Annotated in this window: 52 protein-coding genes (2 of these 52 running past the window's edge); 32 read left to right on the forward strand and 20 right to left on the reverse strand. The window is 64.0% G+C overall.

The features are described from left to right. The 6 genes from ACNFHO_RS11125 to ACNFHO_RS11150 all read left to right on the forward strand — a co-directional run. Nucleotides 1-418, forward strand: partial view of a sigma 54-interacting transcriptional regulator gene (locus ACNFHO_RS11125; protein ID WP_151926463.1) — the end only. The gene continues 530 nt to the left of window position 1, outside the view; 418 of the gene's 948 nt are visible here — the last part of the coding sequence; the start codon falls outside the window, past its left edge; its stop codon occupies nt 416-418. A gap of 186 nt (nt 419-604) precedes the next feature. Beyond that, on the forward strand, nt 605-1,390 hold the full coding sequence (locus ACNFHO_RS11130; RefSeq protein WP_112899459.1) for a MetQ/NlpA family ABC transporter substrate-binding protein: 786 nt from the start codon (nt 605-607) through the stop codon (nt 1,388-1,390). 442 nt (nt 1,391-1,832) lie between these two features. Further along, nucleotides 1,833-2,498 (forward strand): amino acid ABC transporter permease, encoded by a 666-nt coding sequence (locus ACNFHO_RS11135; protein ID WP_065864006.1) that lies wholly within the window; start codon nt 1,833-1,835, stop codon nt 2,496-2,498. Beyond that, entirely contained in the window at nt 2,479-3,138 is a 660-nt protein-coding gene (locus tag ACNFHO_RS11140; RefSeq protein ID WP_416766280.1) for an amino acid ABC transporter permease, read from the forward strand. Before ACNFHO_RS11135 ends, ACNFHO_RS11140 begins: the two co-directional genes overlap by 20 nt. Next, nucleotides 3,135-3,908 (forward strand): amino acid ABC transporter ATP-binding protein, encoded by a 774-nt coding sequence (locus tag ACNFHO_RS11145; protein WP_063541717.1) that lies wholly within the window; start codon nt 3,135-3,137, stop codon nt 3,906-3,908. The genes ACNFHO_RS11140 and ACNFHO_RS11145 overlap by 4 nt, the downstream gene beginning before the upstream one ends. Next, on the forward strand, nt 3,905-4,783 hold the full coding sequence (locus ACNFHO_RS11150) for a transporter substrate-binding domain-containing protein (protein WP_054891111.1): 879 nt from the start codon (nt 3,905-3,907) through the stop codon (nt 4,781-4,783). The genes ACNFHO_RS11145 and ACNFHO_RS11150 overlap by 4 nt, the downstream gene beginning before the upstream one ends. Before the next feature lie 42 nt (nt 4,784-4,825). Here the strand turns inward: ACNFHO_RS11150 and ACNFHO_RS11155 are convergent, their stop codons facing one another. From ACNFHO_RS11155 to ACNFHO_RS11170, 4 genes are all read right to left on the reverse strand, one after another. Next, a complete protein-coding gene (locus tag ACNFHO_RS11155; protein WP_125931157.1) occupies nt 4,826-5,644 on the reverse strand; it encodes an alpha/beta fold hydrolase in 819 nt (272 codons plus the stop codon). A 162-nt stretch (nt 5,645-5,806) separates the two neighbouring features. Then, complete coding sequence (locus ACNFHO_RS11160; protein WP_416766282.1) at nt 5,807-8,173, reverse strand: penicillin acylase family protein; 2,367 nt, start codon at nt 8,171-8,173, stop codon at nt 5,807-5,809. A 100-nt stretch (nt 8,174-8,273) separates the two neighbouring features. Next, nucleotides 8,274-8,849 carry a hypothetical protein gene (locus ACNFHO_RS11165; RefSeq protein ID WP_112899455.1) on the reverse strand — a complete coding sequence of 192 codons (576 nt, stop codon included), beginning with the start codon at nt 8,847-8,849 and terminating at the stop codon, nt 8,274-8,276. 65 nt (nt 8,850-8,914) lie between these two features. Continuing rightward, nucleotides 8,915-9,481: a DUF6436 domain-containing protein gene (locus tag ACNFHO_RS11170; RefSeq protein WP_063541709.1), complete on the reverse strand. Its 567-nt coding sequence runs from the start codon at nt 9,479-9,481 to the stop codon at nt 8,915-8,917. Between the two features lie 153 nt (nt 9,482-9,634). On the opposite strand from ACNFHO_RS11170, the gene ACNFHO_RS11175 reads away from it, so the two are divergent. Continuing rightward, nucleotides 9,635-10,564 carry an alpha/beta hydrolase gene (locus tag ACNFHO_RS11175; RefSeq protein WP_416766284.1) on the forward strand — a complete coding sequence of 310 codons (930 nt, stop codon included), beginning with the start codon at nt 9,635-9,637 and terminating at the stop codon, nt 10,562-10,564. Here the strand turns inward: ACNFHO_RS11175 and ACNFHO_RS11180 are convergent. Next, nucleotides 10,557-11,309 carry a DUF2059 domain-containing protein gene (locus tag ACNFHO_RS11180; RefSeq protein ID WP_054891116.1) on the reverse strand — a complete coding sequence of 251 codons (753 nt, stop codon included), beginning with the start codon at nt 11,307-11,309 and terminating at the stop codon, nt 10,557-10,559. The genes ACNFHO_RS11175 and ACNFHO_RS11180 overlap by 8 nt on opposite strands. Before the next feature lie 113 nt (nt 11,310-11,422). Here ACNFHO_RS11180 and ACNFHO_RS11185 point away from each other — a divergent pair, with 113 nt between their 5' ends. Together ACNFHO_RS11185 and ACNFHO_RS11190 are read left to right on the forward strand one after the other, a co-directional pair. Further along, entirely contained in the window at nt 11,423-12,055 is a 633-nt protein-coding gene (locus tag ACNFHO_RS11185; RefSeq protein ID WP_112899631.1) for a 2OG-Fe(II) oxygenase, read from the forward strand. Further along, a complete protein-coding gene (locus ACNFHO_RS11190; RefSeq protein WP_416766285.1) occupies nt 12,042-12,533 on the forward strand; it encodes a DUF523 domain-containing protein in 492 nt (163 codons plus the stop codon). Before ACNFHO_RS11185 ends, ACNFHO_RS11190 begins: the two co-directional genes overlap by 14 nt. Before the next feature lie 100 nt (nt 12,534-12,633). Here ACNFHO_RS11190 and ACNFHO_RS11195 read toward each other — a convergent pair whose 3' ends face one another. Further along, complete coding sequence (locus ACNFHO_RS11195) at nt 12,634-13,113, reverse strand: substrate-binding periplasmic protein (RefSeq protein ID WP_063541703.1); 480 nt, start codon at nt 13,111-13,113, stop codon at nt 12,634-12,636. A 230-nt stretch (nt 13,114-13,343) separates the two neighbouring features. Between ACNFHO_RS11195 and ACNFHO_RS11200 the strand changes: the two genes are divergently transcribed. After that, a complete protein-coding gene (locus tag ACNFHO_RS11200) occupies nt 13,344-13,820 on the forward strand; it encodes a DUF4399 domain-containing protein (RefSeq protein ID WP_054891119.1) in 477 nt (158 codons plus the stop codon). Between the two features lie 110 nt (nt 13,821-13,930). Here ACNFHO_RS11200 and serA read toward each other — a convergent pair whose 3' ends face one another. Then, nucleotides 13,931-15,160, reverse strand: a complete 1,230-nt coding sequence (gene serA, locus ACNFHO_RS11205) for a phosphoglycerate dehydrogenase (protein WP_054891120.1) — start codon at nt 15,158-15,160, stop codon at nt 13,931-13,933. Between the two features lie 172 nt (nt 15,161-15,332). Between serA and ACNFHO_RS11210 the strand changes: the two genes are divergently transcribed. The 4 genes from ACNFHO_RS11210 to ACNFHO_RS11225 all read left to right on the forward strand — a co-directional run bounded on the left by ACNFHO_RS11210 (nt 15,333) and on the right by ACNFHO_RS11225 (nt 19,495). After that, nucleotides 15,333-16,730, forward strand: coding sequence for an FAD-binding oxidoreductase (locus ACNFHO_RS11210; protein ID WP_151926138.1), 1,398 nt, complete (start codon nt 15,333-15,335; stop codon nt 16,728-16,730). Nucleotides 16,731-16,758: 28 nt separating this feature from the next. Then, nucleotides 16,759-17,424, forward strand: coding sequence for a fumarylacetoacetate hydrolase family protein (locus ACNFHO_RS11215; RefSeq protein WP_054891122.1), 666 nt, complete (start codon nt 16,759-16,761; stop codon nt 17,422-17,424). A 156-nt stretch (nt 17,425-17,580) separates the two neighbouring features. Next, nucleotides 17,581-18,501, forward strand: coding sequence for an SdiA-regulated domain-containing protein (locus ACNFHO_RS11220; protein ID WP_416766289.1), 921 nt, complete (start codon nt 17,581-17,583; stop codon nt 18,499-18,501). An 88-nt stretch (nt 18,502-18,589) separates the two neighbouring features. Next, on the forward strand, nt 18,590-19,495 hold the full coding sequence (locus ACNFHO_RS11225; RefSeq protein ID WP_112899449.1) for an SdiA-regulated domain-containing protein: 906 nt from the start codon (nt 18,590-18,592) through the stop codon (nt 19,493-19,495). Nucleotides 19,496-19,625: 130 nt separating this feature from the next. Here ACNFHO_RS11225 and rpiA read toward each other — a convergent pair whose 3' ends face one another. Next, nucleotides 19,626-20,300: a ribose-5-phosphate isomerase RpiA gene (gene rpiA, locus ACNFHO_RS11230; protein WP_197890499.1), complete on the reverse strand. Its 675-nt coding sequence runs from the start codon at nt 20,298-20,300 to the stop codon at nt 19,626-19,628. A gap of 134 nt (nt 20,301-20,434) precedes the next feature. Here rpiA and ilvA point away from each other — a divergent pair, with 134 nt between their 5' ends. Further along, complete coding sequence (gene ilvA / locus ACNFHO_RS11235; RefSeq protein ID WP_054891126.1) at nt 20,435-21,949, forward strand: threonine ammonia-lyase, biosynthetic; 1,515 nt, start codon at nt 20,435-20,437, stop codon at nt 21,947-21,949. 95 nt (nt 21,950-22,044) lie between these two features. Next, the gene (locus ACNFHO_RS11240; RefSeq protein WP_054891127.1) at nt 22,045-22,470 is read left to right on the forward strand and encodes a DUF2269 domain-containing protein; all 426 of its coding nucleotides are present in this window, start codon (nt 22,045-22,047) and stop codon (nt 22,468-22,470) included. Nucleotides 22,471-22,524: 54 nt separating this feature from the next. On the opposite strand, the gene ACNFHO_RS11245 is transcribed toward ACNFHO_RS11240, so the two are convergent. Then, on the reverse strand, nt 22,525-23,181 hold the full coding sequence (locus tag ACNFHO_RS11245; RefSeq protein WP_054891128.1) for an HAD family hydrolase: 657 nt from the start codon (nt 23,179-23,181) through the stop codon (nt 22,525-22,527). A 144-nt stretch (nt 23,182-23,325) separates the two neighbouring features. Between ACNFHO_RS11245 and ACNFHO_RS11250 the strand changes: the two genes are divergently transcribed. Together ACNFHO_RS11250 and ptsP are read left to right on the forward strand one after the other, a co-directional pair. Further along, nucleotides 23,326-23,805 (forward strand): RNA pyrophosphohydrolase, encoded by a 480-nt coding sequence (locus ACNFHO_RS11250; RefSeq protein WP_029614755.1) that lies wholly within the window; start codon nt 23,326-23,328, stop codon nt 23,803-23,805. Nucleotides 23,806-23,827: 22 nt separating this feature from the next. Next, nucleotides 23,828-26,101 (forward strand): phosphoenolpyruvate--protein phosphotransferase, encoded by a 2,274-nt coding sequence (gene ptsP, locus ACNFHO_RS11255; protein ID WP_112899447.1) that lies wholly within the window; start codon nt 23,828-23,830, stop codon nt 26,099-26,101. 48 nt (nt 26,102-26,149) lie between these two features. Here ptsP and ACNFHO_RS11260 read toward each other — a convergent pair whose 3' ends face one another. Then, complete coding sequence (locus ACNFHO_RS11260; RefSeq protein ID WP_416766292.1) at nt 26,150-26,899, reverse strand: NRDE family protein; 750 nt, start codon at nt 26,897-26,899, stop codon at nt 26,150-26,152. Between the two features lie 130 nt (nt 26,900-27,029). Between ACNFHO_RS11260 and ACNFHO_RS11265 the strand changes: the two genes are divergently transcribed. The 3 genes from ACNFHO_RS11265 to ACNFHO_RS11275 are packed head-to-tail and all read left to right on the forward strand — an operon-like array spanning nt 27,030 to nt 29,654. Continuing rightward, nucleotides 27,030-27,812 (forward strand): sulfite exporter TauE/SafE family protein, encoded by a 783-nt coding sequence (locus ACNFHO_RS11265; protein WP_063541683.1) that lies wholly within the window; start codon nt 27,030-27,032, stop codon nt 27,810-27,812. Nucleotides 27,813-27,822: 10 nt separating this feature from the next. Next, entirely contained in the window at nt 27,823-28,632 is an 810-nt protein-coding gene (gene lgt, locus ACNFHO_RS11270) for a prolipoprotein diacylglyceryl transferase (RefSeq protein WP_054891132.1), read from the forward strand. Nucleotides 28,633-28,682: 50 nt separating this feature from the next. After that, nucleotides 28,683-29,654, forward strand: a complete 972-nt coding sequence (locus ACNFHO_RS11275; protein ID WP_063541681.1) for a thymidylate synthase — start codon at nt 28,683-28,685, stop codon at nt 29,652-29,654. Between the two features lie 83 nt (nt 29,655-29,737). On the opposite strand, the gene cadR is transcribed toward ACNFHO_RS11275, so the two are convergent. Next, nucleotides 29,738-30,181 carry a cadmium resistance transcriptional regulator CadR gene (cadR, locus tag ACNFHO_RS11280; protein ID WP_054891134.1) on the reverse strand — a complete coding sequence of 148 codons (444 nt, stop codon included), beginning with the start codon at nt 30,179-30,181 and terminating at the stop codon, nt 29,738-29,740. A 98-nt stretch (nt 30,182-30,279) separates the two neighbouring features. Between cadR and ACNFHO_RS11285 the strand changes: the two genes are divergently transcribed. From ACNFHO_RS11285 to ACNFHO_RS11310, 6 genes are all read left to right on the forward strand, one after another. Then, nucleotides 30,280-32,550 carry a heavy metal translocating P-type ATPase gene (locus tag ACNFHO_RS11285; protein ID WP_416766295.1) on the forward strand — a complete coding sequence of 757 codons (2,271 nt, stop codon included), beginning with the start codon at nt 30,280-30,282 and terminating at the stop codon, nt 32,548-32,550. Nucleotides 32,551-32,559: 9 nt separating this feature from the next. Next, nucleotides 32,560-33,429 (forward strand): LysR family transcriptional regulator, encoded by an 870-nt coding sequence (locus ACNFHO_RS11290; RefSeq protein ID WP_054891136.1) that lies wholly within the window; start codon nt 32,560-32,562, stop codon nt 33,427-33,429. Nucleotides 33,430-33,596: 167 nt separating this feature from the next. Continuing rightward, a complete protein-coding gene (locus ACNFHO_RS11295; protein ID WP_416766296.1) occupies nt 33,597-34,655 on the forward strand; it encodes a putative 2-aminoethylphosphonate ABC transporter ATP-binding protein in 1,059 nt (352 codons plus the stop codon). Nucleotide 34,656: 1 nt separating this feature from the next. Next, on the forward strand, nt 34,657-36,381 hold the full coding sequence (locus ACNFHO_RS11300; RefSeq protein ID WP_416766298.1) for a putative 2-aminoethylphosphonate ABC transporter permease subunit: 1,725 nt from the start codon (nt 34,657-34,659) through the stop codon (nt 36,379-36,381). Nucleotides 36,382-36,410: 29 nt separating this feature from the next. Then, the gene (locus ACNFHO_RS11305; protein ID WP_063541671.1) at nt 36,411-37,430 is read left to right on the forward strand and encodes a putative 2-aminoethylphosphonate ABC transporter substrate-binding protein; all 1,020 of its coding nucleotides are present in this window, start codon (nt 36,411-36,413) and stop codon (nt 37,428-37,430) included. Between the two features lie 51 nt (nt 37,431-37,481). Beyond that, complete coding sequence (locus tag ACNFHO_RS11310) at nt 37,482-38,030, forward strand: phosphonate degradation HD-domain oxygenase (RefSeq protein ID WP_416766300.1); 549 nt, start codon at nt 37,482-37,484, stop codon at nt 38,028-38,030. A gap of 226 nt (nt 38,031-38,256) precedes the next feature. On the opposite strand, the gene ACNFHO_RS11315 is transcribed toward ACNFHO_RS11310, so the two are convergent. Together ACNFHO_RS11315 and ACNFHO_RS11320 are read right to left on the reverse strand one after the other, a co-directional pair. Beyond that, nucleotides 38,257-39,621, reverse strand: coding sequence for a GTPase/DUF3482 domain-containing protein (locus ACNFHO_RS11315; protein ID WP_112899439.1), 1,365 nt, complete (start codon nt 39,619-39,621; stop codon nt 38,257-38,259). Next, nucleotides 39,614-41,005, reverse strand: a complete 1,392-nt coding sequence (locus tag ACNFHO_RS11320; RefSeq protein ID WP_416766302.1) for a DUF2868 domain-containing protein — start codon at nt 41,003-41,005, stop codon at nt 39,614-39,616. The genes ACNFHO_RS11315 and ACNFHO_RS11320 overlap by 8 nt, the downstream gene beginning before the upstream one ends. A gap of 54 nt (nt 41,006-41,059) precedes the next feature. Here ACNFHO_RS11320 and ACNFHO_RS11325 point away from each other — a divergent pair, with 54 nt between their 5' ends. Beyond that, a complete protein-coding gene (locus ACNFHO_RS11325) occupies nt 41,060-41,575 on the forward strand; it encodes a dihydrofolate reductase (protein WP_054891143.1) in 516 nt (171 codons plus the stop codon). Nucleotides 41,576-41,767: 192 nt separating this feature from the next. Here ACNFHO_RS11325 and ACNFHO_RS11330 read toward each other — a convergent pair whose 3' ends face one another. Then, the gene (locus ACNFHO_RS11330; RefSeq protein ID WP_054891144.1) at nt 41,768-43,159 is read right to left on the reverse strand and encodes an L-cystine transporter; all 1,392 of its coding nucleotides are present in this window, start codon (nt 43,157-43,159) and stop codon (nt 41,768-41,770) included. A gap of 243 nt (nt 43,160-43,402) precedes the next feature. Between ACNFHO_RS11330 and ACNFHO_RS11335 the strand changes: the two genes are divergently transcribed. Next, nucleotides 43,403-44,458, forward strand: coding sequence for a haloacid dehalogenase-like hydrolase (locus ACNFHO_RS11335; RefSeq protein WP_416766509.1), 1,056 nt, complete (start codon nt 43,403-43,405; stop codon nt 44,456-44,458). A 196-nt stretch (nt 44,459-44,654) separates the two neighbouring features. Here ACNFHO_RS11335 and ilvD read toward each other — a convergent pair whose 3' ends face one another. Further along, on the reverse strand, nt 44,655-46,496 hold the full coding sequence (ilvD, locus tag ACNFHO_RS11340; protein WP_054891146.1) for a dihydroxy-acid dehydratase: 1,842 nt from the start codon (nt 46,494-46,496) through the stop codon (nt 44,655-44,657). Nucleotides 46,497-46,979: 483 nt separating this feature from the next. Between ilvD and mgtE the strand changes: the two genes are divergently transcribed. Then, a complete protein-coding gene (mgtE, locus tag ACNFHO_RS11345) occupies nt 46,980-48,035 on the forward strand; it encodes a magnesium transporter (RefSeq protein WP_416766305.1) in 1,056 nt (351 codons plus the stop codon). A gap of 124 nt (nt 48,036-48,159) precedes the next feature. On the opposite strand, the gene ACNFHO_RS11350 is transcribed toward mgtE, so the two are convergent. Then, complete coding sequence (locus ACNFHO_RS11350; RefSeq protein WP_054891148.1) at nt 48,160-49,356, reverse strand: class I SAM-dependent rRNA methyltransferase; 1,197 nt, start codon at nt 49,354-49,356, stop codon at nt 48,160-48,162. Nucleotides 49,357-49,587: 231 nt separating this feature from the next. Between ACNFHO_RS11350 and ACNFHO_RS11355 the strand changes: the two genes are divergently transcribed. Both ACNFHO_RS11355 and mutM read left to right on the forward strand, forming a co-directional pair. After that, nucleotides 49,588-50,406, forward strand: a complete 819-nt coding sequence (locus ACNFHO_RS11355) for an HDOD domain-containing protein (protein WP_416766511.1) — start codon at nt 49,588-49,590, stop codon at nt 50,404-50,406. Between the two features lie 3 nt (nt 50,407-50,409). Further along, entirely contained in the window at nt 50,410-51,222 is an 813-nt protein-coding gene (mutM, locus tag ACNFHO_RS11360; protein WP_063541651.1) for a bifunctional DNA-formamidopyrimidine glycosylase/DNA-(apurinic or apyrimidinic site) lyase, read from the forward strand. Between the two features lie 41 nt (nt 51,223-51,263). Here mutM and ggt read toward each other — a convergent pair whose 3' ends face one another. The 4 genes from ggt to ACNFHO_RS11380 all read right to left on the reverse strand — a co-directional run. Next, entirely contained in the window at nt 51,264-52,946 is a 1,683-nt protein-coding gene (gene ggt, locus ACNFHO_RS11365; RefSeq protein ID WP_416766308.1) for a gamma-glutamyltransferase, read from the reverse strand. After that, nucleotides 52,946-53,197: a YfhL family 4Fe-4S dicluster ferredoxin gene (locus tag ACNFHO_RS11370; RefSeq protein WP_011531711.1), complete on the reverse strand. Its 252-nt coding sequence runs from the start codon at nt 53,195-53,197 to the stop codon at nt 52,946-52,948. Before ACNFHO_RS11370 ends, ggt begins: the two co-directional genes overlap by 1 nt. Before the next feature lie 155 nt (nt 53,198-53,352). Then, on the reverse strand, nt 53,353-53,832 hold the full coding sequence (coaD, locus tag ACNFHO_RS11375) for a pantetheine-phosphate adenylyltransferase (protein WP_063541647.1): 480 nt from the start codon (nt 53,830-53,832) through the stop codon (nt 53,353-53,355). Between the two features lie 129 nt (nt 53,833-53,961). Continuing rightward, nucleotides 53,962-55,176: the 3' portion of a coniferyl aldehyde dehydrogenase gene (locus ACNFHO_RS11380; protein ID WP_416766310.1), read on the reverse strand. Its footprint extends 216 nt past the window's final position; 1,215 of the gene's 1,431 nt are visible here — the last part of the coding sequence; its start codon lies off the right edge, out of view — the gene reads right to left on this strand; its stop codon occupies nt 53,962-53,964.

Here is a 55,176-nt window from a genome sequence, read left to right on the forward strand (position 1 = left end):
TGCCGGGCGCTTCAACGAGCGGCTGTACCTCTATCTGCGCGAGGGCGAACTGGAGCTGCCAGCGCTGCGCCAGAGGGTCGGGGACATCCTGCCGCTGGCCGAATACTTCGTCGGCATCTACAGCGTGCGCCTGGAACGCAGCGTGCCGCTGATCAGCGAAGCGGCGCAGCAAGCGCTGGAAGCCCATGCCTGGCCCGGCAACACCCGCGAGCTGGAGAACGTCATCCACTTTGCCCTGCTGGTGGCCGAGGGCGATGAAATTCTCCCGCAGCATCTGGACCTGCCCGAGCGCGCGCCCCTGACCCGTCTGGCCAGCCAACTCGCGCAACTGGGGCGCAGCCGTGAGCCAGGTACGCTTGCCGCCTTGCGCGAATTGCTGGAGCGAAGCCTGGTCGAACTGAATACATCCGCGCGCTAGAGCGGTCGCCGACGGCTCATAAGCAAAGTGGGTGATGGCTTTTTGTTTTTGGAATAAGCAGCGAATCAAAAGATATTGTTAGGGCATAAAAAATCCCGGTATCGTCCGCTCCACGCCCACTGTCGAGACGGTGCGGCACCTGACTTCGCCATCGTCGATGGCCCCAGCTTGATAACAAGGATCACCATGAAAAAGACCCTGCTGACGACTGCCCTCGCCGCTGCCCTGTCGCTGTCCGGCCTGGCTCACGCCGCCGAAAAACTGGTGGTAGCCGCCACGCCGGTGCCACACGCCGAAATCCTCGAGCTGATCAAGCCGACCCTGGCCAAGGAAGGTGTGGACCTGCAGATCAAGGTCTTCACCGACTACGTGCAGCCGAATGTGCAAGTCGACCAGAAGCGCCTGGACGCCAACTACTTCCAGACGCTGCCGTATCTGAAGAACTTCAACGAAGGCAAGGGTACCCACCTGGAAACCGTGATCGGCGTGCACGTCGAGCCGTTCGGTGGCTACTCGAAGAAGGTCAAGAGCCTGTCGGAGCTCAAGGAAGGCGCCACCGTGGCTATTCCGAACGAGGGCAGCAACAGTGGTCGCGCCCTGCTGCTGCTGCAGAAGGCCGGCCTGATCACCCTGAAGGATCCGAAGAACGCCCTGGCGACGCCGAAAGACATCGCCGAGAACCCGAAGAAACTGAAGTTCCGCGAGCTCGAGTCGGCCATGCTGCCGCGTGTGCTGGATCAGGTCGACCTGGACATGATCAACACCAATTACGCGCTGGAGGCGGGCCTGAACCCGGCCAAGGATGCGCTGGTGATCGAGGGCAGCGACTCGCCTTACGTGAACTTCCTGGTTGCGCGTCCTGACAACAAGGACAGCGAAGCCATCCAGAAGCTGGCCAAGGCCCTGACCAGCCCTGAAGTGAAGGCCTTCATCGAGAAGAAGTACCAAGGTGCGGTGCTGCCGGCGTTCTGATTTGCCCGGTTAGTGCTTCACATGAAAACGCCGACACTGCTGTGTCGGCGTTTTCGTTTGGAAACCGAAACCTTCAACGCTGCCCGGAAAGCGCCTTGCGCAGGGCCAGCAACCACTGAAGCTGTTCATTCGAAACGGGCGTGCTTGGGCTGTTCATTGTTGTCGTCCGTGTGAGCCTGGTTGGCCGATCAGTCTGAAGTCCTTTTGAGAGGTATTTCGAAGGAAAGATCCGTGGCAGATGTATGAAATTTCCGGTTAGCCCGTCGGGTGATATCAATATGCAATAAAGGTATTTAGAGAAAGATTTTTATGCCTTTAGAGTCTACCCATCGTGCTTACCCGCACACACCTTTTCATCGTCCACGACGCTGAGCCAACCTCGCGTCGAGCCCGGAAACTTGCCCATGTCGTACCTCCGTGACCCTGTGCCGAGGCGTTATCCATGACCTTCGACACTGCCTTCATGCTTAGCACACTCCCCGCATTCCTCAAGGCCGTTGGCGTCACCCTGCAGGTCGGGCTGATCGCCATCGCCACCTCGCTGCTGGTCGCCGTGTTCAATGCCGCCGTCCTGGTGTTTCGCACCCCCTACCTGTGGCGGCTGGTCAAAGGCTATGTGGAGCTGGCGCGCAACACGCCGCTGCTGATCCAGTTGTTCTTCGTCTATTTCGCACTGCCGACACTGGGTTTGAAAGTATCCGGCTTCGCTGCGGCGATCATCACCATGACCTTCATGGGCGGCGCCTACCTCACCGAGGTGCTGCGGGCGGGTGTCGAAGCGGTACCACGGGCGCAGCTGGAGTCCGGGCGCTCCATCGGCTTGTCCGAGGGCCAGCTGCTGCGCCACGTGATCCTGCCCCAGGCCGGCATCCTCAGCTTGCCGGCGCTGTTCGCCAACTTCATCTTCCTGCTCAAGGAAACCACCGTGGTCTCGGCGGTGGCGGTGCCGGAAATCCTCTACACCACCAAGAACTACATCGCCCTGTACTACAAGACCTACGAAATGCTCGCAGTGCTGACGTTGCTCTGCGTGCTGCTGTTCCTGCCGTTGTCGCTCCTGCTGCGCCACCTCGAAAGGAGGCTGCAACATGGCCAGTTCGGCAATTGAGCTGCTGCTGGTGTCCTTGCCGCAACTGGCCAAGGGCGCCGGACAGACCCTGGCGATCTCGGCCCTGGGCATCGTTTTCGCCACCCTGGGCGGTGTGCTCTATGGCGTGCTGGCCACGTTGGGCAAGCGTGCGGTGAACATCGCCGTGCAGGTCTACCTGGAGCTGTTTCGTGCAATACCGGTGCTGGTCTGGCTGTACCTGGTGTTCTTCGGGTTGCCGATCTTCTTTTCGCTGAGCATCCCCAGCTTCTGGTGCGCGGTGCTGGTGCTGGGGCTGTGGGGCGCCAGCGAGGTGGGCGAGGTGGTACGCGGGGCGCTGGCTTCGCTGCCGCGCGGCCAGCGCGAGGCGGGGCTGTCGATCGGTCTTTCGGGCCTGCAGTTGTATGGGCACGTGCTGTTGCCGCAGGCGCTCAAGCGCATGACGCCACCCACCATCAATATCTACACACGGATCGTCAAGACCAGCTCGCTTGCCGTGCTGATCGGCGTCGTCGACGTCATCAAGGCCGGCCAGCAGATCATCGAGCGCACCTACGAGTCGGTGCTGATCTACGGCGTGCTGTTCCTGTTCTTCTTTTTCATCTGCTACCCGCTTTCCGCCGCCTCGCGCGCGCTGGAACGCCGCTGGGCCCACTCATGAGCGCATTGATCGAATTCCAGGGTTTCAACAAGTTCTTCGGCGAGCACCAGGTGCTCAAGGATGTCGACCTGCAGGTTCAGGCCGGTGAAGTGGTGGTGATTCTCGGCCCCAGTGGCTGCGGCAAGAGCACCTTGCTGCGTTGCCTGAACGGTCTGGAGGAGGCCCATGGCGGTAGCCTGCGCCTCGATGGCCAGGAACTGCTTGGCTCCGGCACCGACTGGCGCCAGGTCCGCCAACGGGTGGGCATGGTGTTCCAGAGCTATCACCTGTTCGGCCACATGAGCGTGATCGACAACCTGCTGCTCGGCCCGCTCAAGGTGCAGAAGCGCGAGCGCGCCGAAGCCCAGGCGCAGGCCGAGGCGTTGCTGGCGCGGGTGGGGTTGCTGGACAAGCGGGACGCCTTCCCCCGGCAGTTGTCGGGTGGCCAGCAGCAGCGCATCGCCATCGTTCGTTCGCTGTGCATGAACCCGCAGGTGATGCTGTTCGACGAGGTCACCGCAGCCCTGGACCCAGAGATGGTCAAGGAGGTGCTGCAGGTGATCCAGGGCCTGGCCCGGGACGGCATGACCCTGCTCATCGTCACCCACGAAATGGCCTTCGCCCGTGCGGTGGCCGACCGTATCGTGTTCATGGAGGCCGGCAGGATCCTTGAACAGAGCGACCCCGAGAGCTTCTTCAGCCAACCGCGGACCGCACGCGCGCAGCAGTTCCTGGACAAATTCTCCTTCGTCGAAAGCCTGCCGAAGACACTACACAAGGAACTGTCATGAAAACTGCCCACTTCACCAAACTGCTGGCGCCGCTGTTCGGCCTGGCCTTGCTGGCCGGTTGCGACAAACCCGCCGAGCCGGGCAAGTCGGCTGCGGCGACGTCTGCACCGTCCACCAGCTACCTGGAAACCATCAAGGCCCGCGATAAGCTGATCGTCGGCGTCTTCACCGACAAGCCGCCGTTCGGCTTCGTCGACGAGAGCGGTCGCTACGTGGGCTTCGACACCGATATCGGTCGTCGCTTCGCCAAGGACCTGCTCGGCGACGAGAACAAGGTCGAGTTCGTGGCCGTGGAACCGGCCAGCCGCATTCCATTTCTGCAGAGCGACAAGGTCGACCTGATCCTCGCCAACATGACCGTCACCCCGGAGCGCAAGGAAGCGGTCGATTTCACCAACCCCAACCTGCGTGTGGCGGTGCAGGCCATCGTCGCCGATGGCAGCCCGGTGAAAGCCCTTGATGACCTGGCCGACAAGACCATCATCGTCACCACCGGCACCACCGCCGATATCTGGCTGACCAAGAACCACCCGGATTGGAAGCTGCTCAAGTTCGAGAAGAACAGCGAATCGCTGCAGGCCCTGGCCAATGGTCGTGGCGATGCCTATGCCCAGGACAACCTGATCCTGTTCAGCTGGGCCAAGCAGAACCCAGGCTACCGCGTGTTGCCAGAATTGCTGGGCGACGAAGCTCCGATCGCCCCGGCGGTGAAGAAGGGCAACACCGAGCTGCGTGACTGGGTCAATGCCGAGCTGGCCAAACTGGGTGAGGAGAAGTTCCTGCTCAAGCTGTATGACCAGTACGTGCGCAAGGAACTGAGCGATGACACCAAGCCTGAGAGCGTGATCGTCGAAGGCGGCAAGTGGCAGGGGTGAGTTAAGGCCCAGTCGCGGGGCTGCACTGCAGCCCCGGCGATATCAGCGGTTACGCGGCAACCAGTTCAACAGGAACTCATTCACCACCTTCGGGTTCTCCAGGCTGGAGATATGCCCTGCGAATGGAATCTGCGCTGCCAGGCAGCCGATGATCCGTGCCATTTCGTTGCTTTCGGCAGGCGGACGCGGGATGTCCTGGTCGCCGCAGACCACGATGGTCCGCTCTGCCGGCAACTCGCCCAGGCGGCCCAGCAGGTCAGGGCGTCCGAAAATCACCCGCCCCATCGGGTCGAGGCTCTGGCGAATGGCCTCGGCACTGCTGGCCTTGAGGTCGGCGCGGAACTGTTCGCGAATCTCCGGCACCGTCTGGCCGCCGGCATGGAAGAAGATCGGCACCACGATGTCGAGCAGTGGGTCAGGGAAGAACCCTGCGCCGCTGGCGGCATCCAGCAGGCCGAAGTACTTCAGGCGCGTTGCTTCAGGTTCGGCGCCGAGGTAGGTATCCATCAGCACGATGCGGTCAACCCGTTCCGGGTGCTCGATCGCCAGCTCAGCACCCCACATGCCGCCGACCGACAGGCCGACCAGATGGCATTTGTCGATGCCCAGTGCGTCGAGAAACGCCAGGTGCTGGCGTGCCAGCGCGCTCATGTCGGTGGTGGTGGCTGGTGGTGCCTCGGAGTCGCCATGGCCCCAGAGCTCGGGCACCAGCACGCGGAAGTGTTTCGACAGCGCATCGATCTGCGGTTGCCACATCGCGGCAGACCACAGATAGCTATGGCCCAGCAGCACCGGGAAGCCCTGGCCCTGGTCGACGTAGCTCATGCGGGCGCCGTCGATTTCGATGAAGTGCTTTTGCATGAGGAAGGCTCTTGGAAAAAAGGGGCGCTCAGGTTACCTGTTCGCAGTGTGAAACGTTGTGAAACCGGTCATGTTCGGGCTGCGCCTGTGGTGATCTTCTCGCGGGCACGTCGGCGCGCCGAATCGCCGCTCGCACAGACGTGCACCGCCGATGTGCAGTGCTCACTGCCCCTGCGGCACCAAGCGCAAGGTGCTGCGCGCCGGAATCACCCCCATCTGCGCTTTGTGATACCGCCCCTGTACATAATCCTCGGCCTGGTCCGAGTAGTGCCGGTCGAACGGTACGCCACTCTGGCCTACAGGGTTGATGGTCAGCGCTTGCCCGGCATCGGCGAAGTCGATCAGGCGTCGGGTCGAAGGCCCGTAGTTCACCGGCCAGGGCGCTGTGCCGATCTTCGCCGACAGGTTGTTCGGCACCTCGTGGGTGCCCGGTGCGGCGAAGGGGCCGACATTGAACAGCAGGTTCAACGGTTTCTGCTGGCCCAGCGGGTGGTTGTGGGTGAGGGTGTGGGCTTTGCCCCATTGCCAGTCCGCCGGGTCGTTGCCGTACAGCTCGCGCAGATGCGCCAGGCTGCGTTGCCAGGCCTGACGGACGATGGCGGTGCGGTCGGTGCGGTCGTGGCCGCCGCGCAGGTTCCACCAGGGGGAGTCGGCGTCGGCCGCCAGGCGCGGTAGCGCGGCGTCGATGGCGCGTGTGCTGATCAGCACCTGGAACCAGGTGTCGCCCAGCTCGTCATGCAGGGCGGCGAACGCCAGTTCGTAGAGGAACTGGTTGAACAGCGTGGCGCTGGTCGAATCCAGCGGGTAGTCGCCGCGCCATGCGGCCAGCTGTTCGACCAGCTCCTTCTGCTCGTCACCCTCGGCGATCGCACGCAGGGTATTCAACAGCGGCGCCAAGGTACGAGGGCCGTAGTCGGTGCTGGTGTCCAGCTGCAGCGCCTGGCTGTTTTGCACATCCCATTTGACCTGCGGGTCGGCCAGTCGACGATCTAGCTGGCGGCCACGGTCGGGCAGGTTGTAATAGCCGGGGATCGGGATGGCGGCCGGAGGCTGGTAGTTGGCCGAGACGATGTAGCCGCTGGGCGGGTTCTCCTGCTGGGGATTGGCGCTGAAGGGGTAGAAGCCGAGCTTGTCGGCCTGGTGGGTGCTGCCGTCGAGAATGAACGCCGGGTTGACCCCGTCCGGACGAATGGGTAGCTGCGCCGAGGCCCACCAGCCGATGTCACCGCGAGCGTTGGCCCAGACCAGGTTCAGCCCCGGTGCCTGGATCTTCGCCGCGGCCTCGCGCATCTTGCCCAGGGTGTCGGCGCGGTTGACCTGGTAGAAGGCGTCGAGAATAGGGTTTTCGGTTTCCAGGAACGCCCACCACATTGCGATGAGGGTTTGCCCTGCGGTTTCGCCGAGTACATCGTTGACGATCGGCCCATGGGGCGAACGGCGCAGGTTGATGGTCACCGGCGCTTCGCCCTTGACCGCGATCTGTTGCTCGGTCGTCTCCAGCGCACGCCACTGGCCATCGACCATGACCTGGTTGGCGTCGGCGGGATTGGTCTTCTCGGCGATCAGGTCGACGTCGTCGTTCTGGAACATGGTCAGGCTCCAGCCGAAATCACGATTGTGACCGAGCAGGGCGAAGGGGTTCAGCGCCTGGAAATAGCCGTAGAGGTTGAAGCCCGGGGCCGATAGCTCGGCCTCGTACCACACCGCCGGTACCGCGAAGCCGATATGCGGGTCGCCCGCCAGCAGGGGGCTACCACTGCGGGTATGGCTGCCCGCGACGGCCCAGGCGTTGCTGCCTTCGAACTGCGGGATGCCGGCGTCGCCGAGCGCCTGTTGGCTGAGCTGGGCCAGGCCTTCGAGGGTACGCCAGTCACTGGTAGCAAGGGCCTGGCGCAGAGCGCCATCAGGCTGCCAGTCGAGGTCGAAGATCTTCAAATACTCGGGGCCGAGCTGGTCACGAATGTAGGTCAGCGCAGGCTCGGTGCGGAAGGCTGCGGCAAAGCTGTAGGCCAGGTAGCCGGCGATGCTCAGGGTGTCTTCGGCAGTGAAGGGCCGTTCAGGGATGCCGAGGACGTCGAACTCCACCGGTTTGGGATGGCTGGCCTGCCAGCTGTTCACGCCATCCAGGTAGGCCTGCAATGCAATCCATGACGGTGACTGGTGATCCAGGCGTTCGACCATCCGCGCCGCCTGCTCGCGGATGCGCAGGCTGCGAAACAGGGTGTCGGTGGGCACCAGCTTGCTGCCCAGCACTTCGGCCAGCTCACCCCGTGCCAGGCGGCGCACCAGTTCCATCTGGAACAGCCGGTCCTGGGCGTGCACGTATCCCAAGGCACGGTACAGGTCGGGCTCGTTCTGCGCCTGCAGATGCGGTACACCGCGCTCGTCATAGCGCACGCTGACCGGTGCGCTCAAGCCGGTGATAGCCACTTCGCCTTCGCGCTGCGGCAGTTTGCCGTGCACGTACCAGTACGCGCCGGCGGCGGCCATGGCCACGACGACGGCAAGCAGAGTCAGGCTGCGCTTCATAGAATTCCTTATGCCATTGGGGAGGCGGCGATGAGCTGAAAGCGCACTGAGAATAGCTTGCTCGAGCCGGTGATCGTCAATCTCGAGCCTGAGGTCAGGCCTACCGGAAAATCTCCGCGTCGCGCATGGCTTCCCTGGCAAGGGTGCGACGGTTGGCGATCAGCCGGCCGAGCATCTCTTCGACCTGGCTGATCTGTCGTTCGAGCTGTTCCTGTCGGCGGTTGCGCTCCCAGGTGCGGGTTTGCAGCTGCTTGAGCTTTGCTCGGCGGCTGGACAGCTCGCGGCAGGCTCGTTCGAGGCGATGGGCCCGCTCATGCGTGACAGCAACCGTGGAGAAGAGGCAAGCCTGCAGGTCGCGCTGATAGTTGACCAACAACGTGTCAACGGCATCGATCTGCTGTTGCAGGCGCTGCAAGGTGTTCATGCCGCTCGAAGGGCCCGCTAGTTCGCTGATGGCGCGCTCCAGCTGTTCCTCCAGGTGCTCGGGGGAGCGCTGGAAGGCGACGACGGCATAGCTGCTGTCGCTGGAGGAAGGTGGGCTGACGATATGTTCGCGCAGGCTGAGCCTTGTCACCGGGTAGTTCAGGGATATCTGATGCTGGCCCCAGAGCATCTCGATGTGGTCCTGATCTTCGTTCGTCAGGGGAGGAGAAGAGCGAGCGAAGACAGGTCCCATGGCGTTTTCCTTAAGCGGTAGGCCAATACGCTAAGGGGCTGGTATGTACGCGACGTCATAAATATCTACCGCTGCTGATCTTTCCGCCATGGGCAATAGCACCCGCTGGCCAGGGCATTGGAGGCCTGTACCCGGCGCCCTTGCAGCAGCGCCCGGATGACGGGTTCGATGAAGCTGTTGCTCGAGTTGCACACCGCGCCTTCGCTGTAGGGGCCGAAGTAGGCGAGCTGCCCCTGTCGATCCCAGATCGCCACTGCCGGAGAGGCTGGCAGGTGTTCGCTGCCCGGCAGCTCGCGGATCGGCTGCAGGGCTCCAAGGTTGGCGGGAAGCTGGCCGTGGCTGCCGGGCTTTTGCAACACGTGGAAGGTTACACCCTGCGCGGCGAACTGCTCGATGAGCTCGGCCAGGTGTTGCTGGTTGCCGACGTTGCAAGGGCAGGTGGGGTCCCAGAAGTGCACGATGCGGATCGGGCCAGGGCCTGCGAGTTCGGCGGGCAGTTGCAACTGGCTGCCGTCGAACAGCGTGGCCTGGTCGTCGAACTGGCGCAGGTAGCGCGACTGGAAGCTGTCGTAGGCCCACCACAGCAAGGCGGCGCAGAGCAGGGTGGCGAGCAGCGTGGTGAGGGTTTTCATCGGTAGTCCGCAACGTTGCACCGGGCTTTTTCGCGGGCTTGCCCGCCGAGAGCGCGTCTGGGTGCATGACAAAGACAAGAAGACGCCAGCTTGCCATGGCCGGGCACAGAGCTGAATATCGCAGATCAATACTCGCGCACTCTGGATGTACCGATGCCTTCACCCCTCCACCCTGACCTGCTGCGCACCAGCCTTGATGCTCTTGCGGTGCGCCAGCCACTGTCGGCCCAGGCCCTCGACTACCAGCGCTTCTACGGTCTCGACCTGACCGCACACAGCTGGTTGGGTGGCTTCAGCGTTGCAGGTTTCGACCTGGTCGGGCAGGTGTGGCTGCCGCAAGAACCGGTGGCAACGCTGTTCCTGCTGCATGGCTACTACGACCACATGGGCCTGTACCGCCATGTGATCGCCTGGGCCTTGCAGCAGGGCTTCGCGGTGATTGGCTGCGATCTGCCCGGTCACGGGCTGTCCAGTGGCGAGCGGGCCAGCATCGCCGACTTCGCGATCTACCAGCAGGTGCTCGATGCCCTCTTCGAACAGGCGCGCAGGCTCGACTTGCCACGGCCTTGGCATCTGTGTGGGCAGAGCACGGGTGGAGCCATCGTTGTCGATCATCTGCTGCACTGCGGCGAGCAGAGCCCGGCGGACGGCCAGGTGATCCTGCTGGCGCCGTTGGTGCGACCGCGGGCCTGGCACTGGTCGAAGCTGAGTTATCGGGTGCTGCGCCATTTCGTCGATGGTATCGAGCGACGCTTCAGTGCCAATACCAACGACCCGGCATTTCTTGCGTTTCTCGAGGCCGATCCGTTGCAGCCGCGGCGCCTGCCGACGGCATGGGTGGGGGCGCTGATGGCCTGGATCAAGCGCATCGAGGCGGCGCCGCACAGTCGGCGTCGGCCGCTGATCGTTCAGGGCGAGGCAGACGGCACGGTGGACTGGCCTTACAACCTCAGGGTGCTGAAGGAGAAGTTCGCCGAGCCGCAGATTCTCCTGCTGCCCGAGGCGCGGCATCACCTGGCCAACGAGCTGCCGGATATCCGCCAGCGCTACTTCACCTTTCTCGACCAGCGCCTGCTTACTTGAGGTTGGCGCTGCTCTGGCCGACGGCCAGCCCCGCACGCACCGCGGCCAGCGCGGCATTGTAGTAGGCCTTGCCCTCTGCGGATTCGGCGAAAGTGGCGAACGCTTCCAGTTCGTCGTCGGACAGCTCGCGGTAGACGTACAACAACGTGTTGTTCAGGTCTTCGCCAATCTCGTTCATCAAACGTTGGCGCTGACCATCGAGCAGGCCCTGGGCCTGGCCGCTGCCGAACAGGCCGGGAATCATCGAGCTGAGGCTGTCGGCGGCAACCCCGGCGATCGCCAGGCTGACCTCGGCCCCAGCTTCGCGGGCCGGCAGGGCCTGGGCCAGGTGACCGATGGCCAGCAGGCGGTTGTCGCTGGCCTGGATCCTTGGCAGGCCCTTGGCGTTCTTGGCCAATTGGTCCTTGCGCGTGGCCAGCAGTTCGGCGGCAACCACCTTGCGTCCCAGCGGCGATTGGAAGAACGCCAGCGCCGGCGCCGGGTTCTTCAGGTTGGCGCGCAGTTGGGCCTGGGCACGCTGATCCATCGCCTGGGCCTGGAAGCGTTGGTTGCTGTTGTTGACGAGCGCCTGGTAAACCGCGGGCGGCAGGCTGTTGCGGTAGCGCTGCTGGGCGGCACCGATGGCGTCATTGAAGTGGGCGCGCTGGTCGGGCCAGCCGGCGGCCTTGTACAGCTGGTCGAGGCTGTCTGCCCAGACAGGCATGGTGCAGATCATCAGCACAAGCAGGGAAAACAAACGGCGCATTCAGGACTCCTGTCGGCAGGCCGCTATTGTCCGTGGGGTGGTACGCCTTTGTCGAGATATCAGCGCGCTTCTCGGCCAAGTGGCGCTGTCCGTGTACATGGCTAATGGATATGATGCGCGCCATGCATACCTCTCCTGAACATCCGCTGCTGTCGACCATCGTCGACGACCTGGCCACCCGTGGCTGGTCGCAGCAGGCACTTTTCCTGCCGCTTGAGCTGGCCGACGCATTGGCTGCCGAGTGTCGCAGGCGCCATGCCGAGGGCGAACTGAACCCTGCAGGTGTCGGCAGGGGTGCGGCCCAGGAGGTACGCGAGGCGATCCGTGGCGACCAGATCCAGTGGATCGACCCCGGCCAGGCCGAGGCCTGCGACCGTTACCTGGAGCTCATGGACAACCTGCGCCAGGCGATCAACCAAGGGCTGTTCCTGGGTCTGGAAGACTTCGAGTGTCATTTCGCCCTGTATCCGCCGGGCGCCTTCTACCGCAGGCATCTTGACCGCTTCCGCGACGACGACCGGCGCATGGTGTCGGTGGTGCTCTATCTCAATGAGCGCTGGCAACCCGAAGACGGCGGGCAACTGCGGATGTTTCTCGCCGACGATGTCGAGCATGACGTCCAGCCCGAGGCTGGCAGCCTGGTGGTGTTCCTTTCGGGTGAAGTCCCGCATGAAGTCCTGCCGGCCAATCGCGAACGCCTGTCGCTGACGGGCTGGTTCCGGCGCCGTGGCAATGATCCCTTCTGAGTCGTCCAAGGTCCTGGTCAGCGCCTGCCTGCTGGGGCAACCGGTGCGCTATGACGAGCGCGACAGTGGCCACCCCGATCTGCTCAAGCAATGGCAGGCCGAGGGCCGTGTAGTGCCCTTGTGCCCGGAGGTGGCGGGTGGCTTGCCGACGCCGCGACCGGCCGCGGAGATCCAGGGCGGACAGGGTGGCCAGGTGCTCGATGGGCAGGTTCAGGTCCTGACCGTGGCTGGCGAGGATGTCAGCGCGGCATTTTTGAGCGGCGCTCGGCAGGCCTTGGCGCTGGTGAGGCGGCATGGGATTCGGGTTGCGGTGCTCAAGTCCGGTAGCCCGTCGTGCGGCAACCGACTGACCTACGATGGCAGTTTCAGCGGGGTGAAGGTGCCGGGGGAGGGCGTCGTTGCTGCGCTGTTGCGTCGGGAAGGGGTGCGGGTGTTCAGCGAGCTGGAGCTGGAGGAGGCGCAACGGGCACTCGGGTAGTTCGGTGTCGTTCTTTTCGCGGGCAAGCCCGCTCCCACAAGGCCTATGGTGAGTCCAACCCTGTGGGAGCGGGCTTGCCCGCGAAGAGGACGACGCGATATCACTGCTGCACCGCAGTCTTCTCGAACCACTTCTGCTCGAGCTCCGCCATCCGCCCACTGTCCTTGAGCCGCTGCAGGGCATTGTTCAGCGTGCTTTCGAATGCCGGGTTATCTTTCTGGAACGGAATCACCAGCTTCTTCTCGCCAAACGGCTGGCTGGCATCGAGCGCGCTTTCGGTCGCAGATTGTTGGCCTGTCGGGGTCAGCGCGATGTCGTACTTGCCGCTCTCCACGCCTGCTAACACTTCGTCGGCAGGCGCTTCGATGAATTCGGCACGCAGGTCCATCTCCCGGGCCAGGTCCTGGCCGAATTCGATGTCGAACCCGGTCAGGTGCTCGTTTTCCTTGAAGGCGTAGGGTGCATTGTCGGCTTGGACGGCGATGCGCAGTTCACCCCGGTCGTTGATTTCGTCGATCAGCTCTGCCTGGGCCAGGGGGCTGATGAGTACTGCCAGCAGTAGGCCAATGGTCAAACGCATGAATATCCCTTTTATTTCTCGGCAGATGAATGTCATTCGCCGTGGCTTTCTGTGTTTGCCGCGATCGAACGCAGCCTATGACCCCTACATCGCGCGTATGTTTGAGCCGGCATTGAAATTTTCATGCCGGCATTTTTGAACCTGCGGCGTGGCAGGTGGACTATGGTGAAGTACCGCCTCGCTTCTTTTAAGTGATAGCGGTCAATTGAAGTGAATGACAGGAGATGTGAATGAAAAGCCCAGTTTCGCGTGCTGCCCTCGCCGGTTTGCTGATGGGAGCCTCTTTGCTTGCCACGGCTGCGGATGCCCTGAAAAGCCAGGAGCCGCCGAAAGATGCGAAGGTCTTCATCGTTTCCCCTGCCGATGGCGCTACGGTCGACAAGACCTTCACCGTCAAGTTCGGCATTGAAGGGATGGCGCTCAAGCCGGCCGGCGACCAGACTCCGCATTCCGGGCACCATCACCTGCTGGTGGATGTCGACAAAGCGCCTGTGGCTGACCAGCCATTGCCGACCAGCCTGATGCCTGAGGGCAACCAACCCCTGCCAGCCGGGCCGCAGGTGCTGCATTTCGGCAAGGCGCAGACCGAGGCGACCATCACCCTGACTCCGGGCAAGCACACCCTGCAACTGGTACTGGGCGACCAGTACCACGTGCCGTTCAAGCCAAGCGTCGAGTCGAAGAAGATCACCGTCAATGTGAAGTAACGCGGGGGATTGTGCGCGGGTAAATCCGCGCCCGCGCAGCACAAGACACAGATCGCGCAGACAAAAAAGGGAGGCCACCAGGGCCTCCCTTCTTCATGCAGCCATCAGGCTCAGAACAGTACGCGCGAGCGGATGGTGCCCTTGACGTGCTGCAGCTTCTCTTGCGCCAGGTCCGAGTACTCGGCGTCGACGTCGATGACCACGTAGCCCACTTTCTCGTCGGTCTGCAGGAACTGACCGGAAATGTTGATGCCGTTCTCGGCGAAGACCTTGTTGATCTCGCTGAGCACGCCCGGGATGTTTTCGTGGATGTGCAGCAGGCGGTGCTTGCCTGGGTGCGCCGGCAGGGCTACTTCAGGGAAGTTGACCGACGACACGGAGGTACCGTTGTCGCTGTACTTGACCAGCTTCTCGGCCACTTCCAGACCGATGTTGGCCTGGGCTTCGGCGGTCGAACCGCCGATGTGCGGGGTCAGGATCACGTTGTCCAGACCACGCAGCGGGCTTTCGAACTCTTCGTCGTTCGAGCGCGGCTCGACCGGGAACACGTCGATGGCGGCGCCGATCAGGTGCTTGTCCTTGATCGCGGCAGCCAGGTGATCCAGCTCGACCACGGTGCCGCGTGCGGCGTTGATCAGGATCGAACCCTTCTTCATCGCACGGATTTCCTTCTCGCCGATCATCCACTGGGTGGATGGCAGCTCAGGCACGTGCAGCGAGACGATGTCGGCCAGGCCCAGCAGTTCGTTGAGGCTGGTGACCTGGGTAGCGTTGCCCAGTGGCAGCTTGGTCAGCGGGTCGAAGAAGTAGACCTGCATGCCGACGCTTTCGGCCAGAACCGACAGCTGGGTGCCGATCGAGCCGTAGCCGACGATGCCGAGCTTCTTGCCGCGGATCTCGAACGAGTTGGCCGCGCTCTTGATCCAGCCACCGCGGTGGCAGGAGGCGTTCTTCTCGGGGATGCCGCGCAGCAGCAGGATGGCTTCGGCCAGCACCAGTTCGGCAACCGAACGGGTGTTGGAGTACGGCGCGTTGAACACCGCGATGCCGCGCTCGCGGGCCGCGTTCAGGTCAACCTGGTTGGTGCCGATGCAGAAGCAGCCGACTGCGACCAGTTTCTTCGCACAATCAAAGACTTCTTCAGTCAGTTGAGTGCGCGAGCGGATGCCGATGAAGTGGGCGTCCGCGATCTTTTCCTTCAGTTGCGCATCCGGCAGTGAGCCGGTGAGGTACTCGATGTTGGTGTACCCGGCAGCCTTGAGGGTGTCCACAGCATTCTGGTGGACGCCTTCGAGAAGAAGGAACCTGATCTTGCTCTTGTCGAGAGAAGTCTTGCTCATCTGCGTAAACCTGTATCCCGGAGAAAAAATGGCGAGGGGGGCAAAGCGGCGCGGCGACGGGCCTTAGCACGATCGACGGGAGGGCTATGCTAGCATACGCGACACCGTCTGAGCTTATCCCGACAGGTGAAGAGTGCTCAGGGTGACCATGAATCATTCGAGAGTTCTGCCGATGATCGACGTTGCGGTAATTGATGAGCTGAAGACCCTGGTCGACCCTGGCAAGGTCCTTGTCGACCCCGCCTCGCTCGAGGCGTATGGCAAGGACTGGACCAAGCACTATCCACCGGCTCCTTCGGCCATCGTGCTGCCCAAAACCATCGAGCAGGTCCAGGCCATCGTCGCCTGGGCCAACCGCTACAAGGTCGCGCTGGTGCCGTCCGGCGGACGCACCGGCCTGTCGGGCGCCGCAGTCGCTGCCAATGGCGAAGTCGTGGTGGCCTTCGACCAGATGAACCAGATTCTCGACTTCAACGCGTTCGACCGCACCGTGGTCTGCCAGCCGGGCGTGATCACCCGCCAGTTGCAGCAGTTCGCCGAAGACCAGGGGTTGTACTATCCGGTAGATTTCGCCTCGAGCGGATCCAGCCAGATTGGCGGCAATATCGGCACCAATGCCGGCGGAATCAAGGTCATTCGCTACGGCATGACCCGCAACTGGGTGGCAGGCCTGAAGGTTGTCACCGGAAAGGGCGAACTGCTGGAGCTCAATCGCGACCTGATCAAGAACGCCACCGGTTACGACCTGCGCCAGTTGTTCATCGGCGCCGAGGGCACCCTGGGCTTCGTGGTCGAAGCGACCATGCGCCTGGACCGTGCTCCGCGCAACCTTACGGCGATGGTGCTCGGCACGCCGGACTTCGACTCGATCATGCCGGTGCTGCACGCTTTTCAGGGCAAGCTCGACCTGACCGCCTTCGAATTCTTCTCCGACAAGGGCCTGGCCAAGATCATGGGGCGCGGCGACGTGCCGGCGCCGTTCGACACGCAATGCCCTTTCTATGCGCTGCTGGAGTTCGAGGCCAGCACCGAGGAGGTGGCCAACGAAGCCCTGGCCACCTTCGAGCACTGCGTCGAGCAGGGTTGGGTGCTCGATGGGGTGATGAGCCAGAGCGAGACGCAGCTGAAGAACCTGTGGAAGCTGCGCGAGTACCTGTCAGAGACCATCTCCCACTGGACGCCCTACAAGAACGATATTTCCGTCACCGTCTCCAAGGTGCCGGCGTTCCTGCGCGATATCGATGCAGTGGTCGGCGAACACTACCCCGACTACGAAGTCGTCTGGTACGGGCATATCGGCGACGGCAACCTGCACCTGAACATCCTCAAGCCTGACCACATGAGCAAGGATGATTTCTTCGCTTCCTGCACCAAGGTCAACAAGTGGGTGTTCGAGATCGTCGAGCGCTACAACGGTTCGATCTCCGCCGAACACGGCGTGGGCATGACCAAGCGGGACTACCTGGGCTACAGCCGCTCGGCAGATGAAATTGCCTGCATGAAAGCGATAAAGGCGGTGTTCGACCCGAACGGCATCATGAATCCGGGTAAGATCTTCGCACCTGAATAAGAAAGCAGTATCCAGAGGAGTCGGCCCCATGAGTTACCAGCACCAGTACGTAGACGGCACGCGCATCCACTTCCCGCTGGGCAAGGTGGTGTGCATCGGCCGTAACTACGCCGAGCATGCCAAGGAACTGGACAACCCCATCCCCAGCGAGCCGCTGCTGTTCATCAAGCCTGGCAGCTGCGTGGTGCCACTGGAAGGCGGCTTCAAGATCCCGACCGACCGTGGTTCGGTGCACTACGAAGCCGAGATCGCCGTGCTGCTGGGCAAGCCGCTGTCGACCAAGCCGACAGTCGAAGAAGTGCTGGATGCCATCTCCGGCTACGCCCCGGCCCTGGACCTGACCCTGCGCGACGTGCAGGCCAAGCTCAAGGAGAAGGGCCTGCCGTGGGAACTGGCCAAGAGCTTCGACGGCGCCTGTGTATTGCCGCCGTTCGTCGCCGCATCCAGTTTCGAGGACGTGACCGACATTCCGGTACGCCTGACCATCAACGGCGAAGTGCGCCAGGATGGCAGCAGCGCAATGATGCTCAACCCCATCGTGCCGATCATCCAGCACATCGCCGCGCACTTCTCTCTGCAGGCGGGCGATGTGATCCTCACCGGCACCCCGGCCGGTGTCGGGCCGTTCAATGTCGGTGATGAGCTGGTGCTTGAGCTGCCGGGTGTCAGCCGCTTCGAGAGCCGCGTGCTTTGATCTGACTGCGCGTCGTCCTTTTCGCGGGTAAACCCGCTCCTACAGGGATTTGCACAGCCTTGTGAGAGCGGTTTTACCCGCGAGCGATTTACCGTTTTTTTCACACCCCATCTGGATAATGCGCGAATCTTCGCCCATTTACCCAGGACCCCCTGCATGCCAGCACCTTCCAGCGCCCCAGCTTCCACCAAGCGTCGTTTCTACCTGCGCTGGCCGTTCGCCCTGGCTGTGGCAGCGGTGATCGGCTATGGGGTGGCCATCGCCATGCACTGGGACGACCGTGGCTTGCTGTGGGTCAAGGAGCGTTTCGAGAGCAGTGCCGAGCGAATTGAAAGCGTCTGGCTGCCGGACTACCTGGTAGACATCGACGCCAAGCCGTTGCCGGGCATGGACGAAGACGAAGCCTCGGACCTGTCGTTCAATCCGCAGACCCGCACGCTGTTCGCGGTGATGGGCAAGAACCCTTTCCTGGTCGAACTCACGCTCGATGGCGACGTGCTGCGCAAGATTCCGCTGGTGGGATGGGAAAACCCTGAAGGCCTTGCCGTGCTGGAAAACGGGCTGATCGCGATCGTTGATGAGCGCAACCATGACCTGACGCTGGTAAAGGTGGACGCGAGTACCTCGACGCTTAATCACGATGACTTCCCCAGCTATGACCTGGGCAAGTCGGTCAAGAGCAACAAGGGTTTCGAGGCCATCGCCTGGGACCCGATGCGCCAGCGCCTGATCATCGGCGAAGAGCGTCCGCCGCGTCTGTTTACCTGGAGCGCCGATGGTCGCGGGCCGCTCAAGGGCGGCAAGCAGCTACTGCCCAGTGACGAGCTCGACCTGCGCAACCTGTCGGCGCTGGCGGTTGATCCACGCACGGGCCACTTGCTGGTGCTGTCGGCTGACTCGAACATGCTGCTGGAACTGGACGAGAAGGGTGAGCAGGTCAGCTTCATGACCTTGCTCGGGGCGTTCAACGGTCTGGGTAGCCGTGTGCCTCGGGCCGAAGGTGTGACCATGGACGATCAGGGCAACCTGTACATGGTCAGCGAGCCTGCGCTGTTCTATCGCTTCAAGAAGCGCTGACAGGATTATCGGAATTTTCCGATGATGGCCTTAAGCTTTATTTCAGCTATGAATGATTAGATTCGGCATCCTCCGTCGAGTCCTCTTCATGCGCCGTCATCTTCGTTCGTTTCTCTTTCTTCTGGCTTTCTCCGTGCTGGCGGTGCTTGGCGCGGCGGGGCACGAGTTCCGTCTGTTCGAGCGCGGCTGGTTCAACCTCAAGAGCTGGTGGCAGCCGACCGAGCAAGGCATCGGCCTGGATCGCTACCAGGTGGTGATCGAGGCGCAGCCCATCGAGGGCCTGGACGACGATGTTTCGGCGCTGACCTACGACCCCGATCGCAAGACTCTGTTTACCGTCACCAACGCCCGCTCGGAGCTCATCGAGCTTTCGCTGGACGGGCGTATCCTGCGCCGCGTGCCGCTGACCGGCTTCGGCGATCCCGAGGCGGTGGAGTATGTCGGGCCGAACAGCTACGTCATCACCGACGAGCGCCAGCAGCGGCTGATACGCGTGCGATTGGACGACGACACGCCGTTTCTCGACGCCAACGACGCCGAGCAGCTCACCCTGGGCATCGGCCTGAACGGCAACAAGGGCTTCGAAGGGCTGGCTTACGATTCGGCTGGCAAGCGCCTGTTCGTCGCCAAGGAGCGTGACCCGATGCTGATCTACGAGGTGCACGGTTTCCCCCATGCCAATCCGGAGCAGCCCTATGCGGTGCATGTGGTACAGGATCGCAAGCGCGATTCACGGTTGTTCGTGCGCGACCTGTCGAGCCTGCAGTTCGATGAACGCAGCGGGCATCTGCTGGCGCTGTCGGACGAATCACGGCTGGTGCTGGAGCTGGATGTGAAGGGACGGCCGCTGAGCACCCTGTCGTTGCGCAAGGGATATCAGGGCCTGAAGAAGACAGTGCCGCAGGCTGAAGGGATCGCCATGGACGATGCCGGGACCATCTACCTGGTGAGTGAGCCGAACCTGTTCTATGTGTTCAGGCAGTCGGCTGAGTAGATGTAGTTCAGGGCTCTGTGGGGGCAGTGGTCTTTGTTGTGTCAGTGCTGGCCTATTCGCGGGTAAACCCGCTCCTACAGGTTTCCCGGTGTCCTTCAGAACAGCGGGGTACTTGTAGGAGCGGGTTTGCTTATTCAGCCTTCAGGCTCTTCACGCCTTCGGAAGTCCCCAGCAGCAGCAAGTCTGCCGGACGCGCCGCGAACAGGCCGTTGGTGACCACGCCAACGATCGCATTGATCTTGCTTTCCAGCTCCACCGGGTTGGTGATCTGCAGGTTGTACACGTCGAGGATGACGTTACCGTTGTCGGTCACCACGCCTTCGCGGTACACCGGATCGCCACCCAGCTTGACCAGCTGGCGCGCCACGTGGCTGCGGGCCATCGGGATCACCTCGACCGGCAGCGGGAAGGCACCGAGCACCGGCACCAGCTTGCTGGCGTCGGCGATGCAGATGAAGGTCTTGGCCACTGCCGCGACGATCTTCTCGCGGGTCAGGGCCGCACCGCCGCCCTTGATCAGGTTCAAGTGCGCGTCGCTCTCGTCGGCACCGTCGACGTAGAACTCCAGCTCGCTGACGCTGTTCAGCTCATAAACCGGGATGCCATGACCCTTCAGACGCTGTGCGGTGGCCTCGGAGCTGGCGACGGCGCCGTCGAAGGCGGTCTTGTGCTGGGCCAGGGCGTCGATGAAGAAGTTGGCGGTCGAACCGGTGCCGACGCCGACGACGCTCTTTTCATCCAGCTTGGGCAGAATGAAGTCGACAGCGGCCTGGGCGACGGCCTGTTTGAGTTGGTCCTGGGTCATGCGGGCTCCGAGAGGGGCGGGAGGTTTTCTGAAGTCGCCTAGTATAACGAGTCCGGCGGCTTTGCTGTGGTCGCCCGACAGGGCGCTGGGGTAGACTTCCAGCCCTTGTCCCGCGGCCCAGTGATGTTTCCAAGATGCTCGAACAGTACGTCAAGAAGATCCTCACCTCGCGCGTCTACGACGTCGCCGTCGAAACCCCGCTGCACAACGCCGGCCAACTGAGCAAGCGCCTGGGCAATCAGGTCCTGCTCAAGCGCGAGGACCTGCAGCCGGTGTTCTCCTTCAAGATCCGCGGGGCGTACAACAAGCTGGCGCAACTGAGCGCCGAAGAGCTGGCGCGTGGCGTGGTCACCGCCTCTGCCGGCAACCACGCCCAGGGCGTGGCCCTGGCTGCGCGGGAGCTGGGCATCAAGGCCACCATCGTGATGCCCAAGACCACGCCGGAGATCAAGGTCGAGGGGGTGCGCTCGCGTGGCGGCAAGGTGGTGCTGCACGGCGACTCCTTCCCCGAGGCGCTGGCCTATTCGTTGAAGCTGGTCGAAGAGAAGGGCTTCGTCTACATCCACCCCTACGACGATCCCCACACCATCGCCGGGCAGGGCACCGTGGCGATGGAGATCCTGCGCCAGCACCCGGGCCGCCTGGACGCGATCTTCGTGCCGGTCGGCGGCGGCGGGCTGATTGCCGGCATTGCGGCCTATGTGAAGTACCTGCGCCCCGAGATCAAGGTGATCGGCGTCGAGCCTGACGATTCCAATTGCCTGCAGGCCGCGATGGCTGCGGGCGAGCGTGTGGTGCTGCCGCAGGTGGGGCTGTTCGCCGACGGTGTCGCGGTGGCGCAGATCGGTCAGCACACCTTCGATATCTGTAAGGATCATGTCGATGAGGTGATCACCGTCAGTACCGATGAGATCTGCGCAGCGATCAAGGATATCTACGACGATACCCGCTCGATCACCGAACCTGCCGGCGCCCTTGGCGTTGCGGGCATCAAGAAGTACGTGGAGTTGACTGGCGTCTCGGGGCAAACGCTGGTGGCCATCGACTCCGGTGCCAACGTCAATTTCGATCGTCTGCGTCACGTTGCCGAGCGCGCCGAACTGGGCGAGAAGCGCGAGGCGATCATCGCCGTGACCATCCCGGAGCGGCCGGGCAGCTTCAAGGCGTTCTGCGAGGCTATCGGCAAGCGTCAGATCACTGAGTTCAACTACCGGTACCACGCCGACAAAGAGGCGCACATCTTCGTCGGCGTGCAGACCCATCCAGAGACCGACCCGCGCGCCGCCCTGGTTCAGCACCTGACCGAGCAGGGCTTCCCGGTAACCGACCTGACCGACAATGAACTGGCCAAGCTGCATATCCGTCACATGGTCGGCGGCCACTCGGCGGCGGCCAGCGATGAGCTGGTGCTGCGTTTCGAGTTCCCTGAGCGTCCGGGGGCGCTGTTCAACTTCCTCAACAAGCTGGGCGGGCGCTGGAACATCTCGATGTTCCACTACCGCAACCACGGTGCCGCCGATGGTCGTGTGGTGGCCGGGTTGCAGGTGCCGGAAGACGAGCGTCACCTGGTGCCCGAGGCGCTGGCCAAGATCGGTTATCCATACTGGGATGAAACCGATAACCCGGCGTACAAGCTGTTCCTGGGTTGAGCGGCTACGCTTGGCATGAATGGCAACACCGTACTTGCAGAAGCGGGCTTGTCCCGCGGTGAGGCCGAAAAAAGTCTTTCGAGGACCCGCACGCGATGGAACACCTGACCACCCTCAAGACCCTGCACATCCTCGCCACCGTACTGTTGATCCTCGGTGCGTTGGGTCTGGCGATCTGGACCTTGCGTGCCCGCCGGCAGGGTGATGCCGAGGCCTACGCCAAACTGCTGCGTCGGCCGCTGGTGTTCGTCTGGCTGGTGATGGGGCTGTGCCTGCTGAGCATGCCGTTCACCGGCTGGTGGCTGGTGCACCTGGTCGGCTGGCCGTTGGGCCAGACCTGGGTGCTGGCCTCCAGCATCCTCTATACCCTGGGCGCTTTCGCCGTGTGGTGGCTGCTGGTGCGGCTGAACCGCCTGCGCAAGGCCGAGCCTGCCGGGCTGCGCCTGACCCTGGCGCTGGCGGTGTTCAGCGGGGTGTGCTTCCTGTCGATTGCAGGATTGATGGGGGCCAAGCCGGTCTGATGCGTCTGCGAGGCCTTTTTCACGGGTAAAACCCACGAAGAGAGCCCCGCGATCTCAATCGCGTAACGAAATCACCGGCCAACCTCGCCGCTCGGCCTCTTCACGCAGTTTCGGATCCGGGTCCACCGCCACCGGGTGCGTCACCTGCTCCAGCAACGGCAGATCATTCAGCGAATCGCTGTAGAAGTAGCTGTCTTGCAGATCGTAGCCGTTCTCCAGCATCCAGCGCTTCAGGCGCGTCACCTTGCCTTCACGGAAACACGGTATATCGGTGCTACGCCCGGTATAGCGCTCGCCATCACGCTCGCATTCGGTGGCCAGCAGGGTGCGCACGCCCAGGCGACGGGCGATGGGCGCAGTGACGAAGCGGTTGGTGGCGGTGATGATCACCAGCTTGTCGCCAGCCTCGCGGTGCTGCTGCAGCAGGGCGAGTGCCTTGGGCAGGATGATCGGCTCGATGCAGTCGCGCATGAATTCGCGGTGCCATTGGTCGAGCTGGGCAGGTTCGGTGGCGGCGAAGATCTCCATCGAGAACGCCAGGTAGGCCTGCAGGTCCAGGGTGCCATTGAGGTAATCCTGATAGAAGGCGTCGTTGCGTTGCTTGTAGGCGATAGGGTCGAGGATGCCCCGTTCACACAGGTAGTCACCCCAGGCGTGATCGCTGTCACCGCCGAGGAGGGTATTGTCCAGGTCGAATAAAGCCAGGCGCATGGGTTTTCTCGCAGAAGCCTCCGGGAAGAAGTCCCGCAGAATACGGAGTTTTCACCTCGCTGCACATAAGCTATGGCGGGTGCGTTGCTGCGCTCGCAAGCTTTGTGGAACAATGCGGTGACATGCGTTTTCGAGGTTGCTGCCGTGATCGACCCGGATGGTTTTCGCCCCAATGTCGGGATCATTCTCACGAATGATGCCGGGCAGGTGCTATGGGCTCGGCGGATCAACCAGGATGCCTGGCAGTTTCCACAGGGTGGTATCAACCCTGACGAAACCCCAGAGGATGCCCTGTACCGCGAGCTGAACGAAGAAGTTGGCCTGGAACGCGAGGATGTGGAAATTCTTGCCTGCACTCGAGGCTGGTTGCGTTATCGTTTACCCCAGCGCCTGGTCCGCACGCACAGCCAGCCGCTGTGCATTGGCCAGAAGCAGAAGTGGTTCCTGCTGCGGCTGGTGAGCAACGAACAGCGGGTGCGGATGGACCTGACCGGAAAACCGGAATTCGATGGCTGGCGCTGGGTCAGCTACTGGTATCCGCTGGGTCAGGTGGTGACATTCAAGCGCGAGGTGTATCGCCGCGCCCTGAAAGAGCTAGCCCCGCGCCTGTTGACGCGCGACTGACGACGGAGTCCGACCCCGAGCCATGCTCAATACGCTGCGCAAGATCGTCCAGGAAGTGAACTCCGCCAAAGATCTCAAGACGGCGTTGGGTATCATTGTCTTGCGCGTCAAGGAGGCCATGGGCAGCCAGGTATGCTCGGTCTACCTGCTCGACCCGGAAACCAACCGTTTCGTGCTGATGGCCACCGAAGGCCTGAACAAGCGCTCGATCGGCAAGGTCAGCATGGCCCCGAACGAAGGTCTGGTCGGCCTGGTCGGCACCCGTGAAGAGCCGCTGAACCTCGAGAACGCTGCGGATCACCCGCGCTATCGCTACTTCGCCGAAACCGGCGAGGAACGCTTCGCCTCCTTCCTTGGTGCCCCCATCATCCACCACCGTCGCGTGGTCGGGGTACTGGTCATCCAGCAGAAGGAGCGGCGCCAGTTCGATGAAGGCGAAGAAGCCTTCCTCGTGACCATGAGCGCCCAGCTCGCCGGGGTTATCGCCCACGCCGAGGCTACCGGCTCGATACGCGGCCTGGGCCGCCAGGGCAAGGGTATCCAGGAAGCACGCTTCGTTGGCGTGCCGGGCTCGCCAGGCGCTGCCGTCGGCCGCGCGGTGGTCATGCTGCCCCCCGCTGACCTCGAAGTGGTTCCGGACAAGACCGTCGAAGACATCGACGGCGAACTCAAGCTCTTCAACAACGCCCTCGAAGGGGTGCGCGCCGACATGCGCAAGCTGTCGGCGAAGCTTGCGACCCAGTTGCGTCCCGAAGAGCGTGCGCTGTTCGATGTGTACCTGATGATGCTCGAGGATGCCGCCCTGGGTGGCGAAGTGGCCGAGGTCATCAAGACCGGCCAGTGGGCCCAGGGCGCGCTGCGCCAGGTGGTCGGCGAGCACGTCAGCCGCTTCGAGCTGATGGATGACGATTACCTGCGCGAGCGCGCCTCGGACGTCAAGGACCTCGGTCGCCGCCTGCTGGCCTACCTGCAGGAGGCCCGCTCGCAGACGCTGGTCTACCCCGACAACACCATTCTGGTCAGCGAGGAGCTGACCCCGGCGATGCTCGGCGAAGTGCCGGAAGGCAAGCTGGTCGGCCTGGTGTCGGTATTGGGCTCGGGCAACTCCCACGTGGCGATCCTGGCGCGAGCCATGGGTATCCCGACGGTGATGGGTCTGGTCGACCTGCCGTATTCGAAGGTCGATGGCATCGAGATGATTCTCGACGGCTACAAGGGCGAGGCCTATACCAACCCCAGCGACGTACTGCGCAAGCAGTACAGCGACGTGGTCGAGGAAGAGCGCCAGTTGGCCCAGGGGCTCGATGCCCTGCGCGAGCTGCCGTGCGTCACCCCCGATGGCCACCGCATGCCGCTGTGGGTCAACACCGGCCTGCTCGCCGACGTGGCCCGGGCCCAGCAGCGTGGCGCCGAGGGCGTGGGCCTGTACCGCACCGAAGTGCCGTTCATGATCAACCAGCGCTTCCCCAGCGAAAAGGAACAGCTGGCGATCTACCGCGAGCAGTTGGCGGCCTTCCATCCGCTGCCGGTGACCATGCGCACGCTGGATATCGGCGGCGACAAGGCGCTGTCCTACTTCCCGATCAAGGAAGAAAACCCCTTCCTCGGCTGGCGCGGTATTCGCGTCACCCTCGACCACCCGGAAATCTTCCTGGTGCAGACCCGCGCCATGCTCAAGGCCAGCGAGGGGCTGAACAACCTGCGTATCCTGCTGCCGATGATCTCCGGCATCCACGAACTGGAAGAGGCGTTGCACTTGATCCACCGCGCCTGGGGCGAAGTGCGTGACGAAGGCACCGACGTGCCGATGCCCCCGGTTGGCGTGATGGTGGAGATTCCGGCGGCCGTTTACCAGACCAAGGAACTGGCGCGTCAGGTCGACTTCCTCTCGGTCGGCTCCAACGACCTCACGCAGTACCTGCTGGCGGTCGATCGCAACAACCCGCGGGTGGCCGATCTTTACGACTACCTCCATCCGGCGGTGCTGCAAGCCTTGCAGACCGTGGTGCGCGACGCCCACGCCGAAGGCAAGCCGGTGAGTATCTGCGGCGAGATGGCCGGTGACCCGGCAGCGGCGATCCTGCTCATGGCCATGGGCTTCGACAGCCTGTCGATGAACGCTACCAACCTGCCGAAGGTGAAGTGGATGCTGCGTCAGATCAACATGAGCAAGGCCCGCGAGCTGCTGACCGAATCCATGACCCATGACAACCCGCAGGTTATCCACAGCTCGCTGCAATTGGCGCTGAAGAACCTTGGACTGGCGCGGATGATCGGGCCGAACAAGAGCCTTTGATCGTTCACAGGCCTCTTCGCGGACTTGCTCGCGAAGAGGCCTGGAAAGTCATACGAGGTTCAGTTCCACTTCTCCCAGATGCCCACCAAAGGGCCCGAAACTGCGCTCGATCATCCGCCTTCTGCCCTGATCATCCACGATCAGCACTGTACTCGCCCGCGTTCCGTAATTCTGGCTGGCAATGAACACACTCGACAGCAACCGCTCGGTCGCCAACCCTACGCCGGTCTCCGGCAACTCTGGGTCCTGTGCTGGCGCAGCATCGGCCAGCAGCGCCAGTAGCTGCTGCGGGTCTGCCGATTCGAGCACCTCGCCCAGCGCCGAGCGCGCTTTCAGCAGTTTCGGCCACGGCGTGTCCAGCCCGGCGTTGGATAGCCCGTAAATGCCAGATGATAGCAGTCGTGGCGCCGGGTCTCGGGCGTGCAGGTAGCCCAGCCGCTCGCCATCGCCCACCAGCAGGTTGAACCCCGAGTACTGCGCACTGCGGCTGGCGACCTGGTCCAGATACGCTTCCACGCCCAGTTCGCCCTGCAGGAATGCGGCCACCAGTTCCCCGCGCGAACGTGGCCCGAGCGGCTGGCGAGGGTCGCGGATATTGGTCAGCGCCGCGAAGCGCCCGCCGGGGCCTATGCCGAGCCAGCTGCCACCGGCTTCGAGGTCGCGCCCGGCATGCACGCCCGGGGCATCCTCCCAGGTGGCCAGCGCCTGGGTGGGGCGGGCGTAGAACTCGTCGCGGTTGGCCGCGACGATCAGCGGCAGGGAGTGCCCCGGCCGCCAGGCGAATACGATCAGGCACATGGGTTGGCCTCAGTGTTTTGTGCCACTCTACCCACAGCCTGGCTGCACTGCCATCACCTGACACAGAGTTCACTAGAGGCGCAGCCCCGGCTTCCGTTACCATGCCGGATCGTATTCACAGGGTCTGCGAATGGAATTCGTGCTCTATCTGCTGTTGGGCGCCTGCGCCGGCGTACTGGCCGGGCTCTTTGGCGTGGGCGGTGGCATCATCATCGTGCCGGTGCTGGTGTTCAGCTTCACCCTGCAGGGCTTCGATGCCTCGATCCTCACGCACCTGGCGGTCGGGACTTCGCTGGCGACCATCGTCTTCACCTCGATCAACGCCGTGCTGGAACACCACCGCAAGGGGGCCGTACAGTGGCCGGTGTTCCTGTGGATGACCGTCGGCATCCTCATCGGCGCGGGTATTGGCGCCAAGACCGCTTCGTTGATCCAGGGGCCGATGCTGCAGAAGATCATCGGCGTGTTCGCCCTGCTGGTATCGCTGCAGATGGCCCTTGACCTCAGGCCCAAGGCCAGCCGTGGGATCCCCGGCAAGCCTGGGTTGATCGCTGCCGGTGGGGTGATCGGCTGGGCCTCGGCGATCTTCGGTATCGGCGGTGGCTCGCTCACGGTGCCTTTTCTCACCTGGCGCAGCCTGCCCATGCAGAAGGCCGTGGCCACCTCGTCGGCCTGCGGCTTGCCTATCGCCCTGGCCAGTGCCCTGAGTTTCATGATCCTGGGCTGGAACGAAACTCATCTGCCCGCGCACAGTCTGGGCTATGTCTATCTCCCCGCGCTGGTCGGCATTGCCGTCACCAGCATGTTTTTCGCCCGCTTCGGCGCGCGGCTGGCGCACAAGCTGTCGCCGCGCCTGCTCAAGCGCCTGTTTGCCGCGCTGCTGTTCTGCGTCGGCCTCAGCTTTTTGATCTAGAGGAACCACCATGCTGCCTTACCCGCAGATCGACCCCGTGGCCGTGGCCCTCGGGCCGCTGAAAATCCACTGGTACGGCTTGATGTACCTGATCGGCATCGGCGGTGCCTGGCTGCTCGCCTCGCGCCGGTTGAATCGCTTCGACCCGACCTGGAACCGCGAGAAGCTCTCCGACCTGGTGTTCTGGCTGTCGATGGGCGTGATCGTCGGCGGGCGCTTGGGTTACGTGCTGTTCTACGACCTGCACCAGTATCTGGCCAACCCGACGCTGATCTTCGAAGTGTGGAAAGGCGGCATGTCGTTCCACGGCGGTTTTATCGGCGTGATGCTGGCGGCACTGTGGTTCGGCAAACGCAACAACAAGTCGTTCTTCGAGCTGATGGACTTCGTCGCACCGCTGGTGCCGATCGGCCTGGGTGCCGGGCGTATCGGCAACTTCATCAACGCCGAGCTCTGGGGCAAGCCGACCGACGTGCCATGGGCGATGATCTTCCCGCCGTTCAGCGATCCGGCGCAGTTGCCGCGTCACCCTTCGCAGCTGTACCAGTTCGCACTGGAGGGTGTGGCGCTGTTCCTGATCCTCTGGCTGTTCTCGCGCAAACCACGCCCGACCATGGCGGTTTCCGGCATGTTCGCGCTGTTCTACGGGATCTTCCGCTTCATCGTCGAGTTCGTCCGCGTGCCGGACGCACAGCTGGGTTACCTGGCGTGGGGCTGGCTGACCATGGGTCAGATTCTCTGCATACCGATGATCGTCGCTGGCCTCGCCTTGATCTGGTGGGCTTATAATCGCAAACCCACGGCGACACCCGCCCACTGATAATTCCACGGCAGGGGCGATCCCCCTGCCGTGCTTGCCACAGGTAGGCCATGAAACAGTATCTAGACCTGGTTCGCGACGTCATCGAGAACGGCACGCTGCAGGGCAACCGCACCGGTATCCGCACCATCAGCCTGCCGGGCGCCATGTTGCGCTTCGACCTGCAGAAGGGTTTTCCGGCCATCACCACGCGCAAGCTGGCGTTCAAGTCGGCGATCGGCGAGATGGTCGGTTTCTTGCGCGGCGTGAAGAATGCTGGCGAGTTTCGCGACCTTGGCTGCAAGGTCTGGGACCAGAACGCCAACGAGAACGCCCAATGGCTGGCCAACCCCTTCCGCCAGGGCCATGACGACCTCGGCGAGATCTACGGTGTGCAATGGCGCCAGTGGCCAGGCTACAAGCGCATCCCGCTGAGCAACCCGGCCGCCATTGAAATGGCGGAAAAAGCCGGTTTCCGCCAGATCGCCAAGGACGAGGAAGCCGGCCAGGCATTCGTCATCCTCTACAAGGCCATCGACCAGGTGCGCCAGTGCCTGGACACCATCGCCAACGACCCGGGCAGCCGACGCATCCTGTTCCACGGCTGGAATTGCGCCCAGCTCGACGAGATGGCGCTGCCGCCCTGCCACCTACTGTACCAGTTCCACCCCAATGTCGAGACGAAGGAAATCTCCCTCACGCTCTACATTCGCTCCAATGACCTGGGCCTGGGCACGCCGTTCAACCTCACCGAAGGTGCAGCACTGCTGTCGCTGTTCGGGCGCCTGACCGGCTATACCCCGCGCTGGTTCACCTACTTCATCGGCGATGCCCATGTGTACGAGAACCACCTGGATATGCTCAACGAGCAGCTCAAGCGCGAGCCGCTGGAGGCGCCGAAGCTGGTGATCAGCGACCGTGTGCCGGCGTTTGCCGAGACCGGTGTGTATGAGCCTGAGTGGCTGGAGAAGATCGAGCCGAGTGATTTCTGGCTGGAAGGGTATGAGCATCATGCGCCGATGACGGCGCCGATGGCGGTCTGACTCAGAACCGCGTCGTTCTTTTCGCGGGCAAATTGGAGCGCCGAACCGGCGCTCCGACTTGCCCGCGAAGCTCTTTACCGGCCTCAATGCCCGTGGCTACGCCCCACATGCGAATGCTCGGTCTCCGGCACCGACACCGCGCCGTTGACCTCCAACTGCTGCAAAATCGCGCACTCATCCCCCTGTGCATTGCACTGCCTGCGTAACTCCACCAGCTGCGTCTGCAGCGCCATCAAGCCGTCGATCCTCGCCTGTACATGCTCGATATGCTCGTCGATCAGCGCATTGACGCTGCCGCACGCACCTTCGGGGGTGTCGCGCAGGCGCAGCAGGCTGCGGATTTCGTCGAGTGTCATGTCCAGGGTTCGGCAGTTGCGAATGAAGGTCAGACGCTCCACATGGGCCTGGGTGTACAGGCGGTAGTTGCCGTCGGTGCGGGCGGGTTCGGGCAGCAATTGCTCGCGCTCGTAGTAGCGGATGGTTTCCACGGCGCAGTCGGTGGCCTTGGCCAGTTCTCCGATCTTCATGACGAAATCTCCTGGGATCGCTTGACCCTATAGTGGCTACAGGGTGTTCACTTGGCAACAACTCCCCGTCAGTGGGCACTCTCTATCAGGGCGAACCTATGAACCAGCCTGTCAGTCACGACCACAAGCACGATCATGATCATGGCCACGATCACGGCCATGATCATGGCGCCAAGTCTTCCTGCCACGACACCCAGGCCCATAGCTGCTGTGCCAGCAAAGCGGCGCCGGCCTTCGTGCAACTGACCGAAAAGGCCAGTGACCAGGCGCGTCTCAGCCGTTTTCGCATCGAGGCGATGGACTGCCCGACCGAGCAGACCCTGATCCAGGACAAGCTGGGCAAGCTTGCTGGCATCGAGCAGCTGGAATTCAACCTGATCAACCGCATCCTCGGCGTGCGCCACACCCTCGACGGCACCGCGCAGATCGAGCGCGCCATCGACAGCCTTGGCATGAAGGCCGAGCCGCTGGCTGCAGGCGATGATGGCAGTGCCAATGCCCCTGCCGCCCACAAGACCCGGTGGTGGCCCTTGGCGTTGTCGGGTCTTGCGGCGATTGGCGCCGAAATCGTGCACTTCTCCGCGCTGGCGCCGGAGTGGGTGGTGGCCCTGCTGGCACTGGCCGCCATCCTCGGCTGCGGTCTGGGCACCTACAAGAAGGGCTGGATTGCGCTCAAGAACCGTAACCTCAACATCAACGCACTGATGAGCATCGCCGTGACCGGTGCCGTGCTGATCGGCCAGTGGCCGGAAGCGGCTATGGTCATGGTGCTGTTCACCATCGCCGAACTGATCGAGGCGCGTTCGCTGGATCGGGCGCGCAACGCCATCAGCGGCCTGATGCAGCTGACGCCAGACATGGCCACCGTACAGCAGGCGGATGGCCAGTGGCGCGAGGTCGAGGTGCGCGAGGTGGCCATCGGTGCGCGAGTGCGGGTGCGCCCGGGCGAGCGTATCGGCCTGGATGGCGAGGTCGTCAGCGGGCAATCGAGCGTCGATCAGGCGCCGATCACCGGCGAAAGCCTGCCCGTCGAGAAGGCGCTGGGCGACAAGCTCTTCGCAGGCACTATCAACCAGGCCGGCGCGCTTGAGTACCGCGTCACCGCCGCAGCCGGGCAATCGACCCTGGCGCGCATCATCAAGGCAGTGGAAGAAGCGCAAGGCGCACGAGCACCGACGCAGCGCTTCGTCGACCAGTTCTCCCGCATCTACACCCCCGCCGTGTTCGCCGTGGCCCTGGCCGTGGCGATCATCCCGCCGCTGTTCATGGCCGGTGCCTGGTTCGACTGGGTCTACCGCGCCCTGGTGCTGCTGGTGGTGGCCTGCCCATGTGCGCTGGTGATCTCGACCCCGGTGACCATCGTCAGCGGCCTTGCCGCCGCGGCGCGCAAGGGCATCCTGATCAAGGGTGGTGTCTATCTCGAGGGCGGGCGCAAGCTGGACTTCCTGGCCCTGGACAAGACCGGCACCATCACCCACGGCAAGCCGGTGCAGACCGACTTCAAGGTGCTCGAGCCGTTGTTCGAAGGTCGGGCCCAGGCGCTGGCTGCAAGCCTCGGCGAGCGTTCCGACCACCCGGTATCGCGTGCAATCGCCCAACATGCCCGGGAGCAGGGCATTGCCCTCGCAGAGGTAGCGGAGTTTGCAGCACTGGCCGGGCGCGGGGTGCGCGGCGAGATCGACGGCCAGGCCTATCACCTGGGCAACCATCGTCTGGTCGAGGAGCTGGGCCTGTGCTCGCCGGAACTCGAGGCCGAGCTCGATGTGCTTGAGCGCCAGGGCAAGACCGTGGTGTTGCTGCTCGATCGCTCCGGCCCGCTGGCGCTGTTCGCCGTGGCCGATACCGTGAAGGACAGCAGTCGCCAGGCCATCGCCGAGCTGCATGAGCTGGGGATCAAGACGGTCATGCTGACCGGCGACAACCCGCACACCGCCCAGGCCATCGCCGCTCAGGTGGGTATCGATCGCGCCGAGGGCAACCTGCTGCCTGCCGACAAGCTCAAGACCATCGAAGATCTTTACGCTCAAGGCCACCGCGTGGGCATGGTCGGTGACGGCATCAACGACGCGCCGGCCCTGGCCCGCGCCGAGATTGGCTTCGCCATGGCGGCGGCCGGCACCGATACCGCCATCGAAACTGCCGATGTGGCGCTGATGGACGACGACTTGCGCAAAATCCCGGCGTTCGTCAGGCTGTCGCGCCAGAGCGCTGCGATTCTCATCCAGAACATTGTCCTGGCACTGGGGGTCAAGGCGATATTCCTGGCCATCACCTTTGCCGGCATGGCCACCCTGTGGATGGCGGTGTTCGCCGACATGGGCGTGAGTCTGCTGGTGGTGTTCAACGGCTTGCGCCTGTTGCGCAAATAACGAGGTGCCATGCTCGGTTCGGAGCTCAAAGCCTTCTACATGGTGGCCCGCCTGGGCAGCATCACGCTGGCGGCGAAGAAGCTTGGGCTCAGCCAGCCCACGGTGACCACGCAGATCCGCAACCTGGAGAGCCAGTACGCGGTCGAGCTGTTCTATCGGGGCGGCCGACGCCTGGTGCTGAGCGAGGAGGGCGCCAGGCTCCTGCCGCGGGTCAAGGCCTTGTTGCAGCAAGAAGCGGACATCGAGTTCGAACTGCGCAACAGTGGCCAGGCCCAGGGCAGCCTGCGTGTCGCCGCTACCGCGCCGTATTACATTCTCGACCTGGTGAAGGTGTTCCGTGAACGCCTGCCTCAGGTCGAGGTGGCGGTGGAGATCGGCAACTCGCAACAGGTGCTGGAGATGCTCGAGGAGTACCGGGTGGATATCGCCGGCTCGTCGCAGTTGGTCGAGGATGCGCGCCTTGTACGCCGGGTGCTGGGCAGCGATCCGCTGGTCGTGGCCGTGCACCGTAGCCATCCCCTGGCGCAGCGCCAGGCGGTGGGCATCGAAGCCCTCTGCGGGCATTGCCTGTTGATGCGCGAGCCGGGTTCGACCACGCGCAAGCTGACCGAGCAGATGATGCAGGAGGCCGGGGTGAAGGCGGGTGCGCTGCTGGAAATCGGCAGCCGCGAGTCGATCCGCGAAGCGGTGCTGCGCAATATCGGCATCAGTGTCATTGCTCGCCATGAAGTGCCGCTGACCCCGGAGCTGCGGGTGCTGGCGCTGGAGGGTGCGCCGCTGATGCACGAGTACCTGTATTGCCTGAAGGAGCGGCGCCAGGCGCGCTTGCCGGCGGCGTTTCTCGGGGTGGCGCAGGAAGTGGCGGGGGCTCGGTTCTAGATTTCCTGTGGCTTGCCCGCGAAACAGACACCGCGGTGCCGTGCCCGTGTTCGCAGGCGCTCAACCAAAATCCGCCAATGCCACTATCACCCACTTTGCCCTGATCGCCACAGAACCTTCGCACAGCCTTCCTAGCATGGCCCTCATCTCTTCGATGAGGCCCAGCCATGAACCACGCAACCCCGGGCGCACACATGAACGTGCGCGGTATCCACAAGCGTTTTGGCGCGTTCACCGCGCTGAACGACGTGTCCCTGGACATCGCCGCTGGCGAGCTGGTCTGCCTGCTCGGCCCCTCCGGCTGCGGCAAGACCACCCTGCTGCGCTGTATCGCCGGCCTCGAACGCCAGGACCGGGGCTCGTTGTACATCGGTGAGCGGGATATCTCCGAGCTGCCGCCCCAGGCCCGTGATTACGGCATTCTGTTCCAGTCCTATGCCCTGTTCCCCAACCTCACCGTCGAGGCCAATATCGCCTATGGCCTGACGGGCGGCAGCCGCGAGCAGTCGCGTCAGCGGGTCGCCGAAATGCTCGAGTTGGTTGGCCTGGCCGGTAGCGAAAAGAAATATCCCAGCCAGCTCTCCGGTGGCCAGCAACAGCGTGTGGCCCTGGCTCGTGCCTTGGCGCCATCGCCATCGGTGCTGTTGCTCGACGAGCCGATGTCGGCGCTGGATGCGCGGGTGCGCGAGCACTTGTGCACCGAGCTGCGCCAACTGCAGCGCAAGCTGGGCATCACCACCTTGATGGTTACCCACAATCAGGACGAGGCCATGCTGATGGCCGACCGCATCGCGGTGATGAACAACGGGCAGGTCGAGCAGTACGCCTCCCCGCAGGATATCTACGACCGGCCTGCCACACCGTTCGTTGCCGAGTTCGTTGGCCAGGGCAACTGGCTGCCGTTCCAGCGCCATGACGACAGCCACGCCCAGGTGGGCAGCATGAGCATGCGCCTGGCGCCGGGGGCGGTGAGTGCGCGCAGTGGCCGGCTGTTCTGCCGTCCGGAGGCGATCACGGTCAACCCGGTGGTGCACGAGGAGAACCTGTTCCCGGCCAAGGTGCGTGAGCTCACCTTTCTTGGCAACCGCTGCCGCATGAGCTTCGAACTCAAGGCCTTGCCGGGGCACGCGTTGCTCGCGGAGCTGGCGCCCGAAGCCATGCCGCGCCTGGGCTCGCAGGATATCTGGGTGGCCCTGCCACCGCAGAGCCTGCAGGTGTTCGTCTGAGATGGCCGCGTCCATGAGCGTATCGGTGAGCGCCGCCAAGGCCGTACCACGCAGTGGCGTCGCCCTGGGTGATCGATTGTTTGTCGTCGGCGGCAAGAGCCTGCTGTTGCTCCTGCTGTTGCTGGCCGTGCTGATGCCGCTGCTGGCCATCTTCTGGCGTGGTTTCAGCGGCGAGGCGGGCCAGGGCGGTGGCCTGCAGGCGGCCGCCGAGCTGTTTGCCAGCGACAACTTTCGCTGGCTGCTCGGTAACAGCCTGGTGGTGGCCTTCAGCGTAGCGCTGATCGTCGTGCCACTGGCCTACTTGTTCGCCTATGCCCTGCAACGCACGCTGATTCCGGCCAAGGGCCTATGGCGCGGGATTTCACTGCTGCCGCTACTGGCGCCGTCGATGCTGCCGGCCATTGCGCTGGTCTACCTGTTCGGTAACCAGGGCCTGCTGCGCGGGCTGCTGAGCGACAACATATACGGGTTCTGGGGGATCGTGCTTGGCGAAGCGATCTACACCTTCCCGCATGCCTTGATGATCCTGCTGTCAGCGCTGTCGCTGGCCGATGCACGGCTGTTCGACGCAGCCTCGAGCATGGGCGCCGGACCATGGCGGGCGTTTCGCAGCATCACCTGGCCGGCCACGCGCCAGGCGGTGTTCGCCGCGTTCTGCCTGGTGTTCACCTTGACCATTACTGACTTTGGCGTGGCGGTGGTGGTCGGTGGCGACTATCAGGTACTGGCGCTGGAGGCCTACAAGGCGGTGGTCGGCCAGCAGCAGTTCGGCCGTGGCGCCCTGATCGGCATGGTCCTGCTGGTGCCGGCGCTGCTCAGCTTCAGCGTCGATGCCTGGCTGCGCCGCCGCCAGGGCGAGGCGATGAGCGGGCGCGCGCAGGTATTCGAGCCCCAGCCTTCGCGTCGTCGCGATGCCTGCTTCCTGGCCATCGTGGTGCTGGTCTGCGCAGCGCTGCTGGGGGTGATCGGCATGGCGGTGTATTCGTCGCTGGTGACCTTCTGGCCCTATAACCTGACGCTTTCGTTCAAGCACTACCTGTTCGACGAGACCGCCGGTGGCGGCTGGCTGGCCTACCGCAACAGCGTGACCATGGCCCTGTGCTGCGCCGTGATCGGCAGCGTGGTGATCTTCACCGGCACCTACCTGATGGAGAAAACTAAAGGCCAGCGCCTGCTCAACCAAGCCTTGCGCCTGCTCAGCTTCGTACCGATGGCGGTGCCAGGACTCGTCCTGGGCCTGGGCTACGTGTTCTTCTTCAACCTCGCCGGTAACCCGCTGCATGTCTTCTACGGCAGCATGGCGCTGCTGGTGGTCTGCACCATCGCCCACTACCTGACCACCGCCCAGATGACCGCTAGCACTGCGCTGCGCCAGCTCGATGGTGAGTTCGAGGCGGCTGCGCTGTCGCTCAAGGCGCCGCTGTACCGGCATTACCTGCGCGTCACTGTACCGATCTGCCTGCCTGCACTGCTGGATATCGTGCGCTACCTGTTCGTTTCCGGGATGACCACGGTGTCGGCAGCGATCTTCCTCTACAGCCCCGACACGATCCTGGCCGCCGTCGCCGTGCTGAACATGGACGATGCCGGCAACGTTGGCGGTGCTGCGGCGATGTCCACCCTGATCCTGCTCACCAGTGCCACGGCCTCGCTGCTGCTGGCGGGGGCTTCACGCGGCCTGTTGCGCCGCTCCCAGGCCTGGCGCCAGCGCGCGCCCAAACCCTGATTCGACTGTCCACCTAAAGGAGCTGCTTCATGTTCAAGCCACTTGCCCTTGTTGCTGCCGTATCTGCCGTGTTCAGCCTGCAGGCCTCGGCCGCCACCCAGCTGACCGTCTACACCGCCCTGGAAGCCGAGCAGCTCAAGAGCTACAAGCAGGCCTTCGAGAAGGCCAACCCGGATATCGAGATCAAATGGGTGCGTGACTCCACCGGCATCATCACCGCCAAGCTGCTGGCGGAGAAGGATCGTCCGCAGGCTGACGCGGTGTGGGGCCTGGCGGCTTCGAGCCTGGCCATTCTCGATCAGAACGGCATGCTTGATGCCTACGCGCCGAAAGACCTGGGCAAGATCGCACCCAATTACCGCGACGCGGCCAACCCGCCAGCCTGGGTGGGGATGGACGTGTGGGCCGCGACGATCTGCTTCAACACCATCGAGGCCGAGAAGCAGGGCCTGAGCAAGCCCGTGAGTTGGCAGGACCTGACCAAGCCTGAGTACAAGGGCAAGATCGTCATGCCCAACCCGGCCTCCTCCGGCACCGGCTTCCTCGATGTCAGCGCCTGGCTGCAGACGTTCGGCGAACCGCAGGGCTGGGCCTACATGGATGCCCTGCACCAGAACATCGGCCAGTACGTTCATTCCGGCTCCAAGCCCTGCAAGTTGGCGGCGGCGGGCGAGTTCCCGATCGGCATCTCGTTCGAGTACCCGGCCGTACAGCTCAAGCGCCAGGGCGCGCCGCTGGACATCGTGCTGCCCAAGGAAGGGCTCGGCTGGGAAATCGAGGCCACCGCGGTGATCAAGGGCACGCCTAAGGCCGATGCCGCGCGACGCCTGGCCGATTTCTCGGCGAGCCCTGCGGCCATGGAGCTGTACAAGGAGAACTTCGCCGTACTCGCCGCGCCTGGGATTGCCAAGCCGCAGACGGAGCTGCCTGCCGACTACGAGCAACGCCTGATCAAGAACGACTTTGCCTGGGCGTCGAAGCACCGCGACCAGATCCTGGCCGAGTGGCGCAAGCGCTACGACGGCAAGTCGGAGAAGGCGGCGCAGTAAGTCGAACGACATTCAGCAGGTCTATCCTCACCACGCCAGGACCCTATCGCCATGCCGACTCCAGCCCAGATCATCGACAACACCTTCGCCTTGTATGAGAGCCACGGCGCTGACGACTACATCGGCGAGGCCATCACCCAGATCGAGCACATGTCCCAGGCTGCGCAACGGGCCATGGCCGAGGGCTTCGACGACGAGGTGGTGCTCGCTGCGTTCTTCCACGATATCGGCCACCTGTGCGGTGGCGACGCCAGCATGGGCGGTTATGGTGTGGTCAGCCATGAGCGTATCGGCGCCGAGTACCTGCGCCGTTGCGGCTTCGGTGAGCGCATGGCGCGATTGGTGGAGTTCCACGTCGAGGCCAAGCGCTACCTGACCTTACGCAAGCCGGGATACTACGAACGGCTGAGCGAGGCGAGTCGGCGCACCTTGGGTTACCAGGGGGGCGTGATGAGCGATGCCGAGGCCGATGCCTTCGAGCGTGATCCGCTGTTTGCGGTGAGCCTGCGCATGCGTGAGTGGGATGAGATGGCCAAGGAGGTTGGGGTGCCGGTGCTGGATATGGCGGTGCTGAAGGAGAAGGCGCTGGCCCTGATCTGAGATTGGGTGCACTCGTTAGCGCGTAGGAGCACCTGTCTTGCTCAAAATCTGAGGCCTGCCCAATCCCTGTGGGAGCGGGCTTGTCCCGCGAAAGGAACACCGCGATGCATGGCACCGGCTACGCCGGTGATCGCGGGACAAGTCGCAGCGGCGAACCGCCTCTCCCACCGGGATTGGGCAGGCCTCAGATTTTTGAGCAAGACAGTTGCTCTCACAGGGGAGCGCTTCAGATCTGTGACACCAACGCCTCAAGCTGTTCCTGGCGCTCGGCCTGGTTCACCCGTGCGCCCGGATTGAGCGTCGACCATTGTGGATGCGCCCGCGCCTTGGTCAACGCCTCTGGCAATTTGCCCTCGCGCCAGGCCTTTTCATCCAGCTCGCCCAGCCGCACCCTGTCCTGTGCGGCATGGCCACGGCTGTCCAAGGCGAGCATCAGCTGCTGTTGCCGCAGCGCCAGCAGACGCAGCACGCTGTCATCCACGGTCAGTTCACGCTGGCCCTTGAGCTTGCCCAGCAACCGCGATCCATAATTACGCGCGGTTTGCAGTGCGCCTCCGGCAATGGCGCCCGCCAGCGCGGCAGCGCCGAGGGTCAGACCACCGACCAGCAGATCGACACCCGCACCGGCCGCGGCTCCGGCGGCGACACCGCTGCCCAGGCGTACGCCCAGCAGCTTCAGGGTCTCGGGGTTGAACAGGTCATCGCCCCAGCGACCGTCCAGCAACGGCAGGTCGCCGGCATTGGCGTCTTCACGACGGAAGGCATAGAGCTTGAGCAGCGCCTCGACACAGCGCTGCTCACGTTGTCGAACATCTTGGCGCAGCGCTTCGATGGCCTTGGCTTCAGCGGCAGGCTCTGCCTCGACGCTGCGCCGGCAGGCGGCGCAGTCCAGCAGCAGCTCAGCGATCAGGCGTTTGCCGCTGTGCTGGCGGGCCAGGCGCTGGGCCTGCTGGTCGTCGATCAAGCGCTGCAAGGCGGGGCGCGATGTCTCCAGCAGCAGGGCGAGGCTCTCGTAGAGGCGTCGCTCGCCGTCCTCGGGCGGGGCCACGCTGTCGAACCGCACCAGCGCGTGCAGGCCCAGGCGGGCCAGGGCTTCGCGCCATTCTGGCTCGCGGTGCTGGCTACTGGCGACGAAGTTGAGCACGGGCAGCAGCGGCTTGCCGCAGCCGGCGAGTACCTCCAGCTCGTCGCGGTACTTGGCCAGTACCGGCTCGCGTGCATCGATCACATAGAGGCCGGCATTGCTCGCCTGTAACTGACGCAGCACCTTGGCTTCCTGTTCGAAGCGCTGGCGCGCCTCGCTACCCTGGAGAAAGCGCTCCAGGCGGGCCGGGCCGTCAAGGCGTTCACCGGGGCGCTCCAGGCGCTCCAGATAGTCGAGCAGGGCAATGGCGTCTTCCAGGCCGGGGGTGTCGTAGAGCTCGAGCAAGGGCTCGCCGTCCACCGACAGCCGCGCGCCTTCGACATGGCGGGTGGTGCTGGGGCGATGGGATACCTCACCAAATCCGACATCGCGGGTGAGGGTGCGCAGCAGCGAGGTCTTGCCGACGTTGGTGTGGCCGACCACGGCCAGCTTGAGCGGATCAGTCATGGCCATGCTCCAGCCAGGTCAGGGGCGAGGTGTCGGCGTGGTGCAGGCCAAGGCGGTCGAGGGCTTCGTGCCAGTCGCCCAGGCGAGCGGCGTCCATTGCCTGGCCAGGCAGGGCCTGGAGCAACCAGATGCGCGTGGCGCCTGCGTTGCGCGCGAGCTCGGCGAGCAACGCCAGGCTGCCACGATCAGGCGAGCGGCGCGGGTCGCAGGCGATGGCCAGGCGCGCCGGTGGGAAGCGGCTGAGTTGTTCGAGCAGTTTGTTGCGTGATTCGCGGCTGTCGAGCACGCCTGCGTTGGTCACCGTGCTTGGCAGCGTGGGCGGCCAGGCGCGCTGGTCATCCAGCTCCAGGCCCACCAGCAGAGCGCCGCTGCTGCCAGTTTCCAGTTGGCCCGCCTCGAACTGCGGCAGGTACTCGGGGGCGGCGTCCTGTACACCGATGCGTTCGCTGCGCGGCATCAGCGCGTCACGCAGTTGTGCATGGCCTGGCAGGCTGAGATCCAGGGCCAGTTGCCTGCGGCCCTGGCGCCAGCGCCACAGGCACAGGGTCGCCAGCAACAGGCGGGGCAGCAGGCCGTACACCAGCACCACGCCGAGCAGCCAACTGGCCCAGGCCTGGCGGGCGATGTCCAGGCTCGGCAGGGTCGCGCCGCTGGCGCGGATCATGCTCTCGTCGGGAATGCTGAAGCCCAGCAGCGAGGGCAGGGCGCCGAGGGCGTTGGTCAGGGCGATGAAGGGTTCGGCTGCGAGCAGGGTGGTCTCCCAGACGAAGCCGTAGCGTCGGGCCGCCAGCAGCGCCAGCAGCATGCCCAGCGCCGCGCTCATCGCCAGCAGCCACAGGCCATGTACCAGCAGGCCAAGCAGCCAGCGATTGAGGCGCTTGCGCTGCAGCAGCACCAGCAGGGCGGGGGCCAGGTGCACGGCCTTGGCATCTCGGGCGAAGCGTTCGCTGAGCCACAGCCAGAGCCGGCCCAGGGTTGCGCCCTGCTCACCTGCGAAGAAGAAGCCCAGGGCCCAGCCGACCAGCAACACCAGGTTCAGGCCCAACAGGCTGCCCAGCGCCCAGAACACATTCACCGGGCGTTGGCCGTCACCCAGCGCCGCAAGGCCGAGGCCGGCGCCGCTGAGCACGGCGACGATCATCAGGGCCAGCAGGGCCAGGCGTGCACCCTGCTTCCAGTGGCGCAAGGCCTGGGTCATGCCGTCGCGCTCGGCCAGCCACAAGGCGCGGTGCTCGATGCGTGCCGCCAGGTCGCCGCCCTGCTGGCGCGCGCGACGGTTGGCTTCCTGGTCTTCCAGGGGGCCGGCGTGTTCTTCACGCAGGCGCACCGCTTCGGTGAGCCAGCGTTTGTCCAGTTCGGTCGGTGCAGTCACAAGGTCTTCCATTGCACGGGTCGAGGCCCAAGCATAACCCACGTGCCGAGTGCTATCCTCGCCGTCATGAACACATCACTTCCCCTCAGCCTGATCGCGGCACTCGCCGAGAACCGCGTGATCGGCATCGACAACTCCATGCCCTGGCACCTGCCGGGGGACTTCAAGTACTTCAAGGCCACCACCCTGGGCAAGCCGATCATCATGGGGCGCAAGACCTGGGATTCGCTCGGGCGACCACTGCCGGGGCGCTTGAACATCGTCGTCAGCCGCCAGCCCGGGTTGACGCTGGCGGGCGCCGAGGTGTTCGCCTCGCTGGAGGCAGCGGTGGTGCGTGCCGAGCAGTGGGCGCGCGAGCAGGGGGTTGGTGAGCTGATGCTGATCGGCGGCGCGCAGCTCTACGGGCAGGCGCTGGAGAAGGGGCTGGTAAGCCGGATGTACCTGACGCGTGTGGAGCTTGCGCCTGAAGGGGATGCCTGGTTCCCGGCGTTCGACGCGGCGCAGTGGACGCTGGCATCGACCGAGCGGCAGGTCGAGGAAGGCAAGCCGGTCTATCACTTCGAGGTGTGGGACAAGCGTTAGGCTCTGTCTGAAATGTATCTGCACTCGCCCATACTGCGTTGAAACGAGGCTCGGAATGCTCATGTACTCCAGTACACTGCGCTTCCGAGCCCCGTTTCGCCTTGTCTGGCCTTCGCGCAGACACATTTCAGACAGACCCTAGAGCTTTTTCTGTGGAAGCGGGTTCGTCCGCTCCCACAGGGCAAGTGTTGCTCAGGAGTGACTCAGCTCGGCATGCTCGTCTCCGGCCAGCACTTGCTGGTCGGTCTGCTTGAGCAGTTGGCTGGTCACCACGCCGGCAGTCATCGAGCCGTTCACGTTCAATGCAGTACGGCCCATGTCGATCAGCGGCTCGACCGAGATCAGCAGCGCCACCAGCTCGACCGGCAGGCCCATGGCCGGCAGCACGATCAGCGCGGCGAAGGTCGCGCCGCCACCGACCCCGGCAACCCCCGCCGAGCTCAGGGTGACGATGGCCACCAGGGTTGCGATCCACAGCGGATCGAACGTGTCGATGCCCACGGCCGGCGCCACCATGACCGCCAGCATTGCCGGATACAGGCCGGCGCAGCCGTTCTGGCCGATGGTTGCGCCGAACGATGCGCTGAAGCTGGCGATCGACTGCGGTACGCCCAGGCGGCGAGTCTGCGCCTCGATGTTCAGCGGGATGCTGGCGGCGCTGGAGCGGCTGGTGAAGGCAAAGGTCAGCACCGGCCAGACTTTGCGGAAGAAGCGCAGCGGGCTGACGCCAGTGATCGCCAGGATCACCCCGTGTACCACGAACATCAGCCCCAGGCCGATGTACGACACCACGACGAAGCTGCCCAGCTTGAGGATGTCATCGAGGTTCGAGCTGGCCACCACCTTGGTCATCAGCGCCAGGACGCCATAAGGCGTGAGCTTCATCACCAGGCGCACCAGGCGCATGACCCAGGCCTGCAGCACGTCGATGGCCGACAGGGCGCGCTCGCCCTTGTCCTTGTCGTCCTTGATCAGTTGCAGAGCGGCAAGGCCCAGAAACACGGCGAAGATCACCACGCTGATGATCGAGGTCGGCTTGGCCCGGGCCAGGTCGCCCACCGGGTTGCTGGGAATGAACGACAGCAGCAGTTGCGGGATGTTGAGGTCGGCGACCTTGCCTGCGTAGTCGCTGTTGATGGCTTGCAGGCGAGCTGTTTCCTGGACGCCGGCGACCAGGCCCTCGGCACTGAGGCCGAACAGGTTGGTCAGGGCGATGCCGATCAGTGCGGCGATGGCTGTGGTCAGCAGCAGGGTACCGATGCTCAGCACGCTGATCCGGCCAAGGGCCGAGGCATTGTGCAGGCGTGCCACCGCGCTGAGGATCGAGGCGAAGATCAGCGGCATGACGATCATCTGCAGCAAGCCGACATAGCCGTTGCCGACCAGGTCGAGCCAGGCGATGGTTGCCTTGAGCACCGGATGGCCAGCGCCGTACAGGCTGTGCAACACCAGCCCGAACAGAACGCCCAGCACCAGACCAAGCAGCACTTTTTTCGCCAGGCTCCAGTCGGTACGGCGGGTTTGCGCCAGGCCCAGCAGCAGGGCCAGGAACGCCAGCAGGTTGAGGGAAAGCGGCAGGTTCATTGAAGCTCCGTGAAGCAAAAATAGGGATCGCCTCTGTGAGCGATTGCGAACGGAAATGCTAACAGTCTGAAAAGAAACGAATTTATATCTAAAGGTAATTTAGATAGTCGCTAATGGAATAACGCGCTGTCGCCGTTGGCAATGAACATGCCGTTTCGGGCTCTCTCGAGGTCGGTGCCAGACGTCTGCCTGTCATGCAGGCGGTCTAGGCTTCAGCGGCCATGTCTCTGGAGAACGCACATGATGTCTGCTCCGAAACTTCTCGCGGGCGGTCTCGCCCTGCTGCTCAGCGCCAGCACCTGGGCGGCAACCGAACTCAAGCACTGGCCCGCCGAGGCCGCCAAACAGCTCGACACGATGATCGCTGCCAATGCCCACAAGGGTAACTACGCGGTCTTCGACATGGACAACACCAGCTATCGCTACGACCTTGAGGAAGCGCTGCTGCCGTTCATGGAGAACAAAGGCCTGCTGACTCGTGACAAGCTCGACCCTTCTTTGAAGCTGATCCCGTTCAAGGATACCGCCGAGCACAAGGAGAGCCTGTTCAGCTACTACTATCGCCTGTGCGAAATCGATGACATGGTCTGCTACCCCTGGGTGGCACAGGTGTTCTCGGGCTTCACGCTCAAGGAGCTGAAGGTTCAGGTCGATGAGCTGATGGCCTTGAACAAGCCTGTCCCCAGCACCTACTTCGAAGGCAATCAGGTCAAGACCATCGAGGTGCAGCCGCCGAAGGTCTTCACCGGCCAGGCCGAGCTGTACAACAAGCTGATGGAGAACGGCATCGAGGTCTATGTGATCTCGGCCGCGTCCGAGGAGCTGGTGCGCATGGTCGCGTCCGATCCCAAGTACGGCTACAACGTCAAGCCTCAGAACGTAATCGGCGTCAGCCTGCTGCTCAAGGACCGCGCCAGCGGCGAGCTGACCACGGCGCGCAAGCAGATCAGCGAAGGCCACTATGATGCCAAGGCCAACGAGGGCCTGGAGTTGACGCCCTACCTGTGGACCCCGGCCACCTGGATGGCCGGCAAGCAGGCGGCCATCCTGACTTACATCGATGAGTGGAAGCGGCCGGTGCTGGTAGGCGGCGATACGCCAACCAGCGACGGCTACATGCAGTTCCATGGGGTCGACGTGGGCAAGGGCGGTATCCACCTGTGGATAAATCGCAAGGCCAAGTATATGGACCAGTTGAACGGAATGATCGCCAAGCATGCGGCGGCGCAAGCGAAGGAAGGGCTGCCGGTGACGGCGGACAAGAACTGGGTGATCGTGACGCCGGAGCAGATTCAGTAAGCGTTGTAGCGGCTATGCCGGCCTCTTCGCGGGTAAACCCGCTCCCACAGATACTGCGCAGGCCTTGAAGACTATGAGACATCTGTGGGAGCGGCGGTTCGGCGCCCGACTTGCCCGCGAAGAGGCCGATACTTTTCCACAGGCATAAAAAAACCGGCGCTCAAGGCGCCGGTTTTTCATTCATGCCCTGAAAGCCTCACAGCCCGTCGAGCATCGCCTTGTTCCGCACAGCACCCTTGTCGGCGCTGGTCGCCAGCAGGGCGTAGGCCTTCAGTGCAGTGGTCACCTTACGTGGGCGCACTTCGGCAGGTTTCCAGCCCTTCTTGTCCTGCTCGACACGGCGTGCAGCCAACTCTTCGTCGCTGACCAGCAGGTTGATCGAGCGGTTCGGAATGTCGATCAGCACTTTGTCACCGTCCTTGACCAGGCCGATGGCACCGCCCGAGGCCGCTTCCGGCGAAGCGTGGCCGATCGACAGGCCCGAAGTGCCGCCGGAGAAGCGGCCGTCGGTGAGCAGGGCGCAGGCCTTGCCCAGGCCCTTGGACTTCAGGTACGAGGTCGGATAGAGCATTTCTTGCATGCCTGGGCCGCCTTTCGGGCCTTCGTAGCGGATGATCACGATGTCGCCGGCCTTCACTTCGTCGGCGAGGATGCCGCGCACGGCGCTGTCCTGGCTTTCGAAGATCTTCGCGGTGCCTTCGAACACGTGGATCGACTCGTCGACGCCTGCGGTCTTGACCACGCAACCGTCCAGGGCGATGTTGCCGTACAGCACGGCCAGGCCGCCTTCCTGCGAGTAGGCGTGTTCGAAGCTGCGGATGCAGCCGTTCTCGCGGTCGTCGTCGAGGGTTTCCCAGCGGGTCGACTGGCTGAACGCGGTCTGGGTCGGGATACCGGCCGGGCCAGCCTTGAAGAAGGTGTGCACGGCTTCGTCATCGGTCTGGGTGATGTCCCACTTGGCGATGGCTTCTTCCATGCTGCGGCTGTGCACGGTCGGCAGGTCGGTGTGCAACAGGCCGCCACGGGCCAGCGAGCCGAGGATGCTGAAGATACCGCCGGCGCGGTGGACGTCCTCCATGTGGTACTTCTGGATGTTCGGCGCCACCTTGCACAGCTGCGGCACCTTGCGCGACAGGCGATCGATGTCGCGCAGGTCGAAGTCGACCTCCGCTTCCTGGGCGGCAGCCAGCAGGTGCAGGATGGTGTTGGTCGAACCGCCCATGGCGATGTCGAGCATCATGGCGTTCTCGAACGCCTTGAAGTTGGCGATGTTGCGCGGCAGTACCGACTCGTCGTTCTCGCCGTAGTAGCGTTTGCACAGCTCGACGATGGTGCGTCCGGCGGTAAGGAACAGCTGCTCGCGGTCGGCGTGGGTGGCCAGGGTGGAGCCGTTGCCCGGCAGGGCGAGCCCCAGGGCTTCGGTCAGGCAGTTCATCGAGTTGGCGGTGAACATGCCGGAGCACGAACCGCAGGTCGGGCAGGCGCTGCGCTCGTACTCGGCGACCTTTTCGTCACTGGCGGTCGAGTCGGCGGCGATGACCATGGCGTCGACCAGGTCCAGGCCGTGGCTGGCCAGCTTGGTCTTGCCGGCTTCCATCGGGCCGCCGGAGACGAAGATCACTGGAATGTTCAGGCGCAGGGCAGCCATCAGCATGCCGGGGGTGATCTTGTCGCAGTTGGAGATGCAGACGATGGCGTCGGCGCAGTGGGCGTTGACCATGTACTCGACGGCGTCGGCGATGATCTCGCGGCTCGGCAGCGAGTACAGCATGCCGTCGTGGCCCATGGCGATGCCGTCGTCGACGGCGATGGTGTTGAATTCCTTGGCCACGCCACCGGCGCGCTCGATCTCGCGGGCGACCAGTTGGCCCAGGTCTTTCAGGTGCACGTGGCCCGGAACGAACTGGGTGAACGAGTTGGCGATGGCAATGATCGGTTTCTTGAAGTCTTCGTCCTTCATCCCGGTGGCGCGCCACAGTGCGCGGGCACCCGCCATGTTGCGGCCCTGGGTGGAAGTCTTGGAACGATAATCAGGCATGAAGCACTCCTGGCGGCTTGATCAGGTCTCTGGAAAAGGGAGTGAGCTTCTCTTGTCCTTTGCGCCGAAGGCCGGTTGCCGCTGGCACGGATGGGGCCGAAGACAGCGCGGGATCGCCGCGTGCTTGGCCAGAGCTCATAAACCCGCCTGGGGATGTCTGGCGATGAATAGGCCGATTCTACACCGCTGGCGCGACGAGGGAATGACGATGTGTCTGGACGGTGCTTTTCGTCATTTGGGCAGGGTGATGTAGGACATCTCCCAAATGCCGTCCTGGCGGTATTTTCCGGATCTCGCTGCACCTATCATCCCCGCGCCGCATGTGCGGCTTCACGAGCCAAGCCCCTCAATGGACCTTCCCAGTTTCAGTTCATCGCGAACCTGCAATCTGGCACTGAGCGCACCGTCGCCAGGGCATCCGGAGACTTGAGCCCGCGTGGCTGAGGTCTGCGGGCGCCTGCTTCGGCGCCTGGAGAACCTACCATGCAACAACCGACCGACACCCTCGCCGAATCCCTCGACCTGCGCCAGGCGGCCCAGGCCCGACGCGATCGACTCCTGCAGCACGCACTGTACGAAGACGGCAGCGCCGGCGCGCTGATGATCAGCGAGTACTCCAGCCTGGACAGTGGCCTGAGCGCGCGCCAGGCCATCGACATGCTGCGGCGCGAAGCCGCCGACGCCGAAACCATCTATCAATCCTACGTCCTCGATGCCCAGCGCAACCTGCTTGGCACGCTGTCGCTGCGTGAACTGATCCTGGCGCCGCCCGACCAGCCGATCGAGGCCATCATGGTGCGCCAGGTGATCTGCGTGACCACGGCGACCCGTCAGGAAGAGGTTGCCCGGCTGATTGGCGATCATGACCTGCTGGCGGTACCGGTGCTCGACGAGCTGGGGCGGCTGGTGGGGATCGTCACCTGCGACGAAGCGCTGGATGTGATGGTGGAGGAGGCTACCGAAGACTTTCACAAGGGCGCATCGATCACCAATCACATCGGCAATCTCAAGGATGCAACCGTCAGCCTGATGTACCGCAAACGCGTGCTGTGGCTGGTGCTGCTGGTATTCGGCAACCTGTTTTCAGGTGCGGGAATCGCCGCGTTCGAGGACACCATTGCCGCCCATATCGCCCTGGTGTTCTTCCTGCCGTTGCTGGTAGACAGCGGCGGCAATGCCGGCGCCCAGTCGGCAACCCTGATGGTGCGCGGCCTGGCCACGGGCGACGTGGTGCTGCGTGACTGGTTGCGCATGCTCACGCGCGAGTGCGGTGTTGCGCTTGCCCTGGGCGGGACCATGGCAGTGGCTGTCGCTTCGTTGGGGGTATTGCGCGGCGGCCCGCAAATCGCACTGATCGTGGCCAGCAGCATGTTGGTGATCGTGCTGATCGGCAGCCTCATCGGCATGAGCCTGCCATTCATGCTCAGTCGCCTGAAGCTTGACCCGGCGACGGCCAGCGGGCCGCTGGTGACCTCGATTGCCGATGCCGTGGGGGTGTTGATCTACTTTGGCATCGCGTCGATGGTGCTGGATATCTGAGGAGACGCTACGAGGGCAGCAGCATTGCCGACTTCACCGGGGGCTTGCTGATTGCCGGTACAAGTGTCAGCAATCATCGCAAGCCGTATGACTTGGGGCTGTAGACCAGCCCCGGTTGGGTGGGTCAGCTGTTGGGCAGCAACCGGCAGGTGATGCTCTTGATATAGCGGGTCTCGGCGATCGCCGGGTGCACCGGGTGATCCGGCCCCTGGCCGCCGCGCTCGAGCAGTTGCAGGTTGCGGTCCAGGTGACGGGCGCTGGTCAGCAGGATGTTGTTCAGGTCATCTTCGGGCAGGTGCATCGAGCACGAAGCGCTGACCAGGATGCCGTCCTTGTTGAGCATGCGCATGGCCTGCTCATTGAGACGACGGTAGGCAGCCTCGCCGTTCTTCAGGTCTTTCTTGCGCTTGATGAAGGCGGGTGGGTCGGCAATGATCACGTCGAAGCGCTCTTCGGCGGCCTTGAGCTCGCGCAGCGCCTCGAACACGTCGCCCTCGATGCAGGTCAGCTTCTCGGCGATGCCGTTGAGCGCGGCATTGCGCTCGACGCCATCCAGAGCGAAGCCCGAGGCATCGACGCAGAACACTTCGCTGGCGCCGAAGGCCCCGGCCTGCACGCCCCAGCCACCGATGTAGCTGAACAGGTCGAGCACGCGCTTGCCCTTGACGTAGGGCGCCAGGCGCGCACGGTTCATGCGGTGGTCGTAGAACCAGCCGGTCTTCTGGCCTTCACGCACCGGCGCTTCGAACTTCACGCCGTTCTCTTCCAGCGCGACCCAGTCGGGTACTTCGCCGTAGACGGTCTCGACATAGCGCTCCAGGCCTTCGGCGTCGCGCGCGGCGGAGTCATTCTTGAACAGGATGCCGCTGGGCTTGAGTACCTGCACCAGGGCTGCGATCACATCATCCTTGTGCGCCTCCATGGTGGCCGAGGCCAGTTGCACCACGAGAATGTCGAAGAAGCGGTCGACCACCAGGCCCGGCAGCAGGTCGGAGTCGCCGTAGACCAGGCGGTAGCAGGGCTTGTCGAACAGGCGTTCGCGCAGCGACAGGGCGACGTTCAGGCGGTGCACCAGCAGCGACTTGTCCAGCGGCAGCTTGGCGTCGCGCGACAGCAGGCGCGCGCAGATCAGGTTGTTCGGGCTCACCGCCACCACGCCCAGTGGCTTGCCGTTGGCGGCCTCGAGGATCGCCTGTTGACCCGCCTTCAGGCCTTGCAGCGGAGTGGCGGCAACGTCGACCTCGTTGCTGTAGACCCACAGGTGGCCGGCGCGCAGGCGGCGGTCGGCATTGGCTTTGAGGCGAAGGCTGGGCAGGGACATGACGTCGCTCCGGAAAAAAGAGCGGGAGTATACCGCGTTGGCCCGGGGTTCGCTGGTAGGGTGGATGAAGTGTCGGCCCCCTCGCGGCTAAAGTTAACCGTCCAGGGAACGATCCAGTGGTTGGTGCCCTGCAGGAGTACAGGGTTAGAATCTCTCGTCATTTCCGAGTGTGTACCCATGTCCCAGGAACTTTCCGCCGAACAGATCCAGCAAGCCTTGCAAGGCATCACCATTCCGCCGCAGCCGCAGATCATGGTGGACCTGCAGTTCGAGCAATACATGCCCGACCCGGACCTGGAGACGATCGCCAAGCTGATAGCGCAGGATCCTGGCCTGGCCGGTGCGCTGCTCAAGCTGGTGAACTCCCCGCATTTCGGGTTGGCCAACAAGATCGGCTCGATCCAGCGCGCCGTGAACCTGTTGGGCAGCCGCTCGATCATCAACCTGATCAATGCCCAGTCGATCAAGGGCGAGATGAGCGACGAAACCATCGTTACCCTCAACCGCTTCTGGGACACTGCCCAGGACGTCGCGATGACCTGCCTGACCCTGGCCAAGCGCACCGGCATCCAGGCGGTGGACGAGGCCTACACCCTTGGCCTGTTCCATGACTGCGGCGTGCCGCTGATGCTCAAGCGCTTCCCCACGTACATGGAGGTGCTGGAAGACGCCTACGCCAAGGCCGGCGAAGAGGTACGGGTGGTCGATACCGAGAATCGTGCCTTCAACACCAACCACTCGGTGGTCGGCTACTTCACCGCCAAGTCGTGGCGCCTGCCGGAACACATCAGCGCGGCCATCGCCAACCACCACAACGCCCTGGCGGTGTTCCGCGACGAGTCTTCGCGCAACACTCAGACCCAGCTCAAGAATCTGCTGGCGGTGCTGAAAATGGCCGAACACATTTGTGCGTCGCACCGCGTGCTGGGCAACCAGAGCGTCGACCACGAGTGGAATGTCGTCGGGCCGCTGGTGCTGGACTACATCGGGCTGTCGGAGTACGACTTCGAGAGCCTCAAGCAGAATATCCGTGAAATGAGTGGCCACTGATCCATGCCTGAGTTGCCTGAAGTCGAGACCACGCGGCGCGGGATCGCGCCGTACCTGGAAGGCCAGCGGGTCAGCCGCGTGGTGGTGCGTGACCGGCGCCTGCGCTGGCCGATCCCCGAGGATCTGGATGTGCGCCTGTCGGGGCAGCGCATCGTCAGCGTCGAGCGGCGGGCCAAGTACCTGCTGATCAACGCCGAGGTTGGCACCTTGATCAGCCACCTGGGGATGTCTGGCAACCTGCGGCTGGTCGAGCTCGGCCTGCCGGCGGCCAAGCATGAGCACGTGGACATCGAGCTGGAGTCGGGGCTGATGCTGCGCTACACCGACCCGCGTCGGTTCGGCGCCATGCTCTGGAGCCAGGATCCGCTTGGTCACGAGCTGCTGGTGCGCCTGGGGCCGGAGCCGTTGACCGACCTGTTCGACGGCGAGCGGTTGTTCCAGCTGTCACGCGGGCGGTCGATGGCGGTCAAGCCGTTCATCATGGACAACGCCGTGGTGGTGGGGGTGGGCAATATCTACGCCACCGAGGCGCTGTTCGCTGCGGGCATCGATCCACGCCGCGAAGCGGGCGGGATCAGCCGGGCACGTTATCTGAAGCTGGCGATCGAGATCAAGCGCGTGCTGGCGGCGGCCATCGAACGTGGTGGCACCACGTTGCGCGACTTTATCGGCGGCGACGGGCAGCCGGGGTACTTCCAGCAGGAGTTGTTCGTCTATGGACGTGGTGGCGAGGCTTGCAAGGTGTGCGGGACCGAGCTGCGGGACGTGAAGCTGGGGCAGCGCGCAAGCGTGTTCTGCCCGCGCTGTCAGCGCTGATAGTCGTTCTGCGAACACCCATTTGCCGCCAGCTTTGCTGGTCACTCCAGCACTGCGGCCTCACCGACACCACGCGGGTCGCTGGCTGCCTCGAGCGTCCCGGCCCGTTTGTCCCAGTACAACACCTGCTGGTTCCCATAGCTGCGCTGCACGTCCTTGAGCGCGTACCCGCGTGCACGCAGCGCGGCTTTCTGCTCATCGTCGAAGGTGTTGGGCTCGTGCTCGATCACATCTGGCAGGTACTGATGGTGATAGCGCGGGATCGCTGGCCATTCGCTCACTGGTCGCCCTTCGAGAAAGCCGAGCATCGACAGCAGCACCATGCTCGGGATCCGGCTACCGCCGGGCGTGCCGAAGCTGGCGAACTGTGACGGGCTCTCGATGAAGCTTGGGCTCATGCTCGACAGCGGGCGCTTGCCCGCGGCCACCGCATTGGCCTGGCTGCCGGCCAGGCCGTAGCTGTTGCTGCCAGTGGGGTCGGCGGCGAAATCGTCCATCTCGTTGTTCAGCACCACGCCGCTGCCGGGTACGGTAAAGGCTGCGCCAAAGGGCAGGTTGACCGACAGTGTGGCCGATACGGCATTGCCCGCAGCGTCGATCACGCTGAAGTGGGTGGTGTGGTCGCCCTCGCGCCACGCGGGTGCGGGGGGCAGGGCGCTGCTGGGCGTGGCATCGTGCACGTCGATGCTGTCGGCGAGCCCGCTCAGGTACTGGCGCGCCAGGAGGCGGTTGATGGGGTTGGTGACGTAGTCCGGGTCGCCGAGCAAGCCGCGATCGCGGTAGGCGCGGCGCAGGACTTCTACCACGTAGTGAGTGCGTTGTACGGGCTCTGCGCCCTGCCACGGCAGGCGCTGGAGCATCGCCAGGCTCTGGGCCAAGGCCACGCCGCCGGCAGACGGCGGTGGGCTGCTGATCAGTTCGCGCTGGCCTGCCAGCGGATAGCGCAGTGGCTGGCGCCAGGCCGTGCGGTAGCCTGCGAGATCGTCGAGGGTCCAGACACCGCCAGCGCGGCGCACACCCTCGACGAGCTTGCGGCCAACCGCCCCGCGGTAGAAGCCGTCCCGCCCCTGATCCGCCATCGCCTGCAGCGTTGCGGCCAGTTCCGGCTGGCGGATCAGGGTACCCAGGGCAGGGACCTGGTTCTCGCGCAGGAACAGCCGGGCGCTTTCCGGGTCGTCACGCAGCGCGTTCAGGCGCATGGTCGCGCGATCGCGGTAGATGCGGTCGACGGCAAAGCCTTGGTTGGCGAGACGGATGGCTGGCGCGAGGCTGTCCCTGAGCGGCAATTGGCCGTGGGTTGCAGCGAGGTCTGCCAGGGCCTGGGGCAGACCCGGGATGGCGGCCGCCAGCGCACCGTTGATCGAAAGCCCCTGCCGGACCTTGCCGTCTTCCAGGTACATGTCCGGGGTGGCGGCACCTGGCGCGCGCTCGCGGGCATCCAGGAAGCGGTAGTGCGCAGTATCGGACTGTTCGCGCAGCAGGAAGAAACCGCCGCCGCCCAACCCCGAACCATAGGGCTCGACCACCGCCAGCGTGGCGCTGATGGCGATGGCGGCATCGAAGGCGTTGCCGCCCTGTTCCAGAACTTGTCGCGCCGCTGCCGTGGCCTCGGCATGGGGGCTGGCAATGGCAGCGCGCCCGGGCCCGTCCGCCAGGGCGGCGGTAGCGAGCAGCGCCAGTGCGGCGCCGAGCAATGCGCGGCGAATCGCGGCGACGAACGGCATCAGGCCTTGCCGGTGATCCGGCGGTATTTGGCCATCAGCTCGTCTTCGGTTTCCGGATGGGCTTCATCCAGCGGGATGCAGTCGACCGGGCAAACCTGCTGGCACTGGGGTTCGTCATAATGGCCCACGCACTGGGTGCAGAGGTTCGGGTCGATCACGTAGATCTCTTCGCCTTGCGAGATGGCGGCGTTCGGGCACTCGGGTTCGCAGACGTCGCAGTTGATGCAATCGTCGGTGATGATCAGGGACATTGGGACTCCGGCCGGGGCTCGGCGCCCGGGCATGTATCAAAGCAATGGGCACAATTGTGCCGCATTAACGCCCGCAGTGCACGCGGGCGCGAGGCTTTGTCGCGCAAGTGCCGCTTGGCGACGTGGCGTACAAAGCCGAACTCAGGCCGCTGCGATCACTTCTTGAAGCGTACGGTCAGCGCCTCGGCCACCGCCGGGTGGACGAACTTGGTGATATCCCCGCCCAGCGCCGCAATCTCGCGGACCAGCGTCGAGGAAATGAACGAGTAGCGCTCCGACGGCGTGAGGAACAGGCTCTCGACGTCCGGCGCCAGTTGGCGGTTCATGTTCGCCAGCTGGAACTCGTACTCGAAGTCGGACACCGCGCGCAGCCCCCGCAGGAACACATTGGCGCCCTGCTCCTTGGCGAAGTGTGCCAGCAGAGAGGAGAAGCCGATGACTTCGACATTGGGCAGGTGCTTGGTGACCTCGCGGGCCAGCTCGACCCGTTGTTCCAGCGGGAACAGGGGGTTCTTCTTGGGGCTGGCCGCCACGGCGATGATCACGTGGTCGAACAACCGCGAGGCGCGCTCGACCAGGTCACCATGGCCTTTGGTAATCGGGTCGAAAGTACCCGGGTACAACACTCGGTTCATCGCGTCATCCTGGCTGGAGTGCGTTGGGGAGTCGGATGGTAGCGCAGCGACTGCTGCCCGGCCAAGTCATGCGACCGGAAGATGGCACTATAGACAGTGCGGCTATTGGCTGTCATGCACCCTCTGCGCTCAGCGGATGAAAAGCTTGTATACCAGGCGCTGCAGGGCTTTTCCGTAAGGCGGGTAGATCAGCCGGGCGGCGTTGATGCGCTGTTTGGCCAGTACCGCCCTGGCCTTGCTGAAGGTCTGGAAACCTTCGCGACCATGGTAGTGGCCCATGCCAGAGGGGCCGATGCCGCCGAAGGGCAAGTCGTCCTGGGCGACGTGCAGCAGGGTGTCGTTCAGGCATACGCCGCCGGAGTGGGTGTGCTGCAGCACCCGCGCCTGTTGGCTGCGGTCGTAACCGAAGTAGTACAGCGCCAGCGGGCGTGGGCGCTGATTGATGTAGGCCAGCGCCTCATCCAGCTCGTCATAGGCAACCAGCGGCAGCACTGGGCCGAAGATCTCGTCCTGCATCACCTGCATGTCGTCGTTTACATCGAGCAGTAGATGGGGGGGCAGCCTGCGGCCCTGGCGCGGCTCGTCGGGGTACAGGTCGAGCACTTGGGCGCCTTTGTCACGGGCGTCGGCGAGCAGGCGTTCGAGGCGCTGCAACTGGCGCGAATTGATGATCGCGCTGTAGTCGGCGTTGTCTGCGATGCGTGGGAAGAGGCGCTGCACCGCCCGTCGATAGGCCTGGGCGAAGTCGTCCAGACGCTGACGCGGGACCAGCACGTAATCGGGAGCCACGCAGGTCTGCCCGGCATTGAGGGTCTTGCCGAAGGCGATGCGCTCGGCGGCAGTGGTCAGTGGCACGTCGTTGGAGACGATGGCTGGCGACTTTCCGCCCAGCTCGAGCGTGACCGGCGTGAGGTTGTGTGCAGCGGCCAGCATGACCTGGCGGCCGATGCTGGTGGCGCCGGTGAACAGCAAGTGGTCGAAGGGCAGGCGGGCAAAGGCCTGGCCGACTTCGACCTCGCCCAGCACAACGCAGACGAGATCGGCGGGGAATACCTGCTCGAGTAACCGCTTGAGGGCTTCGCCGGCGCGCGGCGTGGCTTCGCTGAGCTTGAGCATGACTCGGTTACCCGCCGCCAGGGCACCGGTCAACGGGCCGATAGCCAGAAACAGCGGGTAGTTCCACGGCACGATGATGCCTACCACCCCCAGTGGCTGCGCCAGCACTCGCGCGCTGGCCGGCTGGAAGGCCAGGCCGACGCGGCGCCGGGCAGGTTTCATCCAGTGCCGCACATGGCGCTCGGCATGGCGCAGGCCCTGCACTGACGGCAGCAGCTCGGCCAGCAG

It is taken from the genome of Pseudomonas sp. NY15374, from assembly GCF_048068255.1.
GTDB lineage: Bacteria > Pseudomonadota > Gammaproteobacteria > Pseudomonadales > Pseudomonadaceae > Aquipseudomonas > Aquipseudomonas machongensis.

Bases quoted from the DNA above. Each gene is read 5' to 3' on its own strand.
- ACNFHO_RS11130 (WP_112899459.1), top strand. From the start codon at position 605: ATGAAAAAGACCCTGCTGACGACTGCCCTCGCCGCTGCCCTGTCGCTG.
- ACNFHO_RS11135 (WP_065864006.1), top strand. From the start codon at position 1,833: ATGACCTTCGACACTGCCTTCATGCTTAGCACACTCCCCGCATTCCTC.
- ACNFHO_RS11140 (WP_416766280.1), top strand. From the start codon at position 2,479: ATGGCCAGTTCGGCAATTGAGCTGCTGCTGGTGTCCTTGCCGCAACTG.
- ACNFHO_RS11145 (WP_063541717.1), top strand. From the start codon at position 3,135: ATGAGCGCATTGATCGAATTCCAGGGTTTCAACAAGTTCTTCGGCGAG.
- ACNFHO_RS11150 (WP_054891111.1), top strand. From the start codon at position 3,905: ATGAAAACTGCCCACTTCACCAAACTGCTGGCGCCGCTGTTCGGCCTG.
- ACNFHO_RS11155 (WP_125931157.1), bottom strand. From the start codon at position 5,644: ATGCAAAAGCACTTCATCGAAATCGACGGCGCCCGCATGAGCTACGTC.
- ACNFHO_RS11160 (WP_416766282.1), bottom strand. From the start codon at position 8,173: ATGAAGCGCAGCCTGACTCTGCTTGCCGTCGTCGTGGCCATGGCCGCC.
- ACNFHO_RS11165 (WP_112899455.1), bottom strand. From the start codon at position 8,849: ATGGGACCTGTCTTCGCTCGCTCTTCTCCTCCCCTGACGAACGAAGAT.
- ACNFHO_RS11170 (WP_063541709.1), bottom strand. From the start codon at position 9,481: ATGAAAACCCTCACCACGCTGCTCGCCACCCTGCTCTGCGCCGCCTTG.
- ACNFHO_RS11175 (WP_416766284.1), top strand. From the start codon at position 9,635: ATGCCTTCACCCCTCCACCCTGACCTGCTGCGCACCAGCCTTGATGCT.
- ACNFHO_RS11180 (WP_054891116.1), bottom strand. From the start codon at position 11,309: ATGCGCCGTTTGTTTTCCCTGCTTGTGCTGATGATCTGCACCATGCCT.
- ACNFHO_RS11185 (WP_112899631.1), top strand. From the start codon at position 11,423: ATGCGCGCCATGCATACCTCTCCTGAACATCCGCTGCTGTCGACCATC.
- ACNFHO_RS11190 (WP_416766285.1), top strand. From the start codon at position 12,042: ATGATCCCTTCTGAGTCGTCCAAGGTCCTGGTCAGCGCCTGCCTGCTG.
- ACNFHO_RS11195 (WP_063541703.1), bottom strand. From the start codon at position 13,113: ATGCGTTTGACCATTGGCCTACTGCTGGCAGTACTCATCAGCCCCCTG.
- ACNFHO_RS11200 (WP_054891119.1), top strand. From the start codon at position 13,344: ATGAAAAGCCCAGTTTCGCGTGCTGCCCTCGCCGGTTTGCTGATGGGA.
- serA (WP_054891120.1), bottom strand. From the start codon at position 15,160: ATGAGCAAGACTTCTCTCGACAAGAGCAAGATCAGGTTCCTTCTTCTC.
- ACNFHO_RS11210 (WP_151926138.1), top strand. From the start codon at position 15,333: ATGATCGACGTTGCGGTAATTGATGAGCTGAAGACCCTGGTCGACCCT.
- ACNFHO_RS11215 (WP_054891122.1), top strand. From the start codon at position 16,759: ATGAGTTACCAGCACCAGTACGTAGACGGCACGCGCATCCACTTCCCG.
- ACNFHO_RS11220 (WP_416766289.1), top strand. From the start codon at position 17,581: ATGCCAGCACCTTCCAGCGCCCCAGCTTCCACCAAGCGTCGTTTCTAC.
- ACNFHO_RS11225 (WP_112899449.1), top strand. From the start codon at position 18,590: ATGCGCCGTCATCTTCGTTCGTTTCTCTTTCTTCTGGCTTTCTCCGTG.
- rpiA (WP_197890499.1), bottom strand. From the start codon at position 20,300: ATGACCCAGGACCAACTCAAACAGGCCGTCGCCCAGGCCGCTGTCGAC.
- ilvA (WP_054891126.1), top strand. From the start codon at position 20,435: ATGCTCGAACAGTACGTCAAGAAGATCCTCACCTCGCGCGTCTACGAC.
- ACNFHO_RS11240 (WP_054891127.1), top strand. From the start codon at position 22,045: ATGGAACACCTGACCACCCTCAAGACCCTGCACATCCTCGCCACCGTA.
- ACNFHO_RS11245 (WP_054891128.1), bottom strand. From the start codon at position 23,181: ATGCGCCTGGCTTTATTCGACCTGGACAATACCCTCCTCGGCGGTGAC.
- ptsP (WP_112899447.1), top strand. From the start codon at position 23,828: ATGCTCAATACGCTGCGCAAGATCGTCCAGGAAGTGAACTCCGCCAAA.
- ACNFHO_RS11260 (WP_416766292.1), bottom strand. From the start codon at position 26,899: ATGTGCCTGATCGTATTCGCCTGGCGGCCGGGGCACTCCCTGCCGCTG.
- ACNFHO_RS11265 (WP_063541683.1), top strand. From the start codon at position 27,030: ATGGAATTCGTGCTCTATCTGCTGTTGGGCGCCTGCGCCGGCGTACTG.
- lgt (WP_054891132.1), top strand. From the start codon at position 27,823: ATGCTGCCTTACCCGCAGATCGACCCCGTGGCCGTGGCCCTCGGGCCG.
- ACNFHO_RS11275 (WP_063541681.1), top strand. From the start codon at position 28,683: ATGAAACAGTATCTAGACCTGGTTCGCGACGTCATCGAGAACGGCACG.
- cadR (WP_054891134.1), bottom strand. From the start codon at position 30,181: ATGAAGATCGGAGAACTGGCCAAGGCCACCGACTGCGCCGTGGAAACC.
- ACNFHO_RS11285 (WP_416766295.1), top strand. From the start codon at position 30,280: ATGAACCAGCCTGTCAGTCACGACCACAAGCACGATCATGATCATGGC.
- ACNFHO_RS11290 (WP_054891136.1), top strand. From the start codon at position 32,560: ATGCTCGGTTCGGAGCTCAAAGCCTTCTACATGGTGGCCCGCCTGGGC.
- ACNFHO_RS11295 (WP_416766296.1), top strand. From the start codon at position 33,597: ATGAACCACGCAACCCCGGGCGCACACATGAACGTGCGCGGTATCCAC.
- ACNFHO_RS11300 (WP_416766298.1), top strand. From the start codon at position 34,657: ATGGCCGCGTCCATGAGCGTATCGGTGAGCGCCGCCAAGGCCGTACCA.
- ACNFHO_RS11305 (WP_063541671.1), top strand. From the start codon at position 36,411: ATGTTCAAGCCACTTGCCCTTGTTGCTGCCGTATCTGCCGTGTTCAGC.
- ACNFHO_RS11310 (WP_416766300.1), top strand. From the start codon at position 37,482: ATGCCGACTCCAGCCCAGATCATCGACAACACCTTCGCCTTGTATGAG.
- ACNFHO_RS11315 (WP_112899439.1), bottom strand. From the start codon at position 39,621: ATGACTGATCCGCTCAAGCTGGCCGTGGTCGGCCACACCAACGTCGGC.
- ACNFHO_RS11320 (WP_416766302.1), bottom strand. From the start codon at position 41,005: ATGGAAGACCTTGTGACTGCACCGACCGAACTGGACAAACGCTGGCTC.
- ACNFHO_RS11325 (WP_054891143.1), top strand. From the start codon at position 41,060: ATGAACACATCACTTCCCCTCAGCCTGATCGCGGCACTCGCCGAGAAC.
- ACNFHO_RS11330 (WP_054891144.1), bottom strand. From the start codon at position 43,159: ATGAACCTGCCGCTTTCCCTCAACCTGCTGGCGTTCCTGGCCCTGCTG.
- ACNFHO_RS11335 (WP_416766509.1), top strand. From the start codon at position 43,403: ATGTCTGCTCCGAAACTTCTCGCGGGCGGTCTCGCCCTGCTGCTCAGC.
- ilvD (WP_054891146.1), bottom strand. From the start codon at position 46,496: ATGCCTGATTATCGTTCCAAGACTTCCACCCAGGGCCGCAACATGGCG.
- mgtE (WP_416766305.1), top strand. From the start codon at position 46,980: ATGCAACAACCGACCGACACCCTCGCCGAATCCCTCGACCTGCGCCAG.
- ACNFHO_RS11350 (WP_054891148.1), bottom strand. From the start codon at position 49,356: ATGTCCCTGCCCAGCCTTCGCCTCAAAGCCAATGCCGACCGCCGCCTG.
- mutM (WP_063541651.1), top strand. From the start codon at position 50,410: ATGCCTGAGTTGCCTGAAGTCGAGACCACGCGGCGCGGGATCGCGCCG.
- ggt (WP_416766308.1), bottom strand. From the start codon at position 52,946: ATGCCGTTCGTCGCCGCGATTCGCCGCGCATTGCTCGGCGCCGCACTG.
- ACNFHO_RS11370 (WP_011531711.1), bottom strand. From the start codon at position 53,197: ATGTCCCTGATCATCACCGACGATTGCATCAACTGCGACGTCTGCGAA.
- coaD (WP_063541647.1), bottom strand. From the start codon at position 53,832: ATGAACCGAGTGTTGTACCCGGGTACTTTCGACCCGATTACCAAAGGC.